The sequence below is a fragment of the Citreicella sp. C3M06 genome (assembly GCF_018860705.1).
Classification (GTDB): domain Bacteria; phylum Pseudomonadota; class Alphaproteobacteria; order Rhodobacterales; family Rhodobacteraceae; genus Salipiger.
On record NZ_JAHKQA010000005.1, the window covers coordinates 1 to 55,540 of the forward strand.

The window sequence follows — 55,540 nt, forward strand, 5'->3', positions numbered from 1 at the left end:
CGGATCTTGGCGGTAATCGATGGACCTGTCGCGCTTTGATGCCGCTCCTTTGATAGCATTTATTGCAGCAAAGGAGACGAACTATGGGACTGAAACGGACGGACGAATTCGGTGCTGATGCGGTGCGGATCGCGCTGACTAGCGGGCTGACCAGAAAGCAGGTGGCATCTGACTTGGGCGTTGGCCTGTCGACGCTGAACAAATGGGTCACGGGGCATCGCGACATGGATATTGTGTCTGACGAAGATCTGGACCTTGCCCGCGAGAACGAACGGCTTCGTCGTGAGAACCGTATCCTGAAGGCGGAGAGGGATATTCTAAAAAAGGCCACGGCCTTCTTCGCGAGCCAAAAGCCATGAGGTTCCGGTTCATCGAAGAGCATGGCCGCGAATTCCCGACCAACCGCCTTTGCCAGATTTTGGATATCAGCGAACGTGGCCTGCGGGCCTATCGCAGCCGACCAGCCAGCCAAAGACAGCGGGCCGACATGGTTGTCCTGGCCCACATCAAGGAACAATCACGTCTCAGCCTAGGCAGCTATGGCAGGCCGAGAATGACGGAGGAGTTGAAAGAACTTGGTCTGGACGTCGGGCATTGTCGTGTGGGACGTTTGATGCGCGAGAATGGTATCCGTGTCGAACGATCCAAGAAATACAAGGTGACCACCGACAGCAACCACGCCTTTAACATCGCGCCCAACCTGCTGAACCGAGACTTCCATGCCGATCAATCGAACCAGAAATGGGCCGGCGACATCAGCTATGTCTGGACACGCGAAGGATGGCTTTACCTAGCCGTCATTCTGGACCTGCATTCAAGGCGCGTGATTGGCTGGGCCCCCTCTCGTGACATTGCTTTGCAATGCACTGCCGGGGAATGGTGCAGCAACCGGATGAAGCGCGACCTAGCGATCCGGGCGTTGAAGATGGCGGTCGCACTGCGCCAACCGCCTCGGGGCTGCATGTTCCACAGCGACCGCGGGTCGCAATACTGCTCACATGACTACCAGAAGATACTGCGTCAGCACGGGTTCAAGGTATCGATGAACGGCAAAGGCAATTGTTACGACAACTCCGCTGTCGAGACCTTCTTCAAAACCATCAAAGCAGAGCTGATCTGGCGAAGGTCGTGGCAAACGCGCAGAGACGCCGAACTGGCCATCTTCCAATACATCAACGGCTTCTACAATCCACGGCGCCGACACTCAGCACTGGGCTGGAAAAGCCCGGTCGCCTTCGAACGGAAAGTGGCATAAACGAGCACTTGGGGCGGCTCTAAAACGGGACAGGTCCACATCCCTTCTCGAGTTGATGATGGAGATCGGCAAACGGGTGCAAGAGTTCGACCGGCGTATCGACTAGATCTTCCGCGCCAACGAGGCCTTCCAGCGCGCCGGTCGAATGCGGGGTGTCGGCCCCAAGACGGCGACTGCCGTCATCGCCGCAGTGGGTGATGGGCACGACTTCGATAACGGGCGCCACATGGCCGCCTAGCTGGGCTTGGTCCCGCGTCAGCGTTCCAGTGGGGATAGAACGATTCTCATGGGGCTCGGCAAGCGCGGTGACCAGCACCTCCGAACCCTGCTGGTCCATGGCGCTCGTGCGGTCGTGCGAACCGCGGCCGGAAAAACGGACCGGTTCAGTCGATGGGTGAACGAGCTCCGGGAGCGCCGAGGAACGAACCGGGCCATCGTCGCCGTTGCCAATAGAAACGCGCGTATCATCTGGGCACTGCTGGCCAAGAATGAGGAATACCGCCCCGCGACCTGATGCGGGACGGTTCGAGGTGCAGGCGAAAGAGGAAATGAAACGACCGGACGGACCCGGTGCAAGGAAACCCTGGCTTCTATAAAGACCCTTGAGGCCGACCATTTGTTGAGGGCCTTGCTTCGCGGATTACCCATTTGGGCGCGCCACCATCGACCGGCGACGCCGGATAGATGTCAGCACCCGTCACGCTCGATGACTGCCTCGAAACGCTTGCAAAGGGAGAGCCGTACATAGATGTAGACAGTTGCATCGCTGACCCCATGCTTGCGGCACAGATCGGCCTCGGAAATCCCGGTCTCGCGCTCCTTCAAAATGCCAATAATCTGGTCTTCGGTAAATCTGCTGCGCTTCATCTCTGTTCCTTTCAGTTGGGCCAGGGGCTATCCCAAACTGGATTAGCTGCAGGTAGCAACGTCAGCGGCCATCCGGAAATAGATGATCTGCTACAACCACCAGCGACCTCGCTCAGCCCTCGCCGGCAAGCCATCCACGCTGGTCTATTGGAATAGAGAAGATATCAACCAACCCGATCAGCAGGTTGCAACGAGTAGCTCAAATTACGCCAGATCCTGTCCAGCCAATGGGGGTAGCCCGGTGCATGGCCCGCGACTTCGATCAGCACGTCGCTGAGCTCCAGATCAGGATCGAGGTGCTCAACCGCTATACCGTTCTTGCTATTCCCGTCACATAACCTGTAGGATAACTCCCCCCGGGGAAGGAGAAGTCCGCCCTTAAATCCTTTTGTGCAGCAAAGCTCAGAAAAGACGAAATCACGTCGCATTACTCAGTAGCGTTAGAGCGATTTTCTGGGACCCATAGCTGTTCTCCGGCGAAAGCTGATCCTGCAAAAGATAGCTGTGGATGATCTTGTTCAAAACGCCTTTATCTTCTAGGTCGCTGAATGACGAAATACCAAAACGAGCCTCAGCTTTCTCCTGTATCATCTCTAGCTGCTTGTCGATATCAATTTGACTAAAACCATCTGGCAACCCAAGTGCTGTTTCGAATACACTGCGCATAAGTGTACTTCCAAGAACGCTGTACCATTTTGCATTTTCGCTAATGCTGTTCGACGCAAGGCTAGGGACAGATTTTTGAAATTGCAGAGCTGTGCCGATAGACGAATCGACCTCACTTACTGAATTCATGAATTGTTGCCACATGAACTCATTCGTGATGTTTTCGGCAAAGTTATCTCGCTGAAGCGATGTTTTATCTTCAGCGTCGTAGAAGGCAAATGTCTTGGCAATCGACACCATATTCTTGTCCCCGAGAACCGTCGACATTGATCCCGACAGTTCAGGATCTTCGGACAAGATACGTTTCAGTATAGTAGTGCTTCCTGCCCGATCCTCCAAGTCGAAGGCCTTTAGTACGATTGAGGTTAGATCGTGGTCATTTAGGAGATCTTCAACGGATTCGATACTCTTGATATTATCAAGAAAATATTCTCGCATATCTTCGATGTTTGAGGTTACCTGAGCCTCGAAGACCGCAGCATATAACGGATCGTCTTCATATTGAGGTTGCTGCAGGGTTGCTTCGAGTTCTGATCTCATTTTTCCTTCATATGTAGAAAAAATGGCTTCCCCAAATCCTTCCTCTTGTGTCCGATGCTTTGTGACTGGCTCAAAGTCAAACGTCTGAGCGAGGGTGATGTACCGACTATCACCAAGTCTATTGGCTAGCGAGCTGTCGTCGTCGGCGCCTTCCTGGATGATCCGTTGAATAAGATATTTGCTATCAATTTCCTCGGACATTCCAAAAGCGGAGAGCGCCACGCTGAGCAGCCGTCGGTCATTGACAAGCTCTTCGGCTGACGAGATGCTCCCGATCTTCTCCTGAAAATAGTTCGTTTCTCGCGTGATCTCAGCACTGTTATTGAAGGCAGCCTGCTGCGAGGACATCGTTGCTTGAAGCATCTGCCAGCCAACAAGGCCAGAGCCAGCAATTGTGGGTGTGTAACTCATTGCCTTGTCGCGGCGAGAAGCCGATCCTCTCGTGGGATGAGGGCACGAAGTGCCTTGAGACACTGATAGAATTGTTCTTCGAGAAGAGCGTCAGTGGCTGTTGTCAACAGCTTGCGGCTGTCCGGGTCCGTGAGAATGCGGCTCAGTTCCTCGATGTTACGCAGCAACTGAGACTTTGCCACGTCAGCTTCTGCATCCCCCGTGAGAACAAGTTGGGCAGTGTAGCACAGACGGCGAACCGGCGTGCGCGCGTCATCCGGGTGAATCGCATCACGCAGGCGGAGGATGTTCGCGTTTGGCGTCACAATCGACAAACGGCTGCGCCGATCGCCATTTTCGATTACAGCGCCATTGATTAGAACCCGTTCACGCGGGCCCAGCTTGAGAACGAGGCCGCTCATCGCTTCGTTCCTCCGGCGCTGAGGCCGCGCATGATCGCGGCATTCACTTCAAGAAGGGGGGCGAGGCGTGCCTTGCGCGCCAATACCTTTCCGGTGTGAACCTGTGTAAACTCGGCCAGATAGAAAATCTGCGCACGCAATTCCGGGGAGAGCTTGTTCCCGGGGTCCGCCACATCGATGGCGAGCGCCGTCCAGAGCTTCTGGTTGTCATAAAGGGCTTGCACCAGTCTCGGGTACGCGGCCTTGCCAGCTTCGGCAGCGGCTTTGATACGGTGCGTCACGCGTGCGAACAGTTCGTATTCGATGGACCGATCGGTGCGTGTGCTTAGGGCATTTTCTGCGTAGGCGCGTTGCGCCATTGTTTGGGCGTTCACGGCAGAACCTTCTGACTCTGTTTCTATGATTTAACGGATCAGGAGTTTCGGAGGCCGGACTGGCCAGCCTCCGACTGTCTGCGTTAGCGGAACAGAGACAGAAGCTGCTGCGGTGCCTGGTTGGCAATCGACAGCGCCTGAATGCCCAGCTGCTGTTGCACTTGGAGCGCCTGAAGGCGCGCGGAGGCTTCTTCCATGTCAGCATCGACAAGCGTGCCGATACCGGACTTGAGCGAGTCGGTCAGGCTCGAAATGAACGAGCTTTGCGTCTCGATGCGTCCCTGGACGGAACCGAAAGAAGACGCCGAGTCGATCGCGGTCTGCAACAGATCCTCGATATCGTTCAGAGCCGAGTCGACGCCCGCCTGAGTCGTTACGTCGATTTCGCCCAGCTTTTCGAGGCGCCCGCCAATGGTGGTGTCCGCCGTTGCAGCGGTCTGGAACTGTACGCTGATGGCACCTGTACCTTGCGAATCATCCGGGCCGGTGATGTCGATCTGGTTCAGGTTGGTCGCATTCACCGACGCCGAGATACCCGCTGCGAGTGCGGTATCGTTCTCGCTGATGTAGCTGTTGAAAGCATCAACAAGCCCTTGCGCGACGTCCGCTTCGGTATCGCCATCGCGTGCGACGTACACGATTTCCTGATTGCCCGCGGTTGTGGTGGTGTTCATACCGGTGGCGAAGATGCCGGAACCGGCCGTGATTGTGGCGGTGAAGCCGGTGCCGGCGGCAACCGAATCAGTGCCCGTGCCCGCGGTCTGGCCAACGACGGCAACGGTCGTCACGGGAGTTGCGTTGCTGGCCAAGGCAATGGCACCAGTGTTCGCCGCGCCGCTCATAGCGTCGGATCCAGCAGCGGTGTAGCCTGCTGCTGCGACGTTGATCGAACTTGCAGAGGTCCCAAGGTCTTGCTTCGCCACACTGATGTCGCTTGCGGCGACCCCGGAGGAGGAGCGGTCAAGGGACGCCAGCACGTTGATGCTGCCGCTGCCTGCGGTGGTTTCAGTGTTCGAAAGCAGGTTCAGACCGTTGAACTGGGCTGCGCCCACCACCGCACCGATCTGGTCGCGGAGTGCGTCGATGTCGGTCTGGATCTTGCCGCGGTCGACATTCTCTTCCTGGGCGGCGACGATCTTGCCCTTGATGTCAGTCAGAAGCTCAGTCACCGTTTCGGCGGCGGAGCGGGCAACTGACACTGTCGATTGGCCAAGTGCAAGGCTGTCGCTGATGCCTGCAAAGCCTTTGACGTCCGCTTCCATCGTCTTGGCGATGGCCCAGACGGCGGCGTTGTCTTTGGCGCTCGACACGGACTTGCCGGTCGAGATCTCGCCCTGCGTGGTGGCGAGGTCCGAGTTGATGCTTTTGAGGGTCTGCAGCGCCACCATGGCGCCATTGTTCGTCAGGATGCTAGACATGGATATTTCGTCCTTACAGTCATGCGATGCTTTGCACCGCTTTGTGATTTTGCCGGAACCGGCTTCCTGAACGTCTTTCTGACGATGGCAGCCCGGGCGTCTCGCCCGCTGCGTCATCCGCTCTGGATGCAGGCACAACATGCGCCTCGAATCCTAATACCGCCCTAAGACCCGCTGGTCGGTTGCGCTCGATTTGACTCAAATCCTGTCACGCGCGCTTCTCGAAGCTGCCTGTCCCATCACCGCCAATCGACGAGCGATGACCCTTGGCATCATAGACATCGATCGAGCGGCGGACCTGTCGCATGTCGCCCAGCCGGTTTGCGACATTTCTTATCCCCGCGAGAGCCTGATCAAAGAGATCCTGGTTGCGACGCAATTTAAGCTGCACCGGGCGGATCGCTTCGGCCTCGTCGGGCGAGGCGTCATCGAGCTCTGAGATGAGGGTGGCCTTATGTTCAAGAAGCACCCCGATCATATCAAGATCGCCCTGCAGAAGCGCTTTTCGCTCTTCTTCGAGAAGCGCATCGAGCGCTGTGAGAATCGCCTCGTGTGATTTGGCTGGTTCAGTCATGGATTCTGTCCTTCATTGCTTCGAAGATGGATTCAGCGATGCCAATTCCGCCATTTTCGGCCAGTGCGCGCGCGTGTTCCTGCCTGAGAAAGGAACTGAACTGCGCTTCGCCTTCGCCGCCACCAAAGGCGCTTCGCGGCTCACCGAAACGGGCTGCCTTCAGCATTTCGTCAAGGAATGTCGCCTCGAGCGCGACGGTCGCAGCGCGCAACGCTTCGGTGCGCGATTTCGCCTCAGGTCGGGGGGGGGCGGGCATGCCGCTGATGTCCATCTGGTTTCTCCAATTCGACTCAACTGACCCAATCTGACTCGGGTGCGGTAAAGAAGCGGTAAGGATGTTCTGTTTAAGCTCTCGGCAGTGGAAGAACTCCCGGAGCGACCAATGTTGAGTGAACTGTCAGGTCTGTTCGGGCTATTGCAGGCCCCGAAAGACAAGCAATCAGGTGCCGAAGGTGCCTTGGACGAGCTAATTTTCGATGACGTCTACAAAGAGGTCACCCCCGATTCGGAGCTCGAGACAAACGTCGAGAGTGAACCGGCCTCTCCGACAGAAGAACCGGCCGCGACGGCAACGGTCGATTCTGAGGACGCCAAAGATGCCGGGCAGGACGAAGATGGACAATCAACCGACACTTCGGACGAGCTGATCCCGGAAGGCGTTCAAGTCGTCGAAGGCCAGTCCAACGGGGACGCGATTGAAGCCACGCAAGAGCCGCTGGTTGATCACGTCGACGCTATTGAAGTTGAAACGAAGGTCGCAACGAACGGTCCCGTCACTATCAAACCGGACGGCTCGCCTGCTGAAAGGGGGGCACCCAAGCCAGCGATATTCGCCAAGGATACTGACGTTACCTCTACCTCGTCGCAGTCGAAGATGCTCGATGATATGTCAGATCCGGTTGCGACAGTCGTGCAAACAGAACAGTCATCGGCAGAGGTGGCTGAAACACCGACTGCACCCTCGGTCGCGAAGGCCGCTCTCTCCTTGACCGCTTCATCGCTTACTCCAGATGTGACGCGCCAGCCCGAAATCGTTGCGGACCGGCTTGTGATGCGCCAGGCGGAGCAGAAGGCCGACGCGGTGACTCCGCTGTCCTCTACGCAGGTACCTGCCGGTAAAGATGCAGTCCGAAGCAGCAACTTGGGCGGGCGTCATTCCGAAAAGGTGACTCCGGAACCCTCCGGTGCGATGCAGAAAGGCGTCCACGGGCCGGCGAATTCCCTTACGGGCGCCCAAATCCCCGAGCATATTGATGTCGAGGTCTCTGGCGTTGGATCGGCATCGGAAGCATCGGTCAAGGAAGGCGTGATTGCGCAGCATGTCTTTGTCGCATCGCAAGAGCCCTCCTGGGCAGCGAAGACCCGCGAGCCGATCCTGTCAGGGCAAGCATCGCCGATCCCTCGGCCACAGGTTGAAGGTTCGAGCCTTGTGGACACCTTGATCAGCGCCCGGGTGCAGGCGCCGTCGCAGGATGTGCCAAAGGCGATCGAACAGGGCCGTCCGATCTGGCGTAGCGCCTTGGCAATTCAACGCTCTGCTGGTCGCAATCTGGCGTCACCAGCGTATCAGAGCGGCGTATCTGCCCAAGGCGGGATGCCGAATAGAGCTGAGAGTTCGGCGAACGGCACCTCGGCCCATCAGGCGACTTCTACGTCAGGTATGGCGATCACGGCGCATCAAGATGCGGTACAGGGTCGATCTGACGTGAATGCCAAGCCCACAATCGCTGCCAAGGCCGACATTGATGTCAACTCCGGATCATTCGTTGATATCATGTCTTCAGCAGTGACTTCCAATGTACCAACGAACAGCGCTGGCCCCACACTGCGCAGCGCGCTTTTTCCGGACGGGGAAGCGGTCTCTATTGCCGTGCCGCAGGCCGCGCAACGCTCGCCTTCCCTGAGACCGGAGTTCCCCGAAATGGCTCCGAACCGGGACGCGACAGAGACCAGATCTGCAGTCATCGCCGACGGCGATGCGGACCCCGACCAGATCGTCGGTTCACCCCCGGCGGAGCGTCCTGCGCGCTCGAACCCTGATTTTAAACCTGAACCCTTATTGCGCGATACACAGAATACTTCGACCGCAGGATCTGATCGGATGATGCCAATTGACCCGATTCAGGTTTCAACCCTCAAGGGCACTGCACCAACGCAAGCGCAGCCCTCCATTACGTCTCACGCTCCGAGCCCGCGCGCATCAGTCATAGAAGGGCCCGCCGCGACGGGCGCAAACAATATCAGCGAGGTTTTCGAGCCTGGGGCGACTTCCGCAACAGCTTCGAATCAGGCGGTTTCCGCAGCTGCAACGGCGGCGTCTTCTGTCGCATCCATACCCGACAAAGCGGTCGCGACATTCCGCGAGATCCCGGCCAAGGGTCCGGTATTGACAGGCGACACGTCGATCCAGCTTACACGCGCCGCCGCATCACCTGACACTTCGCCGATTGACGTACCGTCCGATTCGGATGAAGCGCCCGCTGCCTCCAATGCACAGACACCGCCGGTGTTTCGAAGCAGTCGCGCGGGGGCTCACTTTGACACGGTAAGTGTCGCGACGGGGAGCCGAGCGTCGATTGATCTGCCCTCTACCTCTCCGGCCGGTGATTCCGCCGTCGGCCAAATGGACCGAAGCGAACTCTCTGATGACAAGGTGTTGCCCGGCGACGCCATCGGCGTGACCTCGGGCGATATACGAAGTGCATCGGCCTCGATGCATGCGGCCTCGCCGCCCTCGGCACGGGCGGAACACACGTCGGCCGTGATGCGCCAGATTGCTGACGCCGCAACGACCGGCACACCAAATAGCGATGGGTCTATCGAACTTCAGCTTCGTCCTGTCGAACTCGGGCACATGCGTTTCAAGATGATGCATGGCGAGCATGGGATGACCATGCATATCTCGGCCGAACGCCCCGAGACGCTCGACATGCTTCGCCGGAACATCGACCAGCTCTCTCGCTACCTTGATGAACTTGGTTACGAGTCGACCAGTTTTACCTTTGGAGACGGTCACACCGGAAGCAATCCTGGCGGAGGCCGCGCGATGCCGGTGACCGCGCAGAATGTGCCGCAACTTACCGACTCACCTGATACTGCCCCCCCGCTCTCGATCGCTTCGGGCGGTCTTGATCTTCGTTTTTAAGGAGTTTCCGATGGATACCGGAACTGTCACATCCGCCACCACTGCCGCGACCGCCACGACCAGCACATCGGCAAGCACCAGCACGCCGGTCGTCAGCTCGGATTTCGAAACCTTTCTGAAGATGCTCACCGCTCAGATGCAGAATCAGGATCCGCTCGATCCGCTCGATTCTGCCGACTATGCGACGCAGCTCGCGACGTTCTCATCGGTGGAACAGCAGGTTCTGACAAACGATCTGCTCTCGGACCTGACTGCCGCTCTGACCGGCGGCACGTTCAAGGAGCTTGGCTCGTGGATCAACCGCGAAGTGTTGTCCGAGGCGCCGGTCTATTTCAATGGCGATGCGATCATCTTGCGACCCGATTATGCGAGCGGCGCGACCAGTGCCAAACTGGTGGTTCGCGATGAAAGCGGTGCCACGGTCGAGACTCTGGCGCTTGACCAATCGGATCCTCTGGTAGGCTGGCAAGGCACCGGCAGCGATGGCAATCAGGTGCCGAGCGGGATCTATTCCTTTGCGATCCAGAGCTATACCGACGGTGTGCTGAAAAGTGAAAGCCCGGCACAGGTCTATAATCCGGTGATCGAGGTGCGGCAGGTCGGTGCATCGGTGAAGCTCACGCTGTCCGATGGCAGCGAGGTGAACGCCGACGACATCACCGCAATACGTTGATGCCTTTGCCAGTCACCCGCTATTCCGCAGTCGCCCCATAACATGGGTGGTGGTGGGCAAAGATCAGATCAAAGACGCCCAGATCAGCACCGGGATCGCGCCAACCGCGACCCCGGCTGCCCCCCAACCAAGACGATGCAGCCACGGGCTGATGGTTTGCGACACCTCATGTTCCGCTTGCCGGACAAGCGCCGCCTCGACCAGACCGGGCAGGCGGGGTCCGAAACGGGCAAGCACGCGGGCGGTCTCGGCCAGATCTTTCAGCGCGGCTCGGGGGCCGATGGATTTCTTGATGTAATCCTCGACAACCGGCTGGGCGACGTTCCAGATGTTCATGCGTGGGTTCAGCGATCGCGAGACACCTTCGACCACCACCATGGTGCGCTGCAGCAGGATCAGTTCGGTACGGGTTTCCATGCCGAACCGTTCGGTGACGTCGAACAGGTAGGACAGCAGCCGGGCCATGGAAATCCGCGTCGCATCCATGCCGAAGATCGGCTCGCCGACCGCGCGCAGCGCACGGGCGAACTCGTCGACATCACGGTCGGCTGGCACATAGCCTGCCTCGAAATGCACCTCGGCAACACGCTTGTAGTCGCGGCGAATGAATCCGTAGAGAATTTCCGCGTAAACCCGGCGGGTGTATTCGTCGATATGCCCCATGATGCCGAAATCATATGCGATGATATCGCCGTTCGGGGCCACCTTCAGGTTGCCTTGGTGCATGTCTGCGTGAAAGAATCCGTCGCGCAGTGCATGATTCAGGAACAACTGCAGGACCCGTTCCGACAACTCTTCGCGATCATGGCCTGCCGCATCGATCGCGTCATTGTCCCCCAGCGGCACGCCTTCGGCCCAGTTCATTGTCAGCACGCGCCGGCTCGACAGGCCCCACACCACCTCGGGCAGCTGAAACCCGGCGTCGCCTTGCGTGTTCGCCGCGTATTCGCTGGAATTTGCGCTTTCAAGCCGCAGATCCAGCTCGCCCATCACCACGCTTTCGAAATGCCGGATCACCTCGCGCGGCCGCAGCCGGCGGGAGGAGGGCGACAGCGTTTCGATCATGTTGGCGGCAAAGTAGAATGCGTCGATATCGGTGCGAAACGCGCGCTCGATCCCCGGGCGCAGCACCTTTACCGCGACGACCTGCCCGTTGTCCGCCCGCCGCGCCTTGTGCACCTGCGCAATCGATGCGGCGGCGACCGGCGGGCTGAATTCCGAGAACAGCTCCTCCACCGGATGGCCGATCTCGGCCGCGATCTGCTCGCGCGCCTCGTCGAGACCAAAGGGCGGCAGTTTGTCCTGTAGTACCCGCAACTGCTGCGCAAGCTCGTCGCCGACCACGTCGGGCCGCGTCGACAGAATCTGCCCGAATTTGATGTAGGCCGGCCCAAGCGCCGTCAGGGCGCGGGTGGCTGGAGGCATCGACACATCGCCCTCGATTCCCAGCCAGCGGAACGGCCAGACCAGCGTCCGGAACGCCACCCGGATCGACGACGGCGCATCGAAGGCATCGAGCACGACGCTCATCGCGCCGGTGCGTTCCAGCGTGGCCCCGGTCCGGATCAGGCGAAGGATGTTGTGCGGGCCGCGCATCTCAGATCTTCCAGCCCGAATGCAGACAGGCGATGCCCATGGAAAGATTGCGATACTTTGCGTTCTCGAAGCCCGCCGCGCGCACCATCGACAGGAAGGTGTCCTGATCCGGGAATTTGCGGATCGATTCCACCAGATATTGATAGCTGTCCGCATCGTTGGCGATCAACTTACCCATCTTCGGGATGATGTTGAACGAATACAGATCGTAGACCTTTTGCATCATGTCATTGGGAATCTGTGAAAATTCCAGAACCATCAGCCGTCCACCGGGCCGCAGCACGCGGTAGGCCTCGTTCAGGGCCTCTTGCGGGCGGGTGACGTTCCGGATGCCGAAAGAGATGGTGTAGACGTCAAAGCTGTTGTCCTTGAACGGCAGCGCCATGGCGTCGCCGACCACCCAGTCGAGCTGATCGGCCATGGCGTCGGCTTCGGCGCGCTGGCGCCCTGCGATCAGCATCGGTTCGGTCAGGTCAAGCACGGTGGCGTGCCCCGACCCGGCCCGCTTGAGAAAGCGGAACGACACATCGCCGGTGCCACCGGCCACATCCAGCAGCTTTGATCCGGGGCGCGGCGCCAGCCAATCCATCATTGCATCCTTCCAGATGCGGTGAATGCCGAACGACATCGCGTCGTTCATCACGTCATATTTCGACGCGACCGAGCCGAACACGCCACGGACGCGACCGGCCTTCTCGGACTCGGGAATATCGGTGAAGCCGAAATGCGTGGTTTTTGGGCTCTGGTCGCTCATGGGTCTTGTCGTCCTTATGCTCTGTCTCCTTATAGAGCGCAGGAAAGCCGCTGCAATGCGGCCCATGGTCAAGGAGACGTCATGCCGGAGCTGCCAGAGGTCGAAACCGTCCGCCGAGGGCTTGCGCCGGTGATGGAAGGGGCGCGGATCGCCAGCGCGCAGGTGAACCGGCCGGACCTGCGCTGGCCCTTCCCCGACCGCATGGCCGACAGGCTGACCGGCGCGCGGATCGAGCGGTTGCGGCGGCGGTCGAAATACATTCTTGCCGATCTCGATACCGGAGAGACTTTGCTGGTGCATCTGGGCATGACCGGGCGGATGCTGGTGTCGGGCGATGCGCTGGGGCGCTTCGTGCACGACCATCCGGTGGCGCAAAAGCATGACCACGTCGTGTTCGACCTGGAGGGCGGCGCGCGCGTCACTTTCAATGACCCGCGCCGCTTTGGGGCGATGGACCTGATGCAGACCGCCAGCGCCGACAGTCACCCCCTGCTGGGCGCGCTGGGGCCCGAGCCGCTGGGCAATGCCTTCAACGAGTCGCATCTGGCCAAGGCGCTTGCGGGGCGTTCGATGCCGGTGAAATCGGCGCTGCTCGACCAGAAAATCGTCGCGGGACTGGGCAATATCTACGTCTGCGAGGCGCTTTACCGGGCAGGCATCGACCCGAGACGTCGCGTCAACGCGATTGCCGCCGCGCGCATCGCCTCGCTGGTGCCGATCATCCGGCAGGTTCTGGAAGAGGCGATCACTGCGGGCGGGTCAAGCCTGCGGGATTTTCGCCAAGCCGATGGCGAACTTGGATATTTTCAGCACAGCTTTGATGTTTACGGGCGCGAGGGCCAACCTTGCCGAACCCCCGGATGCGGCCGCCAGGTGCAGCGCGTGGTGCAATCTGGCCGCTCGTCCTTCTACTGTGGGGCGTGTCAAAGATAACTTGATCAAGAGGCCCAAGCTGGTAAGGCTGCGTTTTGACGCTAACGGACGGGAGCCCGCAGTCATGGCCTACGAGACGATCATCGTCGAAGTCGAGGACCACGTTGCCACGATCACCCTCAATCGACCCGACGCTCTGAACGCTCTGAACAGCCACCTTCTCGCGGAACTTGCGCAGGCGCTGACCGAAGCGGATGCGAACGAGAAAGTGCGCTGCATCATCCTGACCGGCTCGGCCAAGGCCTTTGCCGCCGGGGCGGACATCAAGGAGATGTCGGAAAAGAGCTTTGTCGAGATGTTCCTCGGCGATTTCTTCGAGCCGACGGTGGATGCTGCGGCGAAGGTGCGCAAGCCGATCATTGCCGCGGTTTCGGGCTACGCGCTCGGCGGCGGTTGTGAGCTGGCAATGATGTGCGATTTCATCATCGCGAGCGAAACAGCCAAGTTCGGCCAGCCCGAGATCAACCTTGGGGTCATTGCCGGAATCGGCGGCACGCAGCGCCTGACGCGCTATGTCGGTAAATCCAAATCGATGGATATGCACCTGACGGGGCGCTTCATGGATGCCGAAGAGGCAGAGCGCTCGGGCCTCGTGTCCCGCGTGGTGCCGGTAAAGCAGCTGATGGAAGAGACCCGCAAGGCCGCCGACAAGATCGCCGAGAAATCGCTGATCGCCACGATCGCGGCCAAGCAGGCGGTGAACCGCGCCTATGAGACCACGCTGGCCGAAGGTCTGCTGTTCGAGCGTCGCCTGTTCCACTCGCTGTTCAACACCGAGGATCAGAAGGAAGGCATGGCGGCCTTTCAGGAAAAGCGCACCGCGCAGTTCCGCGACCGCTGATCCGATCGGCCCGCCTCTTGGCGGGCCGATGTCTTTCACGATTGCAGTGCCCCGCGCTTGGCCCGGATCGCGGCTTGTATAGCGCTCCAATCCTCCTGTTCGGCGGTCTTGCCGGCGGCCTCGCATTCGCGCGCACGCCGTGCGGCCTCCACTTCGGCCTGGGCGCCATGGGCGTTGTAAAGCGCAGTCGCGTATTCCGAGATCTTGATTGCGTCCATCTCTGATTCCTCCTCTCAGTGAGAACTGCTCCTGCCGAGGCAGGACCCCGACCATAAATCATATGAGCCGATTCTACGAGCCTTGCAGGTTTCCCCTTTGCATGGCGCGGAGAATGATGTATTGGCGGCGGCTACATGCGCGTGATGCCCGCTCAGGCAAGAATCGGTCCGGCGACAGATGTTCGGGTCTGAGTGCTATTGCGCGACCCCGAATCCATGACGCCCTGGCGGAACAAACCGCCGAGTTGTCGTAACTTACGAAAATAAGGACTGATCATCATGGCAAATACGCCCCAGGCAAAAAAGCGCGCCCGTCAGAACGAAAAGCGTTTCGCCGTCAACAAGGCACGCCGTTCGCGGATCCGCACTTTCCTGCGCAAGGTCGAAGAGGCCATCGCATCGGGTGACAAGGAAGCCGCAACTGCAGCACTGCGCGCCGCCCAGCCCGAGCTGATGCGCGGTGTGACCAAGGGCGTGTTCCACAAGAACACCGCGTCGCGCAAAGTTTCGCGCCTGTCCTCGCGCGTTAAAGCGTTGGGCTGACGCCTTTTCAGGCACCTCCTGAAGGGGGGAAGGCTGGGCTGAAAAGCCACAGCTGCCGAGATTTGATGACCGAAAAGGCGCCACAACATGTGGTGCCTTTTTCGTTTCCGGGCACAATATATTCCTCTTAGAGATTCTTTTGCTGTGGAGTCCGGAGTCAAGATTGAAGATCGGTTGCCGCCGATGAGGCAGGCTTGCTAATTTCACCCAGCGAGTCACATTGCTTGGGGGGACAGGCAAACGGGGCGGCCATTCAAACTGCTTGAGGTCGTTCTGTTAATGTCGGTGGTCTGCTGTAAACCTGCCGAACTGGGCGCAAGCCCTGCCAGTCCGTAATATCATACGCTCGGAGAGCGACCGGATCCGCCCCCACTTGGGATGAGGGGGCTGGCGCGGCTACTTATCCGTTTCAGGATGCGTGTTCATCTTCGCTTGGGCCATCTGGCCCGGGATCGGAGGTGTTTCCCTATTCAAGTGTCTCGTGCGGGTGCCGCGGCTGGAACGCTGCGGATGAAAGAAACGAGATGGGCAAATGGCAGAAAAAGTTTCGGAGCTGGGCAAGATGACGAAAGAGCATTGGGGGGCAATGCAGGACCAGCTGAGCAGCTCGGTCGGAGAGAATAACTACAAGACCTGGATCGCACCGATCGATTTCGAGCGCATCGAGGCGGGTGGCGTTGCGGTGTTTACCGTCCCGACGAATTTCTTCGGGACCTACGTATCGCAGCATTACGGCGATCTGCTTCTGGCGAAGCTGAGCCTGATCGATTCCGAGGTGAGCCGCCTGAAGTTTCAGGTTGCCAATGTCGACGCCCGCCCGCGCCCTGCGGCGCAGGCCGCGCCGGCGCAGGCCCCGGCGCAGGCACAGGTAGCGACGCCTCAGGCCGAATTGCTGCCGAGCGCGCCGCTTGATACCCGCTTTACCTTTGACCGCTTCGTGGTCGGCAAGCCGAACGAGCTGGCCCATGCCGCTGCCAAGCGCGTTGCGGAAGGTGGGCAGGTGACCTTCAACCCGCTGTTCCTGTATGGTGGTGTCGGCCTCGGCAAGACCCACCTGATGCACGCCATCGCCCATGATCTGAAGAACAACCGCCCGGATCTGAACGTGCTGTACCTGTCGGCCGAACAGTTCATGTACCGTTTCGTTCAGGCCCTGCGCGAACGCCGCATGATGGATTTCAAGGAGCTGTTCCGTTCGGTCGACGTTCTGATGGTCGACGATGTGCAGTTCATTGCGGGCAAGGATTCCACTCAGGAGGAATTCTTTCATACCTTCAACGCGCTGGTGGATCAGAACAAGCAGATCATCATCTCGGCCGACCGCGCGCCGGACGAGATCAAGGATCTGGAAAACCGCATCCGCTCGCGGCTTCAGTCCGGCCTTGTGGTCGACCTGCACCCGACCGACTACGAGCTGCGCCTTGGCATTCTGCAATCCAAGGTTATGACCTATCGCGAACAATACCCGTCGCTGCAGATCGACGATGGCATTCTCGAATTTCTCGCGCACCGGATCTCGACCAACGTTCGTGTACTCGAAGGTGCGCTGACCCGTCTGTTCGCCTTTGCCTCGCTGGTCGGCCAGCCGATCACCATGGAGCTGACGCAGGATTGCCTTGCCGACGTGCTGCGCGCCTCGGATCGCAAGATCTCGATCGAGGAAATCCAGCGCAAGGTGGCCGAGCATTACCACATCCGCCTGTCGGATCTGATCGGCCCCAAGCGGGTGCGCAACTTTGCCCGTCCGCGTCAGGTGGCGATGTACCTGTGCAAGCAACTGACCGCCCGCTCGCTGCCTGAAATCGGCCGCCGGTTCGGCGGGCGCGATCACACCACGGTCATGCATGGCGTCAAGCGCATCGAAGAGCTGCGCATCAAGGACAGCCAGATTGCCGACGATATCGAGCTGCTGCGCCGGGCGCTTGAAGCCTGACGCGTGAGTTTTCCTGACAACACAAACGGCTTGGGGCTGCCTTTGGGCAGCCCCGCGCACTTGACGTCCCTGTGAAACAGTCGGATCAATTGCGGAACATTTGCATTGGAGCGACCGTGCGATGGCGCTAACCTGCGCTTCCGGTCAGCTGAAGAGGGTGAGGGCATGAAGGTCAGTATCGAGCGGGCAACGCTGCTAAAGGCGGTGAGCCAGGCGCAATCGGTGGTGGAGCGGCGCAATACGATTCCGATTCTTGCCAATGTGCTGATCGAAGCCGAGGGGAATACCGTGACGTTCCGCGCCACGGATCTGGACATCGAGGTGCTCGACAAGGCGCCCGGCATGGTCGAGCGGGCAGGGGCAACCACGGTGTCGGCGGTGACCCTGCACGAGATCGTGCGCAAACTGCCCGACGGCGCGATGGTCCAGCTGGCCGACGATGGCGCGGCGGGGCGGCTGACGGTGACGGCGGGGAAGTCGAACTTCAACCTTGCGACCCTGCCAAAAGAAGATTTCCCGGTCATGGCCTCGTCGGAATACGCGACGAATTTCAGCGCCAAGGCCGAGGTGCTGCGCCGCCTGTTCGACAAGTCGAAATTCGCCATCTCGACCGAGGAAACCCGCTATTACCTCAACGGCGTCTACATGCATGTGGCCGACGGTGAAGACGGGCAGGTGCTGCGCTGCGTGGCGACCGATGGGCACCGCCTTGCCCGCATCGATGCACCGCTGCCCGGCAATGCCGAGGCGATGCCCGGGGTGATCGTGCCGCGTAAGACGGTGAACGAGATGCGCAAGCTGCTCGACGAAGACGATATGGATATCGCGGTGTCGGTTTCGGAAACCAAGGTGCGTTTCGCGACGCCGAACATCACGCTGACCTCCAAGGTCATCGACGGCACCTTCCCCGACTATTCGCGGGTTATTCCGTCGGGCAACACCCGCCGGCTCGAGGTCGATGCGACCGATTTCGCCAAGGCGGTCGACCGGGTGGCAACGGTGTCGTCGGAACGCTCGCGTGCGGTGAAGCTACAACTGGACGAGGATCGCCTGATCCTGTCGGTCAACGCGCCTGACAGCGGCGCCGCCGAGGAAGAACTGGCCGTCGCCTATGCGGACGAGCCGCTCGAGATCGGTTTCAACGCGAAATACCTGCTCGAGATTGCCAGTCAGGTCGATCGTGAGAACGCAGTGTTCATGTTCAATTCGTCCGGCGATCCGACCCTGATGCGCGAAGGCTCCGATACCAGCGCCGTCTATGTCGTCATGCCGATGCGAGTTTGAGCCGGACCCGCTTGTTCTGCCAGTTCAGCACGACCTGCAAGGCCGCGTTTGCCGACCCATGCGCCCCTGACGGCGCGGCGTCTTGCCCCGCCGTCATGCGCTGTCTGCGCCAGATACGGGCATGAGCCTGCATCTTACCACGCTCGCCCTGTCGCATTTCCGCTCGTATCAGCGGGCAGAGCTGCGCGTCGATGCGCGCCCGGTGGCGATCTGGGGGCCGAACGGTGCAGGAAAGACCAATCTGATCGAGGCGATTTCGCTGCTGTCTCCGGGGCGCGGCATGCGGCGAGCCTCGGCGCAGGACATGACGCGCCGACCCGAGGCGCTGGGGTGGAAGGTGTCCGCCTTGCTGCAGGGGCAGGCTGGTCCGCGCGAAGTGATGATCCGCTCCGAAGCGGGCGCCGCGCGGGTGACAGAGATCGACGGCAAGCCCGCGCCGCAAGTGGCGCTGGGGCGGGTGGCGCGGATGTTGTGGCTGATCCCCTCGATGGACCGGCTGTGGATCGAGGCCCCCGAGGGGCGGCGACGGTTTCTCGACAGGATGACGCTGTCGTTCTTTCCCGACCATGCCGAGGCCAGCCTGACCTATGAAAAGGCCATGCGCGAACGCAACCGCTTGCTCAAGGAACAGGTGCGCGACGCCCATTGGTACGCGGCGCTGGAACGACAGATGGCGCAAAGCGGCGCCGCAATTCAGGACGCGCGTCAGGCGTCTCTCGACCGTCTGGCGCAGGCGCAACAGGGGGCCGAAACGCAGTTTCCTGCCGCCGATCTGGAGCTGATATCGACCGAGGCCGACATTCCCGGCTCGCAGCAGGATCTGCGCGAGGCGCTGGCCGAGGGGCGCTTTCGCGACATGGCGGCGGGTCGCACGCTGGTTGGGCCGCATCGCGCCGACCTCTACGGTGTGTTCGCCGCCAAGGGCGTGCCCGCGTCGGACTGTTCGACCGGCGAGCAGAAGGCCCTACTGATCTCGCTGATCCTTGCCAATGCCCGCGCGCTGGCGGCGGAGGGTGAGCCGCCAATCCTGCTGCTGGACGAGGTGGCGGCGCATCTTGATGCGCAGCGGCGTGCGGCGCTGTACGATGAGATCTGCGCCCTTGGCGCGCAGGCTTGGATGACCGGAACGGGGCCGGAACTTTTCACCGAACTCGGGCCACGGGCGCAACAGCTGAAGGTTCGCGACGAGCAGGGACAATCCTTCGTTGAAAAGACGGCGGACTGACCCAAATCTGGTGTCATACGCGTGACAAACACGCGTCTTCCCCCTATAAAATGCGCAAACAAGACAAGAGGATGGCTACATGGCCGAGCCCGCAGGCGCTCCGCAGGAATATGGCGCGGATTCCATCAAGGTTCTCAAGGGCCTGGAGGCCGTACGCAAACGCCCCGGCATGTATATCGGGGATACGGACGACGGCTCTGGCCTGCATCACATGGTCTACGAAGTCGTCGATAATGGCATCGACGAGGCGCTGGCCGGGCACGCGGATTTCGTTCGCGTCAAAATCCATGCCGACAGTTCGGTTTCGGTACGCGACAATGGTCGCGGCATCCCGGTCGATATGCATCAGGAAGAAGGCGTCTCGGCGGCCGAGGTCATCATGACCCAGCTGCACGCGGGCGGCAAATTCGACCAGAATTCCTACAAGGTGTCGGGCGGTCTGCACGGCGTCGGCGTTTCGGTGGTGAACGCGCTGTCGGTCTGGCTCGAACTGCGCATCTGGCGCAACGGCAAGGAATATTACGCCAAGTTCAGCCATGGCGACACGGTTGAGCATCTGCGCGAGGTCGGCGACGCCCCCGGCGAGAGCGGTACCGAAGTGCGCTTTCTTGCCTCGACCGAGACGTTCAGCAACCTCGAATTCAGCTTCGAGACGCTGGAAAAGCGGCTGCGCGAGCTGGCGTTCCTGAATTCCGGCGTGCGCATCATCATCGAAGACGAGCGCCCCGCCACCCCGATCCAGACCGAGCTGCACTATGATGGCGGCGTCAAGGAATTCGTAAAATACCTCGACCGTTCGAAGCAATCCGCGATGGAAGAGCCGATCTACATGACTGGCGAACGCGACGGCATCGGCGTCGAGATCGCGATGTGGTGGAACGACAGCTATCATGAAAATGTGCTGCCCTTCACCAACAACATCCCGCAGCGCGATGGCGGCACCCATATGGCGGGGTTTCGCGGCGCGCTGACCCGCTCGCTGACCAAATACGCCGCCGAGAAGGGCATCTCGAAAAAGGAAAAGGTCGCCTTTACCGGCGATGATGCGCGCGAAGGTCTGACCTGCGTGCTGTCGGTCAAGGTTCCCGATCCGAAATTCTCCAGCCAGACCAAGGACAAGCTGGTGTCCTCCGAGGTACGCCCGGCGGTCGAGAACCTGATGAACGAAAAGATGGCCGAGTGGCTCGAAGAGCATCCCGGCGAGGCCAAGGTCATCGTCAGCAAGATCGTCGAAGCCGCCCATGCCCGCGAAGCCGCCCGCAAGGCACGCGAACTGACGCGGCGCAAGAACCCGATGGACGTGAACTTCCTTGCCGGAAAGCTCAAGGATTGTTCCGAGAAGGATCCGTCGAAAACCGAACTGTTCATCGTCGAGGGTGACTCTGCCGGTGGCTCCGCCCAGACCGGGCGCGATCGCGGGACGCAGGCGATCTTGCCGCTCAAGGGCAAGATCCTCAACGTCGAACGCGCGCGGTTCGACCGGATGCTTGGCAGCCAGGAAATCGGCAACCTCGTGATGGCGCTTGGTACCGGGATCGGCCGCGATGAATTCAACATCGACAAGCTGCGCTATCACAAGATCATCCTGATGACCGACGCCGACGTCGACGGCGCGCATATCAGGACCCTGCTGCTGACTTTCTTCTACCGGCAGATGCCGCAGCTGATCGAGGGCGGCTATCTTTATATTGCCCAGCCGCCGCTGTTCAAAGTGGCGCGCGGCAAGTCAGAGGTCTATGTCAAGGATCAGGCGGCGCTCGACGATTACCTTGTGAATCAGGGCATTGACGGGGCGCAGCTGCGTCTTGGCACCGGCGAGGCGATCGCGTCGCAGGATCTCAAGCGTGTGATCGACGAGGCGCGGCAGCTCAAGCGCGTGCTTGATGCCTTCCCGACCCATTATCCGCGTCATATTCTGGAACAGGCGGCGATTGCCGGGGCCTTCACGCCGGGCGCGGTCGATGCCAATCTGCAAGGCGTGGCCGACAAGGTAGCGGCGCGGCTCGACATGGTGGCGCTGGAATATGAAAAGGGCTGGAATGGCCGCATCACTCAGGATCGCGGCATCCGTCTTGCGCGGATTCTGCGCGGCGTCGAAGAGGTGCGCACGCTCGACGGTTCGATGCTGCGTTCGGGCGAGGCGCGCAAAACCGGCAGCTTCACCCAAGCGCTTCAGGCGGTGTACAACACCCCTGCCAGTTTCGAGCGCAAGGACCGGCGCGAGGCGGTCTACGGCCCGCTCGGCCTGCTCAAGACCATTCTGGACGAGGGCGAAAAGGGCCTGTCGCTACAGCGCTACAAGGGTCTGGGCGAGATGAATCCGGGGCAGCTCTGGGAAACCACGCTCGATCCGGACGCGCGCACGCTGCTTCAGGTTCGCATTGACGACATGGCCGAGGCGGACAACATCTTTACCAAGCTGATGGGGGATGTCGTCGAGCCGCGCCGTGAGTTCATCCAACAAAACGCGCTGAGCGTTGAAAACCTCGACTTCTGATTGTTTTCAAAGAAGCCAAAATTCTTGACGGCGCGCAGGATCCTGTGCGCCGCGAGGCTGCAAGAATAGATATTTTTGTATATTTGCTAGATGGCTAGATTAAGCTGTGCGGTGGTCCGTTACGATCCCTGTAGCCATCATATCTACGCCCAAACTTTCACACTCAACTCTTGGCGCGGTGGTATCTGCCCTTGCAACAACTGGCGCGGAGGCGCAGCCTGTTGTTTCTAACCAGGCCATCCGTGGCGCGCATTCTACGCATTGGTAAAATGCCGCGCTGGCGGGAACTGTCCTGCCATTCGGAGCGTTGGACACATGACAACCGAATTTTCCGGAGGACTTCGAAATGGCGAATGCACAAACCACCCCGGTGACCGAGACCGCTCCCGGCAAGCAAAGCGACATTGATGCGCTCAAGGATCAGATCTCGACCTTGCGCGGAGATCTCAAGGCGCTGACCGAACTGATGGGTGATGTTGGCAAGTCGCGCGGCACCGATGCCAAACTGAAAGCCGAAGCGAAAGTGCACGAGCTGCGCGGTCGCGGCGAAGACGCGCTGCATGAGGCAGGTCGCAAGCTTAGCGAGCTTGAGGCCGAGACCGCTGGTCACATCCGCACCTCGCCGTTTCAGGCTGTCGGTATCGCGGCGGCGGTCGGCTTCCTGATCGGCTACATCGGCCGGAAGTAACAGGCGCAATGATCTACGCGATACAGGCGCGCCTGAATTATACCGTCCGGCGCGTCATAGGCAGCGTTCTGGGCGGGTTTCTTATGGCCATCGGCGCAGGTTTCCTGACTGTTGCCGGGTGGATTTATCTCGTCGATGCCTATGGCGCATTGACCGCCGCTTTGGGTCTTGGCGGCGGCTTCATCCTTCTCGGTCTGATCGTCATGCTGTATTTCCGCCGCAGACGCGCCTATGTGCCACCTCCAACCGCCGGCCTTGGTGCGCTTATCGAGGCGTTTATTGCCGGTCGGGCTGCTGGCGCGTCGATGCGCCCGCGCAGCGACGACGAGGATTGAGGCGGAGATTTTTCCGTAACCGGAATGCATCGCCGCTAGGCGCATTCCAACCAACGCGATTGCGAGGCCGCGTCATCTGTGGCACAACCGTCTTCAGCGAATACTGAACGGAAGAGTTTAGCGGATGACCGACTTCGCAACGCGCCGCCGAGTGATGGTGGATACGCAGGTCCGACCCTCGGACGTTACAAAGTTCCCGATCATTGATGCGATGTTGCGCATCCCGCGCGAGGCGTTCGTGCCCGCGTCAGAGGCCGAGGCAGCTTATGCCGGCCGCAATCTTCACCTGTCGAAGGATCGTGTCGTGCTGGAAGCGCGCACTCTGGCCAAGATGCTGGATGCGCTGAACCTCGACGATGATGATCTGGTGCTCGATATCGGCACGGGCTTTGGTTATTCCTCTGCGGTCATCGCGCGCATCGCCGAAGCGGTGGTTGCGGTCGAGGATGACGAGAGCTTTGCCGCCGAGGCGCAGGCCCTGCTGGGCGAACATGCCGACAATGTCCTGCTGCACACCGGCCCTCTGGCCGAAGGCGCGGCGGCGCATGGCCCCTATGATGCGATCATCGTTCAAGGCGGTGTCGCCGTTCTTCCCGATACATTGCTGGCGCAGCTCAAGGATGGCGGGCGGATCGCCTGCATCTTTATGGATGGCGCGCTTGGCACGGTTCGGATCGGCTGGAAAATAGACGGTGCGATCAGCTGGCGCTTTGCGTTCAACGCTGCGGCGCCGGTGCTGAAAGGTTTTGAAAAGAAGGCGGAATTCGCGCTTTGACTCATGCGGGCCGCCGATACTGACTGATTAGTCGCGGCAACAGCGGCAAAAGGCAAGCAATACAGGGGCAAGGGATCGGACCATGGCACGCAAGATCATCGGAATCATGGCGGGGGTCTGCCTTGCGGCGCTGGTGCCTGTGCAGGCCGGCGCCGAGACGCTCGCAAGCGCCCTGTCCAGCGCCTATATCACCAGCGGATTGCTCGACCAGAATCGCGCCGTTCTGCGCGCGGCTGACGAAGACGTGGCGCAGGCGTTGGCGGCGCTGCGTCCGGTGTTGAGCTGGCAGGGCGAATTCCAGCGCAGCTATGGCGACACCAACAGCGAAAGCTCCACCACTGGCAAGTATGTCTGGAGTGATCTCGCATCGACCAGCGCCAGCCTGAGCCTTGTGGCGACTCAGGTGCTTTATCAAGGCGGTGCGTTGAATCTGCGGCGGGCTGCCGCCAGGGAATCGGTGCTGGCGACACGGGCGGGGCTGATCAGCGTTGAGCAGCAGGTCCTGCTGAACGGCGTTTCCGCTTTCATGGAAGTCCGACGCGCCGAGGAAACGGTCGAACTCAGTCGCAACAACGTCCGGGTGCTGGGCGAAGAGGTGCGCGCTGCCAATGACCGCTTCGAGGTTGGTGAGGTGACACGTACCGATGTCGCCGCCGCCGAGGCACAGCTGGCCGCGGCGCGCAGCAACCTGACCGCTGCCGAGGGGCAGCTGGCCGTGAACCGCGAGGTCTATAAGTCCGTGGTCGGTCATTATCCGGACCGGCTGGAGCAGCCCAAGGGGCTGCCGCGCCTTCCCGGTTCGGTCGACACCGCCAAGACGATGGCGCTGCGCAACCATCCCGATATCGTTCAACTGCGCCACACTGTGGCGACCAGCGATCTGTCCGTGCAAATCGCCGAGGCATCCAAATCGCCCAAGTTCACGCTGCAGGGCAGCTACGGGCGGACCGAGACTTGGGAAAGTCCCGCAGCGACCTACGGCGGCTCAGTGACGCTTGGCATGTCCGGGCCGATCTACCAAGGGGGGGCAATCGCGTCGCAGGTCCGTCAGGCCATGGCGAATCGCGATGCGTCGCGTGCGCAGCTCTACACTGCCGGGCGCAATGTCGAGCAAAGCGTCGGCAGCGCCTATGCGCAATTGCGCATCGCGCAGGCGTCGCAGATTTCTGCCCGTGAACAGGTGCGCGCCGCTCAGGTCGCCTTTGATGGCATCCGCGAAGAGGCGACGCTGGGCGCCCGCACCACGCTCGACGTGCTCGACGCCGAGCAGACCTTGCTAGATGCGCGGGCGTCGCTGATCTCGTCTCAGGTGGATGAAACCATCGCCGCCTATGCGGTGCTCTCGTCGATCGGGCAGCTGACATCGGATGCGTTGGGGCTGGCTGTGCCGAAATATGACCCCGAAGCCTATTACAAGGCGGTCAAATCGGCTCCGATCAGCTCGAAGCAGGGCAGTGACCTTGATCGCGTCCTGCGTGCACTGGGAAAAAACTAGCTTTCTCTGCATCTGTTGTCTGATCCCCCGGCTCGGGGTACGCTGTTCGTGTGGCAAATGTGGTACTTGAATGTCAGACCCCGTGACGAATCTGGAAATCGAGGATGTCCTGTCCTCCATCCGCCGCCTCGTGTCCGAGGATGCTCGCCCTCGAAGCGAGCCGCCGACCGAGGCGCCTGAGCGGCCTGATCGTCTTGTTCTGACCCCGGCGCAGCGTGTGAATGACGTCGCAAAGGGTGGGCAAGACCCCGAAATGCCTGTCGCTGATGCCGCCACGCCTCAAGCCAGCGAAGACACCCGGGATGCCAAGTTTTTCAAACCGGAGCCAGAGCTGACCACAGCTGCCGTCGACGAGCGATCGGGCTTCATTACGCGTCTGGTGTCCGACGAGGTCGAGCGGATGCTTGCAGCGCAAGAGGATTCGGCGCCCGAGTCTGACGTGGATGTTGCGCCGGACCCCGCCGAAGACAGCCTGTCCGCCAAGATCGCAAGGCTTGAAGCGTTGATTGCGCGGGGCGCGGCCCCCGAAGCTCAAGCGGAACAGGGCGAAAACCCGGCCTCGGCAACCTTTGTGCACCGCGCCAGAGACTCGCTCGATTGGGAAGATCACGTCGCGCACGAAGACGCCGATACCTTTGTGATCGAAAGTCCGGGTGCAGATAAAGCCGACCCTGCAACCGACGTCGCAGAGTCGACGCAGGAGCGTGTTGAAACTGTCACGCCGCCGGCGCTGGTTCTTGGCGGGCCGCCGTGGCGGGGCTCTCAGGTTGAGGGCGGCGCCAAGGATCTGCCTGTCGACGCGCGCAAAGAGCCCGGCACCGCCGTCGCCACCATCGACGAAGAGATGCTGCGCGATATGGTTGGCAGCATCGTCCGTCAGGAGCTGCAAGGCGCGCTTGGCGAGCGCATCACCCGCAATGTCCGCAAGCTGGTCCGCCGCGAGATCCATCGCATGCTGGTCAGCCACGAACTGGACTGAGCCTGGCGCGAAAACTGTGACTGCAAAAGGAAAGGGGTGCCCCATCGGGACACCCCTTTCTTCACTTCAGACGCTGCATCCCGATCAGGCGGCTTCGGCCTGCTCGGCAGCAGCGGCAGCATGGCGACGCTCGCTCTCTTCACGCGACAGCGCAACAGAGGTCCGCACGCCCTTGCCGACAAATTCCATCAGGCCGGCGACAACCCGCTCGTTTGGGTCGATACCGGCACAGCTCAGAACCTCACGGCCGTCGCGTGAGCGCGCCCAGCGGGCGATCTGCTCGGGACCGTTGCCGTACTTCTTGTCATCGGCGATCGCGTCGTCGAGCGCAGCCAGTACCACGGCGGCAAAAAGCTTGCGCGCGCGGTTGCCCTGTTCGGCGTTGTAGGCTGTGCTATCCACGAAATCTTTCATGATTCGACCTTTGATTATTGCTCTTGTCTTTTGCGGCGTGTGTGGCGTTATGGACCATTCCGATTGATTCGGATACACCGCGATTGCATGCCTGCCATGCGACTTTTGCATATCTCTAATCGCTGCCGCTCAAGATCTCGTTGTCTTGCACGATGGCAACAGGCCAGATATAGGAGCTGCCAGAGACTCATCAACCTTTTGCCAAAGTTTTGCCCATGCCCAAGATCAACGGAAACGAGATCCGCCCCGGTAACGTGCTGGAGCATAACGGAGGCCTGTGGGCTGCCGTTAAGGTCGACCATGTGAAGCCCGGCAAGGGTGGGGCCTTCGCACAGGTTGAAATGAAGAACCTGCGCAACGGCTCCAAGCTGAACGAGCGGTTCCGCTCGGCGGACAAGGTCGAGCGTGTGCGTCTGGAACAGAAGGACATGCAGTTCCTCTACGAAGATGCCGGCCAGCTGATCTTCATGGATACGGAAACCTACGATCAGGTGCAGATCGACGCCGAGCTGCTGGGCGAGCGTCGCCCCTTTCTTCAGGACGGCATGACCATTCTGGTGGAATTCCACGAGTCCGAGGCGCTCAATGCCAGCCTGCCGCAAAAGGTGACCTGCAAGATCGTCGAGACCGAGCCGGTGGTCAAAGGTCAGACTGCCGCCAACAGCTTCAAGCCCGCCGTGCTCGACAATGGCGTGCGGGTTCTCGTGCCGCCCTTCGTCGGGCAGGATGAAGACATCATCGTGAACACCGAAACCATGGAGTATTCGGAACGCGCATAACCCGCGCGCCGACTGCTTTGTCCCCGTGCGATCCGGGGGCGCATATCAGATCCAAAAGGGCCTCCGGCGCATAGCCACCGGAGGCCCTTTTCAATGATCGATCCCCTTTCCAAACACGACCTGCCGCAGGTTGCGCCGCTGCTGCGAGGGCTCAACGCGCTGCACGTGTCGCGGGTGCCGCATCGCTTTCACGGCGCATCGGATGATGCGGCGCTTGGCGGGTTTCTGGCGCAACAGCTTGATGATGGCGCGTTCGGGCTGGTGTACCGCGCCGAGGGTGTCGTGCGCGGCTACCTGCTCTGGCGTGTGCGCGACATCCCTGCCAGCGCGGTCGAGCAGGGCAGGCGGGTGGCGCTGCTCGATCACATCGCAGTTGCGCCGTCGTGGCGGCGGCGCGGGATAGCGCGGCGGCTGGCACGACGGTTCGAATCCGAGGCGCGCGCCGCTGGCTGTGACGGCTGGGTGGTTTCTGTGCACAGCTTCAACGCGGCGTCGTGGGCATTGATGCGCGGGCTTGGCGCGCGGGATGCGGTGCAGATCCTTGAAAAACTGCTGGTCTCAGACCCCGGCCGCACCGATCAGGCGTGAGACCAACCCTTGATAGGCGGCGCCGAACAGCCGGTAATGCACCAGCGCCGGAAACAGCTGATAGATCGGGCGGCGCGCGGCGCGGCCCGGCGTTTCCGGCCCGTAGCCTGCGTGGAAATCCGGCGCGGGCGCGCCGAACAGGTCGAGCATGGCAAGGTCGACCTCGGCGTGGCCATAATAGCAGGCCGGGTCGATCAGATAGGCACCGTGGGCGCTGAACAGCGCGTTGCCTGTCCACAGATCGCCATGCAGCAGCGCGGGTGGTGGCGACGCAGGCAGCCGTTCGGGCAAGGCACGGGCGACGGATTCCAGCCGCCTTGCCATCGCCGGGGGCAGGGCGCTCAGAAACGGCAGCAGGCGGCGTTCGGCCCAGAAACGCGGCCAATCCGCGGCTGGTGCGTTGTCGATGACAACCTTGCCAAAGGCGTAATCCTCGGGCCAGCCATACCCTGACCCGCGCGCCGCGTGCAGCTTTGCCAGCCCGCTGCCCAGTGCCCGCCAGCCAGAGGCGGACGCGGTCGTCTCCTCTAGCCATTCGAGGCATAGAAGGTCGCCTTGCAGGTGCAGCACCTTTGGCACGGGTGCACCGGTGGCGGCCATGGCGCGCAGCATGGCCGCCTCTGTCGCCACCCTTGGCCCACGCTTGACCGCAACGGCGGTGCCATCCGACAGATCCATCCGTACCACTTCAGACAGATCGCCCCCGTGCAACGCGCGCGTCGCAACCACATCCTTCCCAAAGATCCGCGACGGTCCCTGCACGGTCATGGCTCGTACCGCAGCCGCGCGTCTGCGGCGGTAAGCGTGCCGACGGCGCGATCGAACCGCAGATAGGCGATGCCGCGCCCGCCCGACTGGGTATACAGCACGCCTGCAGGCTTTTCGCCCGACAGGATCTCGGTGCCGACCGGGGCCGTGCCATCGACGACAACCGGCGCGAGGCCTTTGCGCAGCTCGGCCTTGTGCTTCATCCGGGCGGTCACTTCTTGCCCGACATAGCAACCCTTGCGGAAATCCACCCCGTGCAGGCGTTCGAAGCCGGCCTCGAGGATAAAGGTGTCCGGCGTCAGCTCGATGCCGCTTTCCGGCACCAGCGCCTCGACTCGCAGCGCATCCCAGTCGGCGGTTTCCGAGGGCCGCCCATCATAGGCGCGCCAGCCAAGACGCGGGTCACGCGGATCGGCGAAGGCCCCGTCGGGGGCCGCACCGGGGCCGCGCGCAACCGCAAGGTCGGTCGGTTCGACCGTCACCTTGGCCCGCAGCTTGTACATGCTCAGCGCGCGCAGCAGGTCGCCGGCCAGCGGTTCGGCCACATCGACAAGGATGTCATCGCCATCCGGCACAAGGAAAAAGTCGGCCCGGTATTTGCCTTGCGGCGTCAGCAGCGCGGTGTAGACGATGCCGTCCTTCAACCGCGTCACATCGTTGGTGACCAGCCCCTGAAGGAAATGTTCAGCCTCCGGGCCGCTGATCCGCAGAATTTTGCGTTCGCTCATGGTCGCCCCCTTCTGATTTGGGGGGCACTCTACCGCCGCGTCGCAGCGCTGGCGAGAGCAGGGCGATCAGCTTTCCGCGAATTGCAGTGCATGAAGCCGCGCATAGGCGCCTTGTTGCGCAAGTAGGTCATCATGCGTGCCTTGTTCGACGACCTTGCCCTGATCCATCACCACGATCTTGTCGGCGTGCCGCACCGTCGATAGCCGATGCGCGATGACCAGAGTCGTGCGCCCCTGCGCCAGCTTGTCCAGCGCTGCCTGCACCACGGCCTCGGATTGCACATCAAGCGCGCTTGTCGCCTCGTCCAGCAGCAGGATCGGCGTGTCGCGCAGCAGTGCGCGCGCGATAGAAACCCGCTGGCGCTGGCCGCCTGACAACGACGAGCCGCGCGGCCCGACGCGGGCGTCGAGCCCGCCTTCGATCCGGGGTAGGAAATCGGCGACATGCGCCGCCTCCAGCACCTTGTTCATCTGCTCGTCAGACACGCCCTTGCGCCCAAGCAGGATATTGTCGCGCAGGGATTCATCGAACAGCAGCGATTCTTGGCTGACAACGGAAAACAGGCCACGCAGATCCGCCAGCGTCATATCCGACACCGCTACGCCGCCGATCTCGATCAGCCCGCTTTCGGGGTCGACCAGCCGCGTCAACAAGTTGAACACCGTCGACTTTCCCGCGCCCGAAGCACCGACCAGCGCCGTGGTCTGCCCGGCCTCGGCGACAAAGCTCGCGCCGCGCAGCACCGGCGAGTCTCCATAGGACAGCCGCACGTCGCGCAGTTCGATTCGCGGTGTGCCAGTCGGTGGCGGCAGCGGATGCTCCGGGTCGCGTAGCTCGGGGATCATATCGAGCAACTCTTTCAGACGCTCGATCGAGGCCGCCGCGATCTGCCAGCTGCCGCTGACCGATCCCAGCCGGCGCAGCGGTTCGAAGGCCAGCGCGATGGCGGTGAAGAACGCCATGAAATCACCGACAGTCTTGGTGCCGGACAGGATCTCCCCACCACCGTAGAACAGCACACCGACAAAGCCGATGCCGGCCATCAAATCGATCATCCCCGGAATCGCCGCCTGCCCCATCGAGGCGCGGGTCTCGGTGCGGATGCGCTGATCGGTCAGATCGCGGTATCGCTTGGCCTGATAGCTCTCAAGCCGGTTGAGCTTGACCGGGACGATGCCGTGAAACACCTCGTTCAGGCGCATCGACAGCGACGCACCGACATCGCGTGCCTGCCGCGCGAATTTGCGCACATAGCGCTGAAGGCCAATCGACGGCAGCACCAGCAGCGGCGCGCCGACCAGCGCCACCAGCGTCCAGCGCCAGTCGATGGTCATCGCCACCCCGAATAGCGAGAACAGCGCGATCACGTCGCGCCCCGCCCCGGTGATGATGATCCGCCAGACTTTGCTGATGCCACCGACGTCGCCTTCGATGCGCTGCATGACATAGCCGGGGCCAAAGTTCTGGTGAAAGGCGCTGTCGAGCGTCATCAGGTGGCGCATCAGATCGTTGCGGATATCACCGACCGAGCGTTCCGAAACCTGCGTCATCACCACCTTCTGCACGACGCTGGCCAGCGCCCGCAGCAGGAAAGAGCCAAAGATCACCGCGCCGACCCAGACCAGCGCCGAGCCGTCCCCGCCGATGAACACCGTATCGAACATCGGCTTCATCATGTAGCTGAGCAGTCCGAACATCGAACCTTCGATGAACATGAACAGCATGGCGACGACCAGCAGCACCCGGTAGCGCCACAGATAGGTCCACCAAAGCCAGAGAAAGAGGTTTTTGCGTTCGCGCGGTGCAGGCGGGGTGCCGTCGCTCATTCCAGCTCTTTCGCGATGTCGGCGGGCGGGCGGCGGGCGTCGAACCCGGCCTGCGCGGCCTTCTCGTCATATTCTGTGGCGACCCAGTCTTCGAAGCTGATCGGCGAGCGGGCGTTGCGGGCTGCGTACATGTCCAGAACATAACCCTGAATGCCGGTGCGTGTGAATTCCAGATGGATGTATTTCAGGCCAAGCTGCTTGCGGGCGATCTCGACCGGGGTGTTCTCGAACACCATCAGGTAGACCGCCGAGGCAAACCCGGCCCGGTCCGCCCCTGATTTGCAGTGGAACATGAACGGCCTTTGCGCCTGCCGCATGGTCGCCAGCAGATGCTGGATGCGCACCCGGCTTGGCGCAGTGCGCGCCCAGAGCTTGGCGTGCAGCAGCGTCAGACCAAGCGCCTCGCAGCTTTCCTTTTCAAACAGGTAATGCGAATATTTCTCTTCGCCCCGCAGGGTGATGACGGTCTTGATACCCATCGCGGCGTATTTCTCGAACCGCCGGTGGGTCGGATGGTTCGACCGCCACACGCCGGGCGCGATCTGCCAGAAATTGGTCCAGACCGAGCGCAGCCATGCATGGTCGAACAGGTTGTAATGCAGCTGCGACAAGGCACGCGAACCGGGGCTCGAAATGTCCTTGCCGAAGGATCTGCGAACCCTGCGTTCGGTGGTTTCGATCTTTTCCCAGAGGGTCTTGAGCATCGTTACGGTCCCGGTCCCTTTGCGGGCGGTTTAAGGGGGCGGGCCCTGCGTGGCAAGCATGAGGGCATGCGCAACGGGCGATTGACGCGACCGTCTCGACGGATAGGTTGGCGCTGGCCCCGCAATTTCAAGGGGCAGTTCTGCGGAGTCTCCCCCTATGTCCCTAGCCTACGGCCGCCCTTACCTGGCCATTCCCGGCCCGTCCGTCATGCCCGATGCCGTGTTGCGCGCGATGCACCGCGCCTCTCCGAACATCTACGAGGGCGAGCTGATCGACATGGTGCGCGGCATCATCCCCGATCTGCGCCACGTCGCGCAGACCGACGGCAACGCCTGCATCTATATCTCGAACGGTCACGGCGCATGGGAGGCGGCGCTGTCGAACGTGGTTGCCGAGGGTGAAACGGTGCTGGTGGCCGCGACCGGGCGCTTTGGTTTTGGCTGGGCCGACATGGCCACCGGGCTGGGGATCGAGACGCAGATCATCGACTTTGGCCGGCAGACGCCGGTCGACCCGGCCCGCGTCTTCGAGGCGCTGAAGGCCGATTCCGGCCATGCCATCCGTGCGGTACTGATGAGCCATGTCGACACCGCAAGCGCCATTCGCAACGATGTCGCCGCGGTGCGCCGCGCCATCGACGAGGCCGGGCATCCGGCGCTGTTGATGGTGGATTGCATCGCCTCGCTGGCCTGCGATGTGTTCCGCATGGATGAGTGGGGCGCGGATATCATGGTGGCAGGCTCGCAAAAGGGGCTGATGGTGCCGCCGGGCATGTCCTTTGTGTTCTTCAACGACAAGGCCGCTGCGCAGCGCGAGTCGATGAAGCGGGTCAGTCGCTATTGGGACTGGAAGCCGCGCGCCGACCCTGAATTCTTCTACCAGTATTTCGGTGGCACAGCCCCGGCGCATCATCTTTACGGGCTGCGCGTGGCGCTGGACATGATCAAGGACGAAGGGCTCGACGCGGTCTGGGCTCGCCACGCGACACTGGCGCGGGCGGTCTGGGCGGCGGTCGAGGCGTGGGGCAAGGACGGGCCGCTGGCGCTGAATATCGCTGATCCCGCGCATCGCAGTCACGCGGTTTCGGCGCTGCGAATCGGTGCTCCCTACGGCGCGCAGCTGCGCGAATGGACGGACAAGAAGGCCGGCGTGACGCTGGGCATTGGCCTTGGCATGTCGGAACCCGGCGATCCCCAAGGCACCGGCTTCTTTCGCATCGGCCATATGGGACACGTCAACGCCCATATGGTGCTGGGCGCACTTGGCGTGATCGAAGCGGGGATGCAGGCGCTTGGCGTGCCGCATGGTCGGGGCGGAATCGCCGCCGCCGCCGAGGTCATCGGCAAGGCCTGACGGCCAAAGGATCTGCGGGAAGGGCGTCAGCCCTTCTCGCCATTGATGCGGTTGTCGAGCAGCGTGATCAGGTGGTTGACGACCACCCCGGCAATGGCCACGGCCTCAAGCCCCCAGTTCACCCAGACCACCCCAAAGATCCACAGCATGTTAATGAAGATGAAAAACAGGGCAGAGGTCGTGTATTCGGGGGTCGTCTGTCGTGTGCGCTCGTCCATGACATGAATCCTCGCTCAGAGCTGATCATGAGTCCTTCCGGTCTGCGCCGACATCCGGCGACGCAACCGATCATGCAGGATCAACCCTTGCGAAATCCTTATGGTTCCGCGCCGATCAGCCCACAGGCACGGTTTCGCGGGCCTGCGCCAGTGCTATTGGCAGTTCCGCCGCCAGAATATCCAGATCTTCAGGGGTTCCGGCACTGATCCGGATACAACGATCCTGCGGCGCCACGAAGGGCATCCGCACGAATACGCCCCGCGCCGCAAGCGCCTGCAGCACGGCTTTCGCCAATCGCCCGTCGCCGCCGCAATCCACCGCGACGAAATTGGTTGCCGAAGGCAGCACGCTCAACCCGTTTTGCTGCGCGACCTCACCGATCCGAAGACGCGCCTTGGCAACCTTGTCGCGCACTTGCCCCAGCCAGTCGTCGTCTCGCAGCGCCGCCAGCGCGCCAGCCTGTGCGGCTCGGTTCATCGCGAAATGATTGCGAATCTTGTCGAAAGCACGGATCAGCGGCTCGGCGCCAAAGGCATATCCGACCCGCGCCCCCGCCATGCCATAGGCCTTGGAAAAGGTCCGGAACCGGATCACCCGGGGATCGTCGATCGCGATGCGCGGCGCCGTCCCCTCGGGCGCGAATTCGATATAGGCCTCGTCCAGTGCCAGCACACAGCCCGCTGGCAACTGCGCAAGCGCAGCCTCGATTTCGGCGCCGCTGTGCCAGCTGCCCATCGGATTGTCGGGGTTGGCAAGATAGACGATCTTGGCGTCGACCTCTGCCGCGCGGGCGAACAGCGCCGCCATATCTTCGGAATCGCCCGCATAGGGCACCTTGTGCAGCGCCCCGCCATAGGCGTTCACGTGAAAGTTGAACGTGGGATATGCCCCGTCCGAGGTCACCACCGCATCGCCCGGCGCCACCAGCAGCCGGACCAGATAGCCCAGTAGCCCGTCGATGCCCTCGCCAAAGACAATGTTTTCGGGGCCGCATCCCAGCCGCGCCGACAGCTCGGCCTTCAGGTCGCAATGGCTTGGGTCGGCATATTTCCAGATTTCAGAGTCCGCCGCGCGCAGCGCCGCAATGGCCTTCGGTGACGGGCCGAACACATTTTCATTCGCGCCAAGCCGGGCACGAAACTCATGCCCCTGCGCGCGCTCAAGCTGTTCGGGGCCGACAAACGGCACCGTGGCTGGAAGGTCGGCGATGAGGCGGGGAAATCTGGGTCCGGTCATGGCGCGGGACTATGCCTGCCCGGCGCGCGCGGTCAAGAAAAATGCCATGCCGGGCGAAATCCCGGCCCCAGTCTTCATCTTGCCAGATAAACTCCGGGGGGCCCGAAGGGCGGGGGCAGCGCCCCCTCCACGCCGGAATGCCCCGCGCAACTCCATGGTCTTGCGCATAGCGAAACAAGCCAATCTCCGGCATTGCACGGCGCTGTGCCTTGACCGCAGAAGGCGGGCAGGCCAGTTGTTGCCCCAACAGCCGCATCTAGGAAAGGCCGCGCCTGAATGGCTAGCACACCGCCCCCCTTTGCCCCGTTCGAATGGATGATCGCATGGCGCTACCTGCGTGCCCGCCGTGCCGAAGGCGGGGTCAGCGTGATGACCTGGATCAGTCTCGTCGGCATTACCCTTGCGGTGTTCGCCCTGATCGCGACGCTGGCGGTGCGCTCGGGCTTCCGGGCGGAATTCGTCGACACCATCCTTGGCGCCAACGCGCATGTCACCGTCTACGCTCAACAGCGGCAAGACGACGACGGTCGCATCCTGCGCACCTTTCCCGACTATACCGAGCGTGCCGAGCGGGTGGCCGAGGTGCCCGGCGTCACGCGGGTTGCCCCGCTGGTCAAGGGGCAGGTCATGGCCACCGCCAACAGCCGCAACGCCGGTGTCGAGGTGTTCGGCATCGCCGCCGATGATCTCCGGGCCATCCCGCGCATCGCCGATCCCGAAACGGGGCGCGGCACGCTGGACGATTTCGGCGTTACGCCCGAAGCGCCGCCACTTTCGATGCCCGAGATCGTCGAGGGCGATGACGTGATCGAAGACGACATCGACGGCGGCGAAGAGGCAGAGACCATTCCCTTCACCGTGCCCGCCGCCACAGGCATCGCCATCGGCTCGGGCGTCGCCCGCGAACTGGGCGTCGGCGTCGGCGATGAGATCAAGCTGATCTCGCCCGACGGTGTGCGCACCGCCTTTGGCGTCAGCCCGCGCGTCAAGACCTATCCGGTCAGCTATATCTTCACCGCCGGTCGCTATGACATCGACCGCACCCGCGTCTATATGCCCTTCGACGAGGCGCAGCTGTATTTTAACCGCGAAGGCGTCGCCGACGAGCTTGAGGTGATGACATCCGACCCCGAAAGGGTCGAGGATCTCGCGCTCGATATCCAGCAGGCCGCCGGGACGGGGGCGATCATATGGACATGGCAGGATGCCTCCGGCGCCTTCCTGCGGGCGCTCGAGGTTGAGGATAACGTGATGTTCGTCATCCTGTCGGTGCTGGTGCTGATCGCCACCATGAACATCGTTTCAGGGCTGATCATGCTGGTAAAGAACAAGGGCCGCGACATCGGCATTTTGCGCACCATGGGCCTGACCGAAGGCTCGGTGCTGCGGGTGTTCTTCATCTGCGGGGCCTTCACCGGGGTGATCGGCACGGTGATGGGCGTGGCGCTGGGGTGCCTGTTCGCCATCTACATCGACCCGATCTTTTCCTTCGTGAACTATGTCTCGGGGGGCGGGGTCTGGGACCCGGCGGTGCGCGGGATCTATTCGCTCCCCGCCAAGCTTCAGCTGCAGGACGTGGCAAGCGCTATGGCGCTGTCGCTTGGCCTGTCCTTCGTCGTCACGATCTTTCCCGCCCGCCGCGCGGCGCGGATGAACCCGGTAGAGGCACTGCGCTATGAATGATCCCGTGCTGAGCCTGTCGGGCATCACCAAGACCTACAACACCGGCCAGCCCAACGAGATCGCCGTGCTGCGCGGCGCCTCGCTGGATCTGGCCCGGGGAGAGGTGGTCGGGCTTGTCGCGCCCTCGGGGGCGGGCAAATCGACGCTGCTGCATATCGCCGGGCTGCTCGACACCGCCGACGCGGGCGAGGTGTCCATCGCGGGCGAGGCGCTTGGCGGTAAATCAGATCGTCGCCGCACCATCCTGCGGCGGCAGGAGATCGGGTTCGTCTACCAGTTCCACCACCTGCTGCCGGAATTCACCGCGCTCGAGAATATCTCGCTGCCGATGCTTGCCAACGGTACCGCGAAGGATGCCGCCGAAACGCGCGCCTTGCAGCTGCTTGCCAGCGTCGGGGTCGAAAGCCGCGCTCATCACCGCCCCGCCGCCCTGTCAGGGGGCGAGCAGCAGCGCGTCGCCTTCTGCCGCGCCATGGCCAACGGGCCAAAGCTGCTGCTGGCCGACGAGCCGACGGGCAACCTCGATCCCGGCACATCCGACACGGTGTTCGGCGCGTTGATGACGCTGGTGCGCGAAACTGGCCTGTCGGCGCTGATCGCCACCCATAATCTGGAACTGGCCGCGCGCATGGATCGCCGGGTGCGGCTTGACGGCGGCGCGCTGGTTCCGCTCTAGCGCATCGCCATCCAGACCCCTGCGGCCATCAGACCGATCCCGGCTGCCCGCGACAACGTCAGCGGCGCCGGGATCGCGCCCATCAGGCCGAAGTGATCAATGATCGCGGCGCTGATCAGCTGGCCGATCAGCACGAAAAACACCGAGCGACCAATGCCGAAATGCGGCGCCACAAAGGTGATGCTGAGCACATAGAACGCCACGAACAGCCCGGCGAGAAACAGATGCTTGGGCGCGCCCCACGCCCGCACGATCGGCCTTGGGTCCAATGTGAGCAGCACCAGAATCGTCGCCGACAGCGCCACGCAGAACAGGATCACCGCCGCCGCCGGGGGCGAGCCGATGTAAGCGCCCAGCCGGGCATTCAGCGCGGCAAGGATCGGAATGCCGATCCCGGCGGCAAGCATGGTCAGGGCATAGGCAGGCATGTACAGTCCTTGTGATGAAGGCTTGATCCGGCTCGCCTCGCAGGCGAAACAGAAGGCCGGGAAACGACGGAGCGAAGTCATGAAATACGTGATGGTGGGCGCATGGCTCATTGCTGGGGCCGGGCTTGTGGCCTGCGTTCCCAAAGAAATGCCGCAGGCGCGTGACGGGCGGGCGCTTTACATGGAGTACTGTTCGGTCTGCCACGGCGAGACGGCCAAGGGCGACGGCGAGATGGCCCGCGCCATGAGCAAGCCGCCCAAGGATCTGACGCTGATCTCGCTGCGCCACGGCGATACCTTTCCGCGCGCCAAGGTGCTGTCGTATATCGACGGTTACGCCCGCTCGGACCTTGACGGCCCGCAAATGCCGGAATTCGGCGAGCTGCTCGAAGGCGATTTGATCCCGCTCGACACCGGCGACGGCAAGATGACCCCGACGCCGCGCAAGCTGGTGGCGTTGCTCGAGTATCTCGAATCGGTTCAGGTCACGCGCTGAGCTCATGGCGCGCCGACCGAGCGGCGCACCATCTGCCAGTAGATGCCGCTGATCTCGTCGATGCTTAGCCGTCCCTGCGCGCGGTACCACGTGTTGACCCCGGTCAGCATGGCGATCAGCGCGCGGGTGGCGATGGCCGGATCGGCGACGGTAAAGGTGCCCGCCGCCTCGCCGTCGCGCAGAATGCCTTCAAGCACCGCCTCGTAGCGTTTGCGCAACCCCTCGATGACGGCGAAATTCTCCGGCTCGAGGTTGCGCAGCTCCATGTAGGAAATAAAGATCGCCTCGGGCCGCTGCAGGTTGAACCGGATGTGGAAACGCACGAAACATTCGAGCCGCGCCATCGGGTCATCGCCCTGCGGTTCGCCCTTCCACGCGTCCAGCAATTCGTCCATATGGCCCTGTAGCAGCGAAAACAGCAGCGCCTGCTTGTCGGGGGTGTAATTGTACAGCGCCCCGGCCTGCACGCCGACCTCGGCCGCGATCTGGCGCATCGACACGGCGGCATAGCCGTGCTTGGCAAAAAGCCTGAGCGCCGCCTCGCGGATGCGGGGGCCGGTGAGTGCGGAATGGGAACCTTGGGTGCGCGCCATGCCACATGAATGAACTGAACATTCGTTCAGATCAAGCGGCGCGCTTGCTCCGAAGCCCAGCCTGCGGCAAGAGGGGGACGGACCCGATGGAAAAACGCCCATGCGCCTGCTGCCCTTGCTGATCCCTGTCGCCCTTGCGGGCTGCACCGCCTTCCCCGACCTTGATCGGGCGCGCACGGCTGAAACACGTTGGGCCCCCTATCCCGATCTTTTGCCACTGGAGCAGCTGACCGACGGGCCGAGCCCAATGGTCGATGCGCAGATGCGCGTCGGGCTCGAAAGCCGCGCCGAGGCGCTACGTGCCCGCGCCGCCGGGCTTTCGGGCCCGGTTGTGCCCGCGCCGGTGCGCTCGCGCATGGCGCAAGGGGTGGCCTGGCCTTACCCTGAATAGCCCTTGCGGCGTTGCACCTTCCCGCTTGGGCGGCTAATCCCTGCGCCACTCAACACGTATTCGCGCGGCTTTGCCGCGCCCAAGGCATGAAGGAACGCCCGATGTCCGGCACCACCTCTGAACCGCTTCGCATCGGGATTGCCGGCCTTGGCACCGTTGGCTCGGGCGTCGTCAAGATCATTCGCCAGAAGGCGGCACTTCTGGCCGACCGCTCTGGCCGCCGGATCGAAATCGCCGGCATCTCGGCGCGCAACCGCGACAAGGATCGTGGTGTGTCGTTGACCTCGTACGACTGGGAAGACGATCCGGTCACGCTGGCGACCCGCCCTGATGTCGATGTCTTCGTCGAACTGGTCGGCGGCTCTGACGGCCCGGCCAAGGCCGCTGTCGAGGCGGCGCTGAAGGCGGGCAAGGATGTGGTGACCGCGAACAAGGCGCTGCTGGCCCATCACGGGCAGGCGCTGGCCGAGCTGGCCGAGGCCAATGGCTGCGTGCTGCGCTTCGAAGCGGCGGTGGCGGGTGGTATTCCCGTCATCAAGGCGCTGACCGAAAGCCTTGCGGGCAATGACATCACCCGCGTCATGGGGGTGATGAACGGCACCTGCAACTATATCCTGACGCGGATGGAATCGGGCGGGCTGACCTATGCTGCCGCCTTTGCCGAGGCCGACGCGCTGGGGTATCTCGAAGCCGATCCGCAGCTTGACGTCGGCGGCATCGACGCCGGGCACAAGCTGGCGCTGCTGGCGTCGATCGCGTTCGGCACGCAGGTGGCGTTCAGTTCTGTCGAACTCGAAGGCATCGGCCGCGTCAGTATCGACGACATCCGGCAGGCCTCGGATATGGGCTACAAGATCAAGCTGCTGGGCGTGTGTCGCCTGACCGGGCGCGGGCTCGAACAGTCGATGTCGCCCTGCCTCGTGCCCGCGACCTCGCCGCTGGGACAGCTGGATGGCGGCACCAACATGGTGGTGATCGATGGCGATCAGGTGGGCCAGATCGTCATGCGCGGCGCGGGCGCGGGCGAAGGCCCCACCGCCAGCGCGGTGATGGGCGATATCATGGACATCGCGCGCGGCACGCGGGTGACGACCTTTGGCGTGCCCGCCTCGACGCTGATCGCGGCGACGCCCGCGCAGGCGGCGACCCCGGCCCCGTATTATCTGCGCATGGATCTGGCCGACAAGCCGGGCGCTCTGGCCAAGGTGGCGGCGGCGCTCGGCGACGCCGGCGTGTCGATCCATCGGATGCGCCAGTATGACCATGTCGACAACGCCGCTCCGGTGCTGATCGTCACCCACAAGACCACCCGCGCCGCGCTCGATCAGGCGCTCGAGGCGATTCCGGCGACCGGTGTGGTGCGCGACGCCCCGGTGGCGCTGCGCATCGAGGCGGTCTGAACCGGCACCCTGCCGCCGTTTTTACCCCGATGCTTCTCAAGGCGCATGTCGCCGTTCCGGGGCCGGTCGTTAGCGCGACCGGCCTTGTGCTTTCGCGCGGCCACGCGCTACACCCCTTGCGACAGTGTTTCAGAGGAAGACCCCATGTCGATCCCCAAGGATTTCAATGACCGTATGCTTTCACTCGGCCTTGCGCGGGTGGCCGAACAGGCCGCCATCGCCTCGGCGAAACTGATCGGCCACGGCGACGAGAAGGCCGCCGATCAGGCGGCCGTGAACGCCATGCGCGAGCAGCTCAACAAGCTGGACATCAAGGGCGTGGTGGTGATCGGCGAGGGCGAGCGCGACGAAGCCCCGATGCTGTACATCGGCGAAGAGGTCGGCACCGGCACCGGCCCGGGCGTGGATATCGCGCTGGACCCGCTCGAAGGCACGACGCTGACCGCCAAGGACATGCCCAACGCGCTGACCGTGATCGCCATGGGGCCGCGCGGCTCGATGCTGCACGCGCCGGATGTGTATATGGACAAGCTCGCCGTCGGGCCGGGCCTGCCGACCGACGTCGTCACGCTGGACATGAGCCCGTCCGAGCGCGTCGCGGCGCTGGCCAAGGCCAAGGGCGTCAAGAACACCGACATCACCGTGTGCATCCTTGAGCGCGAGCGCCACGACGAGATGATCGCCGAAGTGCGCAGCACCGGCGCCGCGATCCGTCTGATCACCGATGGCGATGTTGCCGGTGTGATGCATTGCGCCGAGGCCGAGATCACCGGCATCGACATGTACATGGGATCGGGCGGCGCGCCCGAGGGTGTGCTTGCGGCCGCCGCCCTGAAATGCATGGGCGGGCAGATGTACGGCAAGCTGCTGTTCCGCAACGATGACGAGCGTGGCCGTGCCGCCAAGGCCGGGATCACCGATCTCGACAAGATCTATACCCGGGACGAGCTGGTCACCGCGGATGTGATCTTTGCCGCGACCGGCGTGACCGACGGCTCGATCCTGTCGGGGATCAAGCGCACGCCGGGCTGGATCACCACCGAAACCATCCTGATGCGGTCCAAGACCGGCTCGGTGCGCCGGGTGATCTACCGCAACCCGTTCGAATAAGCGGGCCGGGATCGCGACAAGATCAAAGGCGGGGGCGGCGTTCCGTTCCCCGCCTTTTTGCGTTATCGCGCAGGCTCTGACTGGTAGGAGACGGATATGGCGTATCTCGGGGTTGATTGCTCGCTGACCGGGCGGCGCTGGGTTGGGCCGGGCGTCGAACACGAACGCCTCGCCGAGGCGATGGTGCAGCAGACCGGCCAGCCGCGCGCGCTGTGCGGGGTGCTGGCGCGGCTGGGCGTGCCACTCGAAGAGGTGGCTGGCTACCTTGACCCCAAGCTACGCGACCTGCTGCCTGATCCGCGCACGCTGCGCGACATGGAGGCCGCCTCGAGCCGGCTGGTGGCGGCGGTGACGCGGCGCGAGCGTGTGGCGATCTTTGCCGATTACGATGTCGATGGCGGCACCTCGGCGGCGCTGCTGATCGACTGGTTCGGCCAGATGGGGCTGGAGCCGACGCTCTATGTCCCGGACCGCATCGACGAAGGTTACGGGCCGAACGAACCCGCCATGGCGCAGCTGGCAGCGGCGCATGATCTGATCGTTTGCGTCGATTGCGGTACGCTGTCACATGGGCCGATCGCAGCGGCGGCTGCGGCGGATGTCATCGTGCTGGATCACCACCTTGCGGGCGAAACCCTGCCCGAGTGCGTCGCCGTGGTGAACCCCAACCGGCAGGACGAAGACGGGGCGCTGGCGCATCTGTGCGCTGCTGCCGTGGTGTTTCTGGCACTGGTCGACGCAGGCCGTCAGATGCGTGCGGCGGGCAAGCGGGGGCCGGACCTGATGGCGATGCTCGACCTTGTGGCGCTGGCGACGGTGGCGGATGTTGCGCCGCTCAGGGGTGTGAACCGGGCGCTGGTGCGGCAGGGGCTGAATGTCATGGCCGGGCGTTCGCGCCCCGGCCTTGTGGCGCTGTCCGATGTGGCACGGGTCGATACTGCGCCGACCTCCTATCATCTTGGCTTTGTGCTGGGGCCGCGCATCAACGCGGGTGGGCGCATCGGGCGCGCCGATCTTGGCGCGCGGCTGCTGGCCTGCCGCGATCCGCACGAGGCGAAATCTCTGGCAGACAAGCTTGACCAGCTCAACGGCGAGCGGCGCGAGGTCGAAGAGGCGGTGCGCGCTGCCGCGCTGGCGCAGGCCGAAGAGCGCGGCTTTGACGCGCCGCTGGTCTGGGCGGCGGGCGAAGGCTGGCACCCCGGCGTGGTCGGCATCGTGGCATCGCGGCTCAAAGAGCGCACCAACCGGCCCGCCATCGTCATCGGCATGGATGGTGACGAGGGCAAGGGGTCGGGGCGCTCTGTGTCTGGCGTCGATCTTGGCGCCTCAATCCAGAAGCTGGCCGCCGAGGGGCTGCTGATCAAAGGGGGCGGCCACAAGATGGCGGCGGGCCTGACCGTGGCGCGGGACAAGCTGGAGGCGGCGATGGAGCGGCTGACAGAGCTGCTGGCAAAGCAGGGCGCGGGGCTTGGCGGCGCGGCGGATCTGTCGCTTGACGGTACGTTGATGCCCGGCGCGGCCAGCGTCGATCTGTGTGAGGGCATCGAAAAGGCCGGCCCCTTTGGTGCAGGCGCGCCCGCGCCGCGCTTTGCCTTTCCCGAAATGCGGGTCGGTTTTGCAAAGCAGGTCGGCGCGGGGCATCTCAAGGTCAGCTTCGATGACGGGCTTGGCGTGCGGATCGACGCCATCGCCTTTGGCGCCTTCGACGGCCCGCTGGGCGCGGCTCTGAGCGATCACAAGGGCAAGCGATTCCACGTTGCGGGCCGGATCGAGATCAATGAATGGAACGGTCGGCGCAGCGTGCAGTTGCGGCTTGAGGACGCCGCCGAGGCGTGAGTTCACAAAGCCCTGTTTTCCATGAAACAATCGCGCTCGCTTGCTGAGCTTTGGAAAAGGCAACAAGGCGCAAGCTTTGTTGATTTAGGGCTTGCAAGCAAGAGAGGCTTTGCTTAGAAGCCCTTTCACCAAGAAGGTACGGCCCGTTCGTCTATCGGTTAGGACGCCAGGTTTTCAACCTGGAAAGAGGGGTTCGATTCCCCTACGGGCTGCCATTCCTTCTTTGTACCGGGCCTTCGGGCCTATGTGATGGCCCGTTCGTCTATCGGTTAGGACGCCAGGTTTTCAACCTGGAAAGAGGGGTTCGATTCCCCTACGGGCTGCCACACGTTTCTCCTTTCTGATCAGATGCCATGCGCAGGCTGCGCCGCAGCGTGGACCAGCATGGCCATTTCACCGCATCAGATCCTGTAACCGCGCCTTGTTCGATTCGGGCGAAGCCCCGGTTCTTGCCGCGCCTCGGCATGAGGGGATGCTCGCGTGTGGGGGTACCCATCGCCGAGCTCAACGCCTTCTGTCGTGCCCGGCTGGGCGTGGGTCTGACCCGGCTGGCGGGCTGGATCGCCGGTCAGTTTCAGCCGCCCGCCTGCGGTGTGCTTTGCCGCCGGCTAGGGAATCGCCACTGCTTCCGGGAAATCGGCCTCGGCGTCGGTGATCCGCTCCCGCATCTGCCGTTCTGGCTGGCCGATGCGGACCTCAGGTTCTTCGCCGACGGCCAGCACGTCAAGCGCAAGCATCGGCATGTCGGCTGGCACGGCGCCCTTGACCCTGACTTTCGGGGTAGAAAAGTCCTGCCACCGCTGCGACTGAGGTGGACCCAATTTCCCAGACAGGTTTGCGGCGCTGCTAAGCTTGCCTGATGATCATGCTGCCGGTTTGAGGCCGGGGCCCTGATGGGCCTCGATCGGTGGTCTGCCTTCAAGTCCGAATGCGGGCGCTCGGTGTTGTAGAAGACCCTCCCCTTGCCGATGCCTGCCCGGGCCGCAGATCCGGTTTCGAAGGCGTGGAGGTAGAAGCACGCATATTCCAGCGACCGCCATAGCCGTTCGATCCTGACGTTGCTCCGCTGCTCGGCAGGGCCTTGCGAAGCAGGGTCCCGAGAGGGGAATGTAGGTGATGTCCGCGCACCGGTTGCCCGGAAGGGCCATGCGGAGCATAATCCCCAGAGGAGGACCTGGTTAGGGCGCTCGATCACCATATCCCTGATGAGATACGGATACTTGCGGTACTCCGGGTGGGGCGCGGTCGTGCGCGGCCGCTGGTGGACAGCGCGCAGGCCCATCCTCGCCATCAGCCGCCGGATGCGCTTGCGCCAGACGCAGTAGCCTTGGTTGCGCAGGTGCTTCGCCATTTGACGGCTACCGTAGAGCGGGATCTCCGTGAACGGCGCATCGATCAGCTTCATCAGCGCCAGGTTCAGCGGGCTCTTGGACTTGCCCGGGCCGCACCATGCCAACAGGCTGACCCCGACCTGCACGCATTGCCGGGTGATCGACAGCACCGGGTGTCTGGGCTCGATCATCTCTCGCCTCCGGGACGGGCTCACCATCCGGAGGCTTTGACTAAAATATCCCGCTCCAACACCAGTTGGCCGATCTTGGCGGGCAGCTTTTCGATTTCGCCTTCCCTTTCGGCTGCCTTCGCCTCGGCCTTGCCGGAGAAGTGTCCAGACATGCCCTCGAGCGCCGCCTTCGCCTTGAACTCGGCGCCCTAATTCTTTCGTGTACCAGTCACGCCGTTCTTCCTCGTCATTCTTGGTGGCAAGCTTCGCAGGAGGGTCGGTTTTCTGGGAAATCCTCAGCGGCGGTTCGGCCCGTTCTTCGGGCGCACCTGGGTTGCGGGGGCCTGTGGGCGTTCGGTGCTTCTCGGGGCAGTCGGGTGGCAGGATGAGGACAGATCCTTGCGCCGGTTGAGATGGCGTTTGCCGGACAAGGGAGCAAGCAGGGGCAGGAATTGTGCGTGAACTGCCTTATGCATGTGCTATGTGATGAAACTATAGGCGACATGCGGTGATCACAGGTCGGCTTTGCGCCACTATGTGTTGCTCCGGCCGAAAAGCCTGTCTAAATGGTTTTAACGACGCGGACATCGCGTCAGACAGTTTCCTGGGGTTCTCTCCTCCTCCCTGAACCCCGGAAATCAGCGGCGACCCTCTCTCCTCCTCCCTGAGGGTCGCCGCGACCCTTCCTCCTATTTGGATGAATGCCCGCCGGGTCTGATGTTCGTCAGAGTTTTGACATAGGCAAATCTGGCTGTCCGCCAGCCTGTCTGAAAGACATGGCCCGCGCCGGGCAGCCGATCTGTCGAATGGCTGGGTGAGCGATTTCAGGTTATTGCGGAAATGGACAACTGCCAGCATCACAAGCGATGCCCCGGTCGCCTCGCCTCCTCAAACGAGGCGACCGGATCGCGACAGAATGACCTCCTCCCCAGGTGTCATCCGTCTCAGGTCGACGCGTTGCGGGTAGCTATCGTACCCCGTGTGGCGGACCATTCGTGATCTTGTAAGCCAGAGATCACACCGGCTGCGTCAAAATGTCCAGAACATTTTTCGCTGCACTGCGGCGTTGATGTCACAGGTCAAGCAGGCTGGCTGCCAGATACGCTGGCATCAACAGGCTTCGACGGTATTTCCCAAGCGGAAACTTTCCGGGAATCAATGACATGGCAGACGGAAGCCGCGCCCGTGGGCGATGGCCCAGCACCATGTCGGCCAGCAAGAGCCCGGTATGGCTGCCCATCGCGACCCCGTTCCCGTGAAAGCCAATCCCGGCATACAGGCCGGGATGATCGGGAATCTCTCCGACAAAAGGGGTGAGATTCGCCATCAGGCAGACCAGCCCCGACCATTCATGGCTGATCGCGACATCGCGCCATTGCGGGAACATCGCGGCGAAATCGCTTCGGATACGTTGAGATATGCGCCCGGATGCGCGCGGCGTTGCGGTCAGCCCGCCCCGCATGCCGAACAGGAATCGCCCATCCGGCATCAGACGGAAGTAATGCAGCAACACACGGCTGTCATAGGCCATTTGCGCCGAGGTCCAGCCCTGCGCCGCTTGCAGCCTGTCGGAAATCGGTTCGGTGACGATGACGCTAGATTGCACCGGAAGGTAGCGGGCGCGCAGCCAGTCCGGCAGATCTTCGGAAGAATAGCCGTTGGTAGCAAGAATCACCCGGTCGGCGGTTAGCGTGCCCTGCGGTGTGGTCAGCTGCCATTTGCCGTTTCGGCGCAGCGCCGTAACCGGGCTATGCCCATGCAACGTCGCGCCGGCGGCCTGCGCGGCGCGGGCCAGCCCGGCGTGATATTTGCGCGGGTTCAGCGCAAAGCCCAGCGGCGTGTGCAGGGCACCAAAGAACGGCCCGCCCATGCCTTCGGCGGCCATGTCCTCCATCTCGATCAGGCGGGGGCGCACGCCGTAATCCTGCTCGATCTGGGGAGCTTCGGCGCGCAGCTTGGCAAAGGCGCGCGGGCTATGGGCGATCAGGGTTTCGCCTTGGGAATGGCGGTCTACGTCGATGTGGTTTTCCGCAATGAGCCGGGCGGCGGTGTCGATGGCGGCCTTTTCCGTGTGGCGCCAGTCGCGCAGCCCTTCGGCCCCGACCTGCCCGCGCAACTGCCGCGCCGACGCCTTGGCGCCGCCGAGGCAGCAAAAGCCGCCGTTGCGCCCCGACGCGCCATAGCCGGGGTGCTCGGCCTCGAGCAGGGTGACCTCCGCGCCGTCCTGCGCAAGGTGCAGCGCCGCCGACAGCCCGGTAAAGCCGCCGCCGATGATGGCGATGCCGGTCGTGGCGTCGCCTTGCAGCGCAGACCAGTCCATCGGCGGTACGGTGTCGGCCCACCAGCACGCGCCTTGCGGCCCATAGGCGGGGGCCTCGTAGATGCGTTTCATGCCGTGCGGGCGGCTTGCTGTTCGTCGCGGGCCTGCGCCACGGCGGCGCGCTTGGTGACGATCGACGCGGTGATGACGCCTATGGCGACGATGCCGATCAGCAGGGTCGACAGCGCATTGATCTGCGGGCTGACGCCAAGGCGCACCGCCGAGAAGATCTTGATCGGCAAGGTGGTGGCCGAGGGCCCCGTGGTAAAGCTGGCGATGACCAGATCGTCGAGCGACAGGGTGAAGGCCAGCAACCAGCCCGAGATCACCGCCGGCGCGATGATCGGCAGGGTGACAAGGCGGAACGCCGAAAACGCCGAGCAGCCAAGGTCGAGTGCCGCTTCTTCAAGCGCCCGGTCGAAAGTGGCGAGGCGCGACGACACCACCACGCTGACGTAGCACATGCTGAAGGTGGTGTGCGCCAGCACGATGGTGAACACGCCCCGGTCAAGCCCGATGCCGATGAACAGCAGCAGCAGCGACAGGCCGGTGATGACTTCGGGCATCACCAGCGGCGCATAGATCATGCCCGAAAACAACGTGCGCCCGTGAAAGCGCCCGGCGCGCACCAGCACATAGGCCGCCATGGTGCCCAGTATCGTTGCCAGCGTCGAGGAGAACACCCCGACCTTGAGCGTCACCCATGCCGCATCAAGGAATTCCTGATCGCGGAACAGTTCGGCATACCATTTGGTCGAGAACCCCGCCCAGACGGTCACGAGGCGGCTTTCGTTGAAACTGTAGATGACCAGCAGGATCATCGGCAGGTACAGAAACGCAAAGCCAAGGCTGAGCGATGTGGCGTTGAACCAGCTGAAGCGTCTCATCCTTCGGCCTCCCGTGCCTTTTGTTCGTTGCGCTGGAACAGCACGATGGGGATGATCAGGATCAGCAGCAGGATCACCGCCACCGCCGAGGCCACCGGCCAGTCGCGGTTGTTGAAGAATTCCTCCCACAGCACCTTGCCGATCATCAGCGTATCCGAGCCGCCAAGCAGCGACGGGATGACGAATTCGCCAAGCGCCGGGATGAAGACAAGGAAACAGCCCGCGATGATGCCGCTGCGCGACAGCGGCCATGTCACCAGCCAGAATGCCGAAAGCTGCGAGCAGCCAAGGTCTTCGGCGGCCTCGAGCAGCGAGTCATCCAGCTTTTCCAGCGCCGAATAGATCGGCAGCACCATGAAGGGCAGGTAGGTGTAGACGATGCCGATATAGACCGCCGTCGGCGTGTTCATGATCTGAAGCGGCGTGTCGATGACGCCAAGCCACAGCAGCACGGTGTTCAGCGTGCCTTCGTTCGACAGGATGCCCATCCACGAATAGACCCGGATCAGGAACGACGTCCAGAACGGCAGGATCACCAGCATCAGCAGCGTCGGGCGCCATGCCTGATCGGCGCGCGCCATGGCATAGGCGATCGGATAGCCGACGCCCAAGGTGATCAGCGTCGACAGCCCGGCGATCTGCAGCGAGCTAAGGTAGCTTTTCCAGTACAGATCATCGGTGGCAAGAAAGGCGAAATTCTCGAAATCGAGCTCCGAGAGGAAGGTCAGGAACCCCTGCCACCCCGCCGCCGGATCGAACTGCGGCATATACGGCGGGCGGGCCAGCGCGATATCCGACAGCGAGATCTTGAGCACGATCAGGAACGGCACAAGAAACAGCGCGGTGAGCCACAGGTAGGGAAGCGCGATCAGGACAGCCTTGCGCATCGCTCAGCCCTTCAGCACGACGCCGGCGGTCTCGGTGAACCCGATCCAGACCTCGTCGTTCCAGGTGATATGGCGGTTGGCAAGGCGGCGGGCGTTGACCATCTGGGCCTTGACCATGGTGCCGTTGGCCAGTTCGACATGGAAGGTCGAGATGTTGCCAAGATAGGCGATGTCGATGACCTTGCCCTTGTAGATATTGGGGCGGTCCGGTTTTTCGGCGTCGATGGTGACCTTTTCGGGCCGGATCGAAAAGGTGACGCCGGTGCCGGCCATGGCGGTGTCGCCATTGGCGGCAATGATCGGCGGCTGGCCTTCGGCCCAGTCGATCAGGATGCCGCCGGGCCTGATCGGCTCGGCCACGGGGGCGGGCGCCGGCGCAGGTGCGACAGGTGCGCGGGCGGCGGCGATTTCGGCGGGGCTGGGCGGGGGCAGGCGGCGCGGGGCGGTCTCACGGTAGCCCATAAAGCGGCGGAAGATTTTTTCGTACAGCCACTCGCCCTTGCGATCCGGCGCGGGCAGGCGGCGCTGCGTGGCGGTGTTGGCCTCGGCGGAATCATGCAGGGCAGCGTCGGCGATGGGCGCAGTTTCCTCGACCTCAGGCGCGACGGCGGGGGCGGGGGGCGGCGCCACGGGGCGCTCTGTCGCCGTGCCGGGAAACAGGTTCACGTCACCGATGAAATCCGCGACATAGACCGAATTGGGCGCTTCGTAGATCTGATCGGGGGTGTCGACCTGCACAAGGCGGCCCTCGTCCATCACGGCGATGCGCGAGGCGACGGTCATTGCCTCTTCCTGATCATGGGTCACGATCACGAAGGTGGTGCCGGTCTTTTCCTGAATATCCATCAATTCGAACTGCGTCTCTTCGCGCAGCTTGCGGTCAAGCGCGCCGAGCGGTTCGTCGAGCAGCAGCAGCTTGGGCGCCTTGGCGAGCGAGCGCGCCAGCGCCACCCGTTGGCGCTGTCCGCCGGAAATCTGGTGAGGTTTGCGCTTGGCAAAGCGTTCCAACCGGGTGAGGCGCAGCATCTCGTCGACCCGTGCGTCGATGAACGCCTTGTCGCGGCCCTCGCGTTTCAGGCCAAAGGCGATGTTCTCCCAGATCGACAGGTGGGGAAACAGCGCATAGCTCTGGAACATCATGTTCACGGGGCGCTTGTTGGGCGGCACGGCGCTGATGTCGTGCCCGCCCAGCAGGATGCTGCCCTCGGTCACCGAATCGAACCCGCCAAGCATCCGCATCATCGTGGTCTTGCCGCAGCCAGACGGCCCGAGAAGCGCAAAGAATTCCTTTTCGTAGATCTTCAGCGACAAATCATGGATCGCGGTGAAGTCTCCGAAGCGTTTGGTCACGTTGCAGAATTCGATCAGCGGCTTCTGCGCTGGATCCGCCCAAGGGGCGAAGACGGTCTCGGCCATGCGTGGGGTCTTCCTGTCAGTCAGGGAAAAGCCCGCGCCGGTCGGGCGCGGGCCATATGGGTCTCAGGTGCCGGACTTGATCTTGGTCCACAGCCGGGTGACGGTGCGCTGCACCTTGGGCTCGTAGGGCGTGGTGGTGTAGGTGTTGTCCATCGCCTCGGGCGTCGGGTAGATCGCCGGATCGCCGATCACATCCTCGGCCAGGAACTCCTGGCTCGCGAGGTTGCCGTTGGCGTAATAGACGTAGTTCGACGCCGCCGCCATATTTTGCGCATCCATGATGAAGTTCAGGAACACATGCGCCGCATCCGGGTTCGGCGCATCGACCGGAATCGCCATTTCATCGAACCACATCTGCGCACCCTCGTCGGGGGCGAAATAGGCGATCTCGACGCCGTTGTCGGCCTCGGCGGCACGGTCGCGGGCCTGAAGGATGTCGCCCGACCAGCCCACCGCGACGCAGATTTCGCCGTTCGCCAGCGCGTTGATGTATTCCGAGCTGTTGAATTTCTGGATGTAGGGGCGGATCGGCATGAACACGTCTTCGGCCTTGGCGATCACGTCGGGATCGTGGCTGTCGGGGTCTTCGCCGATATAGTTCAGCGCGGCCGGGATCATTTCCGACGGCGCATCAAGGAACATCACGCCGCAGGCGGCGAGCTTTTCCATGTTCTCGGGCTTGAACACCAGATCCCACGAGGTGACAGGCGCGTCATCGCCAAGGATCTCCTTGACCTTGGGGATATTCACGCCCAGCCCGGTGGTGCCCCACATGTAGTTGATGGCGTATTCGTTGCCGGGGTCGTATTTCGACGTCCGCTCGGAAATCACGTCCCACATGTTGTCGATGTTCGGCAGCTTGCTCTTGTCGAGCTTCTGGAACGATCCCGCCGTGATCTGGCGCTGAAGGAAGGTGCCGGTCGGGACCACCACGTCATAGCCGGACCCGCCTGCAAGCATCTTTGTCTCGAGCACCTCGTTGCTGTCGAACACGTCGTAGATCAGCTCGATGCCGGTTTCTTCGGTGAACTTGGCCAGCAGCGATTCGTCGATATAATCGGACCAGTTGTACACGCGTACCTCGTCGGCCTGCGCCATACCGGCGATCAGGGCGAGGCTTGCGGTGAAACTCAGAAGGGGGTTCGTCATGATGTGCTCCCGTTGGACGTAGCGTCCGTGTCAGACTTTGGGGTCTTGGCGCCCCGCGCCCTTTGGATTTGATCAAATGTTGCGCCCTGTGGCAACATGAGAGATGTTTCCACGGTGCGGAATGACGCGCAAGATGGCGCGATGGGCAATTGGTTAATCAGGAGGCAGGAGATGAATTTGCAGGCAGATACATCCGGGCTTCCAGCGCATGAACTGGTCTATCGGCGATTGCGCGACATGATCCTGTTCGGAGAGCTGGAGCCGGGGCAGCCGGTGACCATTCAGGGGCTGGTCGAACATATGCAGGTTGGCATGACCCCGGTGCGCGAGGCTTTGCGGCGGCTGACGGCGGCGGGCGCGCTGGAGTTTCAGGGCAACCGGCGGATCATCGTTCCGGTGCTTGATGCCAGCGCCATCGAAGAGCTGACCCTTGCAAGGATCGCGCTGGAACCGCAACTTGCCCGCCGCGCTGCGCAGCGTTGCGATGCCGACGGGGTGGCGCGGCTGGGCGCGACCGATGCCCGGCTTGATGCTGCGATCGCGCGCGGCGACGTGCGCGGCTATCTTGTCGAGAATCATCAGTTCCACGCCGAGATGAACGCCATCGCCAGCGCCCCGATCCTGACCGATCTTGTCGAAGGGCTGTGGCTGCGCTTTGGCCCGTCGCTGCGCGTGGTCTGCGGCCAGTTCGGCACGCGCAATCTGCCGGATCAGCACAAGGCCATCCTTGCGGCGCTTGCTGCGCGCGATCCCGAGGCGGCGGCGCGGGCGATGCGCGCGGATGTTCAGCAGGGTATGACCCAGATCACCGAAGGGCTGGCCTGATTCGACGCGCGCCGGATTGACAGTGCTAAATTTGATCATATTCTTGGTGCCAACTCCCCGACATCCACAGGAGACGCGGCCATGAGCCTGATTTCGACCAATACCCCCACCGCCGAGCTTCAGGCGCTGGACGCGGCCCACCACATGCACCCGTTCACCACTGGCGCCGACCTTGCGAAAAAGGGCGCGCGGGTGATCACCCGTGCCTCGGGCGCATGGCTGACCGACAGCGAGGGCGAGCGCGTTCTGGATGCCATGGCCGGGCTGTGGTGCGTGAACATCGGCTACGGGCGCAAGGAACTGGCCGACGCCGCCGCGCGCCAGATGCAGGAACTGCCCTATTACAACACCTTCTTCCAGACGACCCACGTGCCCGCCATCCAGCTGAGCGCGCGACTGGCCGAATTGGCGCCCGGTGATCTGAACCATGTGTTCTATGCCTCCTCCGGGTCCGAGGCCAATGATACCAATATCCGCCTCGTGCGCACCTACTGGGCCGAAAAGGGCCAGCCGGAACGCCAGACCATCATCTCGCGCTGGAACGGCTATCATGGGTCTTCGCTGGGCTCGATGTCGCTGGGCGGCATGAAGGGGATGCACGCGCAGGGCGGTGTCGTGCCCGGCATCCATCACATCGACCAGCCCAACTGGTGGGCCGAGGGCGGCGACATGTCCCCTGAAGAGTTTGGTCTGGAGCGCGCCCGCCAGCTTGAGAAAGCCATCGAGGACATCGGCCCCGACAAGGTTGCCGCCTTCATCGCCGAGCCGATTCAGGGCGCTGGCGGCGTGATCATCCCGCCCGAGACCTACTGGCCGGAAATCCAGCGCATCGTGAAGAAATACGGCATCCTGCTGATCGCCGATGAGGTCATCTGCGGCTTTGGCCGCACCGGCGCATGGTTCGGCTCGCAGACCATGGGCATCACGCCGGACATCATGACCATCGCCAAGGGCCTGTCGTCGGGCTACCAGCCCATTGGCGGCTCGCTGCTGTCGGACGAGGTGGCCGAGGTGATCTCGAACACCGAATTCAACCATGGCTACACCTATTCCGGTCACCCGGTGGCCTGCGCCGTGGCGCTGGAAAACCTGCGCATCCTCGACGAGGAAGGCATCGTCGAGCGGGTCGCCACCGAGACCGGCCCCTATCTCAAGCAGAAATGGGAGGCGCTGGCCGATCACCCGCTGGTGGGCGAGGCGAAGATCGAGGGCTTCATGGGCTCGATCGCGCTGACACCCGATGCCGCTGCTCGCGCCGCCTTTGCCTCTGAGGCCGGAACCGTCGGCTACATCTGCCGCGAACGCTGCTTTGCCAACAATCTGGTGATGCGCCACGTGGGCGATCGCATGATCATCTCGCCGCCGCTGATCCTGTCGAAAGACGAGATCGACACGCTGATCGAACGTGCATGGACATCGCTCGATGAATGCCACGCGCGGCTGAAGGCCGAAGGCCTGATGGTCGCCGCACCGGGCAACTGAAACAGCAGGGGGCGCCCGGTCGGGGCGCCCCGTGTCTGATGCGTCAAGGCCGGTCTGACAGGCGGCGCAAGCCGCGATCAGCTGACCGGTTGAGGCGCGCCGGTCGCCATATTGGTGCCGATATAGGGCTTCTTTGCGCCTTTCCATGCGCCGAAACCGCCCTCCATATGCGACACGCGGGCAATCCCCGCATCGATGCAGGCCCGCGCGACCTTTTCCGAGCGTGCGCCAGAGCCGCAGTGAAACACGATGCGCTTTTCCGACTGGCCCGGCAGTTTCTCCGCGTTGAAGAATGCCAGCGGCATCAGCAGCGCGCCCTCGATATGCTCGAACATGTATTCCTGCGGGGTGCGCACGTCGATCAGCACGATTTCATTCTTCGAGAATGCCTCGGCCACCTCATCCACGGTCCAGGTCTCAAGGATGCTCTGGCCAATCTCTTCGGTCTTCATCTCGCGTCTCCTCGCTGCAATGCTGTTGTCCGAGATGTGAGTTGTCTTCGCGCCCGGTCAAGACCTGACCTCCGGCTCATCGTTGCATTGGGTCGATGGTTATCCCGGCGGCGATTGCCCGGAAAATTGGCGTCTTCAGGCTACCCGGGCGCAGTTTGAGGATGCAGCCGCCGACAACTTCGGCTTTGGTATCCACAAGAGCCCGGAACGGGCCAGCAAAGCGGAGTCGGGACATTGATCAATTTCATCGCCATGGAAGCATGGGTCGAATTTGCGGTCAGGTGGGTGCATGTCATCACCGGGATCGCGTGGATCGGTTCGTCGTTCTATTTCATCGCGCTCGATCTGGGGCTGCACCGTGACCGCAACCTTGCCTCGGGGGCCGATGGCGAGGAATGGCAGGTCCATGGCGGCGGCTTCTATCACATCCAGAAATACCTGATCGCGCCGTCGCAAATGCCGGGCGATCTGGTCTGGTTCAAATGGGAAAGCTACGCCACATGGTTGTCGGGCTTCGCGATGCTGGTGCTGGTCTATTACCTCGGGGCCGAGTTCTATCTCGTTGATCCAGAGGTGCTGGATATCCCGATCTGGGGCGCGATCCTGATCTCCTTGCTGTCGCTCAGCATTGGCTGGCTCAGCTATGACTGGCTCTGCAAATCGAAGTTCGGCGACGACAACACCCGCCTGATGCTGTTCCTGTTCGGGGTGCTTGTGGTCATGGCATGGGGCTATACGCAGGTGTTCAGCGGACGGGCGGCGCTGCTGCATCTTGGCGCCTTCACCGCCAGCATCATGACCGCCAACGTGTTTTTCATCATCATGCCGAACCAGCGCATCGTGGTGGCCGATCTCAAGGCAGGGCGCATCCCGGATGCCAAATACGGCAAGATCGCCAAGCAGCGCAGCACCCATAACAACTACCTGACGCTGCCGGTGCTGTTCCTGATGCTGTCGAACCATTATCCGCT

The 55,540-nt window shown here is 62.5% G+C and carries 54 protein-coding genes, 2 tRNA genes and 4 pseudogenes (1 of these 60 cut by a window edge); 32 read left to right on the forward strand and 28 right to left on the reverse strand.

The features are described from left to right. The first annotated feature begins 83 nt into the window (after window positions 1-83). Window positions 84-1,255 (forward strand): IS3 family transposase gene (locus tag KO516_RS01755; RefSeq protein ID WP_216002094.1). Its coding sequence is split into 2 segments (ribosomal slippage): window positions 84-327 and window positions 327-1,255, totalling 1,173 coding nucleotides; the frame shifts between segments, so codons are not numbered across the junction. A gap of 148 nt (window positions 1,256-1,403) precedes the next feature. Beyond that, window positions 1,404-1,769, forward strand: a pseudogene (locus KO516_RS01765) (transposase); the annotation flags it as partial. 236 nt (window positions 1,770-2,005) lie between these two features. Here the strand turns inward: KO516_RS01765 and KO516_RS01770 are convergent. Further along, window positions 2,006-2,122, reverse strand: a pseudogene (locus KO516_RS01770) (transposase); the annotation flags it as partial. A 239-nt stretch (window positions 2,123-2,361) separates the two neighbouring features. On the opposite strand from KO516_RS01770, the pseudogene KO516_RS24000 reads away from it, so the two are divergent. Next, window positions 2,362-2,460 (forward strand): annotated as a pseudogene (locus tag KO516_RS24000) (IS5/IS1182 family transposase); the annotation flags it as partial. A 79-nt stretch (window positions 2,461-2,539) separates the two neighbouring features. Here the strand turns inward: KO516_RS24000 and KO516_RS01775 are convergent. From KO516_RS01775 to KO516_RS01800, 6 genes are all read right to left on the reverse strand, one after another. After that, the gene (locus tag KO516_RS01775; protein ID WP_216002097.1) at window positions 2,540-3,739 is read right to left on the reverse strand and encodes a DUF1217 domain-containing protein; all 1,200 of its coding nucleotides are present in this window, start codon (window positions 3,737-3,739) and stop codon (window positions 2,540-2,542) included. Then, window positions 3,736-4,140: a flagellar biosynthesis repressor FlbT gene (gene flbT, locus KO516_RS01780; protein ID WP_216002098.1), complete on the reverse strand. Its 405-nt coding sequence runs from the start codon at window positions 4,138-4,140 to the stop codon at window positions 3,736-3,738. Before flbT ends, KO516_RS01775 begins: the two co-directional genes overlap by 4 nt. Further along, window positions 4,137-4,514 carry a flagellar biosynthesis regulator FlaF gene (gene flaF, locus KO516_RS01785; protein WP_216002099.1) on the reverse strand — a complete coding sequence of 126 codons (378 nt, stop codon included), beginning with the start codon at window positions 4,512-4,514 and terminating at the stop codon, window positions 4,137-4,139. Before flaF ends, flbT begins: the two co-directional genes overlap by 4 nt. A gap of 83 nt (window positions 4,515-4,597) precedes the next feature. Next, window positions 4,598-5,932, reverse strand: a complete 1,335-nt coding sequence (locus KO516_RS01790; protein ID WP_216002100.1) for a flagellin — start codon at window positions 5,930-5,932, stop codon at window positions 4,598-4,600. Between the two features lie 208 nt (window positions 5,933-6,140). Next, entirely contained in the window at window positions 6,141-6,506 is a 366-nt protein-coding gene (locus KO516_RS01795; protein ID WP_216002101.1) for a flagellar protein FlgN, read from the reverse strand. Further along, on the reverse strand, window positions 6,499-6,777 hold the full coding sequence (locus KO516_RS01800; protein ID WP_216002102.1) for a rod-binding protein: 279 nt from the start codon (window positions 6,775-6,777) through the stop codon (window positions 6,499-6,501). The genes KO516_RS01795 and KO516_RS01800 overlap by 8 nt, the downstream gene beginning before the upstream one ends. Window positions 6,778-6,888: 111 nt before the next feature. On the opposite strand from KO516_RS01800, the gene KO516_RS01805 reads away from it, so the two are divergent. Both KO516_RS01805 and KO516_RS01810 read left to right on the forward strand, forming a co-directional pair. After that, a complete protein-coding gene (locus KO516_RS01805; protein WP_216002103.1) occupies window positions 6,889-9,651 on the forward strand; it encodes a flagellar hook-length control protein FliK in 2,763 nt (920 codons plus the stop codon). A 10-nt stretch (window positions 9,652-9,661) separates the two neighbouring features. Continuing rightward, window positions 9,662-10,324, forward strand: coding sequence for a flagellar hook capping FlgD N-terminal domain-containing protein (locus KO516_RS01810; protein WP_216002104.1), 663 nt, complete (start codon window positions 9,662-9,664; stop codon window positions 10,322-10,324). Window positions 10,325-10,387: 63 nt separating this feature from the next. Here KO516_RS01810 and ubiB read toward each other — a convergent pair whose 3' ends face one another. Then, a complete protein-coding gene (gene ubiB / locus KO516_RS01815; RefSeq protein ID WP_216002105.1) occupies window positions 10,388-11,920 on the reverse strand; it encodes a 2-polyprenylphenol 6-hydroxylase in 1,533 nt (510 codons plus the stop codon). Window position 11,921: 1 nt separating this feature from the next. Next, window positions 11,922-12,674 (reverse strand): bifunctional demethylmenaquinone methyltransferase/2-methoxy-6-polyprenyl-1,4-benzoquinol methylase UbiE, encoded by a 753-nt coding sequence (ubiE, locus tag KO516_RS01820; RefSeq protein WP_216002106.1) that lies wholly within the window; start codon window positions 12,672-12,674, stop codon window positions 11,922-11,924. Window positions 12,675-12,755: 81 nt separating this feature from the next. Here ubiE and mutM point away from each other — a divergent pair, with 81 nt between their 5' ends. Further along, window positions 12,756-13,607, forward strand: coding sequence for a bifunctional DNA-formamidopyrimidine glycosylase/DNA-(apurinic or apyrimidinic site) lyase (gene mutM / locus KO516_RS01825; protein WP_216002107.1), 852 nt, complete (start codon window positions 12,756-12,758; stop codon window positions 13,605-13,607). 64 nt (window positions 13,608-13,671) lie between these two features. Further along, complete coding sequence (locus KO516_RS01830) at window positions 13,672-14,448, forward strand: enoyl-CoA hydratase (protein ID WP_216002108.1); 777 nt, start codon at window positions 13,672-13,674, stop codon at window positions 14,446-14,448. A gap of 35 nt (window positions 14,449-14,483) precedes the next feature. Here the strand turns inward: KO516_RS01830 and KO516_RS01835 are convergent, their stop codons facing one another. Next, window positions 14,484-14,666, reverse strand: coding sequence for a hypothetical protein (locus KO516_RS01835; RefSeq protein WP_216002109.1), 183 nt, complete (start codon window positions 14,664-14,666; stop codon window positions 14,484-14,486). A gap of 279 nt (window positions 14,667-14,945) precedes the next feature. Between KO516_RS01835 and rpsT the strand changes: the two genes are divergently transcribed. The 10 genes from rpsT (at window position 14,946) to KO516_RS01885 (ending at window position 26,420) form a co-directional block, all read left to right on the forward strand. Continuing rightward, entirely contained in the window at window positions 14,946-15,209 is a 264-nt protein-coding gene (gene rpsT, locus KO516_RS01840) for a 30S ribosomal protein S20 (protein ID WP_216002110.1), read from the forward strand. Window positions 15,210-15,771: 562 nt separating this feature from the next. Further along, window positions 15,772-17,142 carry a chromosomal replication initiator protein DnaA gene (gene dnaA, locus KO516_RS01845; protein ID WP_216002162.1) on the forward strand — a complete coding sequence of 457 codons (1,371 nt, stop codon included), beginning with the start codon at window positions 15,772-15,774 and terminating at the stop codon, window positions 17,140-17,142. Window positions 17,143-17,307: 165 nt separating this feature from the next. After that, on the forward strand, window positions 17,308-18,426 hold the full coding sequence (dnaN, locus tag KO516_RS01850) for a DNA polymerase III subunit beta (RefSeq protein WP_216002111.1): 1,119 nt from the start codon (window positions 17,308-17,310) through the stop codon (window positions 18,424-18,426). Between the two features lie 121 nt (window positions 18,427-18,547). Then, on the forward strand, window positions 18,548-19,651 hold the full coding sequence (gene recF, locus KO516_RS01855; protein ID WP_216002112.1) for a DNA replication/repair protein RecF: 1,104 nt from the start codon (window positions 18,548-18,550) through the stop codon (window positions 19,649-19,651). Between the two features lie 79 nt (window positions 19,652-19,730). Then, window positions 19,731-22,148: a DNA topoisomerase (ATP-hydrolyzing) subunit B gene (gyrB, locus tag KO516_RS01860; protein ID WP_216002113.1), complete on the forward strand. Its 2,418-nt coding sequence runs from the start codon at window positions 19,731-19,733 to the stop codon at window positions 22,146-22,148. Window positions 22,149-22,494: 346 nt separating this feature from the next. Beyond that, window positions 22,495-22,836: a YqjD family protein gene (locus KO516_RS01865; RefSeq protein ID WP_216002114.1), complete on the forward strand. Its 342-nt coding sequence runs from the start codon at window positions 22,495-22,497 to the stop codon at window positions 22,834-22,836. A gap of 8 nt (window positions 22,837-22,844) precedes the next feature. Next, the gene (locus KO516_RS01870) at window positions 22,845-23,171 is read left to right on the forward strand and encodes a hypothetical protein (protein WP_216002115.1); all 327 of its coding nucleotides are present in this window, start codon (window positions 22,845-22,847) and stop codon (window positions 23,169-23,171) included. 124 nt (window positions 23,172-23,295) lie between these two features. Further along, on the forward strand, window positions 23,296-23,946 hold the full coding sequence (locus KO516_RS01875; protein ID WP_216002116.1) for a protein-L-isoaspartate O-methyltransferase: 651 nt from the start codon (window positions 23,296-23,298) through the stop codon (window positions 23,944-23,946). An 82-nt stretch (window positions 23,947-24,028) separates the two neighbouring features. After that, window positions 24,029-25,441: a TolC family outer membrane protein gene (locus KO516_RS01880; protein WP_216002117.1), complete on the forward strand. Its 1,413-nt coding sequence runs from the start codon at window positions 24,029-24,031 to the stop codon at window positions 25,439-25,441. A gap of 70 nt (window positions 25,442-25,511) precedes the next feature. After that, window positions 25,512-26,420 (forward strand): hypothetical protein, encoded by a 909-nt coding sequence (locus tag KO516_RS01885; RefSeq protein WP_216002118.1) that lies wholly within the window; start codon window positions 25,512-25,514, stop codon window positions 26,418-26,420. An 84-nt stretch (window positions 26,421-26,504) separates the two neighbouring features. Here the strand turns inward: KO516_RS01885 and KO516_RS01890 are convergent, their stop codons facing one another. Beyond that, a complete protein-coding gene (locus tag KO516_RS01890; protein ID WP_216002119.1) occupies window positions 26,505-26,834 on the reverse strand; it encodes a DUF6280 family protein in 330 nt (109 codons plus the stop codon). Window positions 26,835-27,049: 215 nt separating this feature from the next. Here KO516_RS01890 and efp point away from each other — a divergent pair, with 215 nt between their 5' ends. Then, the gene (gene efp, locus KO516_RS01895) at window positions 27,050-27,613 is read left to right on the forward strand and encodes an elongation factor P (protein ID WP_216002120.1); all 564 of its coding nucleotides are present in this window, start codon (window positions 27,050-27,052) and stop codon (window positions 27,611-27,613) included. Window positions 27,614-27,706: 93 nt separating this feature from the next. Beyond that, window positions 27,707-28,201: a GNAT family N-acetyltransferase gene (locus tag KO516_RS01900; RefSeq protein WP_216002121.1), complete on the forward strand. Its 495-nt coding sequence runs from the start codon at window positions 27,707-27,709 to the stop codon at window positions 28,199-28,201. On the opposite strand, the gene KO516_RS01905 is transcribed toward KO516_RS01900, so the two are convergent. The 4 genes from KO516_RS01905 to KO516_RS01920 all read right to left on the reverse strand — a co-directional run bounded on the left by KO516_RS01905 (window position 28,172) and on the right by KO516_RS01920 (window position 32,228). After that, window positions 28,172-28,969 (reverse strand): fructosamine kinase family protein, encoded by a 798-nt coding sequence (locus KO516_RS01905; protein ID WP_216002122.1) that lies wholly within the window; start codon window positions 28,967-28,969, stop codon window positions 28,172-28,174. The two genes, KO516_RS01900 and KO516_RS01905, sit on opposite strands and share 30 nt — an antisense overlap. After that, window positions 28,966-29,697, reverse strand: coding sequence for a folate-binding protein YgfZ (locus tag KO516_RS01910; protein ID WP_216002123.1), 732 nt, complete (start codon window positions 29,695-29,697; stop codon window positions 28,966-28,968). The genes KO516_RS01905 and KO516_RS01910 overlap by 4 nt, the downstream gene beginning before the upstream one ends. A 66-nt stretch (window positions 29,698-29,763) precedes the next feature. Then, window positions 29,764-31,524, reverse strand: a complete 1,761-nt coding sequence (locus tag KO516_RS01915; protein WP_216002124.1) for an ABC transporter ATP-binding protein — start codon at window positions 31,522-31,524, stop codon at window positions 29,764-29,766. Beyond that, a complete protein-coding gene (locus KO516_RS01920) occupies window positions 31,521-32,228 on the reverse strand; it encodes a tyrosine-protein phosphatase (protein WP_216002125.1) in 708 nt (235 codons plus the stop codon). Before KO516_RS01920 ends, KO516_RS01915 begins: the two co-directional genes overlap by 4 nt. 157 nt (window positions 32,229-32,385) lie before the next feature. Here KO516_RS01920 and KO516_RS01925 point away from each other — a divergent pair, with 157 nt between their 5' ends. Continuing rightward, window positions 32,386-33,582: an alanine--glyoxylate aminotransferase family protein gene (locus KO516_RS01925; RefSeq protein ID WP_216002126.1), complete on the forward strand. Its 1,197-nt coding sequence runs from the start codon at window positions 32,386-32,388 to the stop codon at window positions 33,580-33,582. Window positions 33,583-33,608: 26 nt separating this feature from the next. Here KO516_RS01925 and KO516_RS01930 read toward each other — a convergent pair whose 3' ends face one another. Both KO516_RS01930 and KO516_RS01935 read right to left on the reverse strand, forming a co-directional pair. Further along, complete coding sequence (locus tag KO516_RS01930; RefSeq protein ID WP_216002127.1) at window positions 33,609-33,800, reverse strand: histidinol phosphate aminotransferase; 192 nt, start codon at window positions 33,798-33,800, stop codon at window positions 33,609-33,611. 115 nt (window positions 33,801-33,915) lie between these two features. Beyond that, the gene (locus KO516_RS01935; protein ID WP_216002128.1) at window positions 33,916-35,037 is read right to left on the reverse strand and encodes a pyridoxal phosphate-dependent aminotransferase; all 1,122 of its coding nucleotides are present in this window, start codon (window positions 35,035-35,037) and stop codon (window positions 33,916-33,918) included. Between the two features lie 276 nt (window positions 35,038-35,313). On the opposite strand from KO516_RS01935, the gene KO516_RS01940 reads away from it, so the two are divergent. Continuing rightward, the gene (locus tag KO516_RS01940) at window positions 35,314-36,720 is read left to right on the forward strand and encodes an ABC transporter permease (RefSeq protein WP_216002129.1); all 1,407 of its coding nucleotides are present in this window, start codon (window positions 35,314-35,316) and stop codon (window positions 36,718-36,720) included. Continuing rightward, the gene (locus tag KO516_RS01945; protein WP_216002130.1) at window positions 36,713-37,396 is read left to right on the forward strand and encodes an ABC transporter ATP-binding protein; all 684 of its coding nucleotides are present in this window, start codon (window positions 36,713-36,715) and stop codon (window positions 37,394-37,396) included. The genes KO516_RS01940 and KO516_RS01945 overlap by 8 nt, the downstream gene beginning before the upstream one ends. Here KO516_RS01945 and KO516_RS01950 read toward each other — a convergent pair. After that, on the reverse strand, window positions 37,393-37,824 hold the full coding sequence (locus KO516_RS01950) for a DMT family transporter (protein WP_216002131.1): 432 nt from the start codon (window positions 37,822-37,824) through the stop codon (window positions 37,393-37,395). The two genes, KO516_RS01945 and KO516_RS01950, sit on opposite strands and share 4 nt — an antisense overlap. Before the next feature lie 79 nt (window positions 37,825-37,903). Between KO516_RS01950 and KO516_RS01955 the strand changes: the two genes are divergently transcribed. After that, entirely contained in the window at window positions 37,904-38,320 is a 417-nt protein-coding gene (locus KO516_RS01955; protein WP_216002132.1) for a cytochrome c, read from the forward strand. A gap of 2 nt (window positions 38,321-38,322) precedes the next feature. On the opposite strand, the gene KO516_RS01960 is transcribed toward KO516_RS01955, so the two are convergent. Beyond that, window positions 38,323-38,913: a TetR/AcrR family transcriptional regulator gene (locus tag KO516_RS01960; protein WP_216002133.1), complete on the reverse strand. Its 591-nt coding sequence runs from the start codon at window positions 38,911-38,913 to the stop codon at window positions 38,323-38,325. Between the two features lie 100 nt (window positions 38,914-39,013). Between KO516_RS01960 and KO516_RS01965 the strand changes: the two genes are divergently transcribed. The 6 genes from KO516_RS01965 to KO516_RS01990 all read left to right on the forward strand — a co-directional run bounded on the left by KO516_RS01965 (window position 39,014) and on the right by KO516_RS01990 (window position 43,976). Continuing rightward, a complete protein-coding gene (locus tag KO516_RS01965) occupies window positions 39,014-39,304 on the forward strand; it encodes a hypothetical protein (protein WP_216002134.1) in 291 nt (96 codons plus the stop codon). A 101-nt stretch (window positions 39,305-39,405) separates the two neighbouring features. Continuing rightward, the gene (locus KO516_RS01970; protein WP_216002135.1) at window positions 39,406-40,704 is read left to right on the forward strand and encodes a homoserine dehydrogenase; all 1,299 of its coding nucleotides are present in this window, start codon (window positions 39,406-39,408) and stop codon (window positions 40,702-40,704) included. Window positions 40,705-40,848: 144 nt separating this feature from the next. Continuing rightward, entirely contained in the window at window positions 40,849-41,814 is a 966-nt protein-coding gene (gene glpX / locus KO516_RS01975; protein WP_216002136.1) for a class II fructose-bisphosphatase, read from the forward strand. 96 nt (window positions 41,815-41,910) lie between these two features. Beyond that, complete coding sequence (recJ, locus tag KO516_RS01980; RefSeq protein ID WP_216002137.1) at window positions 41,911-43,650, forward strand: single-stranded-DNA-specific exonuclease RecJ; 1,740 nt, start codon at window positions 41,911-41,913, stop codon at window positions 43,648-43,650. Window positions 43,651-43,790: 140 nt separating this feature from the next. Then, a tRNA-Glu gene (locus tag KO516_RS01985) sits at window positions 43,791-43,865 on the forward strand. A gap of 36 nt (window positions 43,866-43,901) precedes the next feature. Beyond that, a tRNA-Glu gene (locus KO516_RS01990) sits at window positions 43,902-43,976 on the forward strand. Between the two features lie 282 nt (window positions 43,977-44,258). Here KO516_RS01990 and KO516_RS01995 read toward each other — a convergent pair. The 8 genes and pseudogenes from KO516_RS01995 to KO516_RS02025 form a co-directional block, all read right to left on the reverse strand. Next, window positions 44,259-44,405 carry a hypothetical protein gene (locus KO516_RS01995; RefSeq protein WP_216002138.1) on the reverse strand — a complete coding sequence of 49 codons (147 nt, stop codon included), beginning with the start codon at window positions 44,403-44,405 and terminating at the stop codon, window positions 44,259-44,261. Between the two features lie 173 nt (window positions 44,406-44,578). Continuing rightward, window positions 44,579-45,199, reverse strand: a pseudogene (locus KO516_RS02000) (IS3 family transposase); the annotation flags it as partial. Beyond that, entirely contained in the window at window positions 45,193-45,324 is a 132-nt protein-coding gene (locus tag KO516_RS24670) for a hypothetical protein (RefSeq protein ID WP_371742016.1), read from the reverse strand. The gene KO516_RS24670 and the pseudogene KO516_RS02000, both read right to left, overlap by 7 nt. An 899-nt stretch (window positions 45,325-46,223) precedes the next feature. After that, entirely contained in the window at window positions 46,224-47,543 is a 1,320-nt protein-coding gene (locus KO516_RS02005; RefSeq protein ID WP_216002139.1) for an FAD-binding oxidoreductase, read from the reverse strand. After that, complete coding sequence (locus KO516_RS02010; protein ID WP_216002140.1) at window positions 47,540-48,358, reverse strand: ABC transporter permease; 819 nt, start codon at window positions 48,356-48,358, stop codon at window positions 47,540-47,542. Before KO516_RS02010 ends, KO516_RS02005 begins: the two co-directional genes overlap by 4 nt. Then, entirely contained in the window at window positions 48,355-49,245 is an 891-nt protein-coding gene (locus KO516_RS02015) for an ABC transporter permease subunit (RefSeq protein ID WP_216002141.1), read from the reverse strand. Before KO516_RS02015 ends, KO516_RS02010 begins: the two co-directional genes overlap by 4 nt. Window positions 49,246-49,248: 3 nt before the next feature. After that, on the reverse strand, window positions 49,249-50,661 hold the full coding sequence (locus KO516_RS02020) for an ABC transporter ATP-binding protein (RefSeq protein WP_216002142.1): 1,413 nt from the start codon (window positions 50,659-50,661) through the stop codon (window positions 49,249-49,251). Window positions 50,662-50,724: 63 nt separating this feature from the next. Further along, window positions 50,725-51,810 (reverse strand): polyamine ABC transporter substrate-binding protein, encoded by a 1,086-nt coding sequence (locus KO516_RS02025; RefSeq protein ID WP_216002143.1) that lies wholly within the window; start codon window positions 51,808-51,810, stop codon window positions 50,725-50,727. Between the two features lie 171 nt (window positions 51,811-51,981). Between KO516_RS02025 and KO516_RS02030 the strand changes: the two genes are divergently transcribed. Both KO516_RS02030 and KO516_RS02035 read left to right on the forward strand, forming a co-directional pair. Next, entirely contained in the window at window positions 51,982-52,635 is a 654-nt protein-coding gene (locus KO516_RS02030; protein WP_216002144.1) for a GntR family transcriptional regulator, read from the forward strand. A gap of 81 nt (window positions 52,636-52,716) precedes the next feature. Next, entirely contained in the window at window positions 52,717-54,117 is a 1,401-nt protein-coding gene (locus tag KO516_RS02035; RefSeq protein ID WP_216002145.1) for an aspartate aminotransferase family protein, read from the forward strand. 77 nt (window positions 54,118-54,194) lie between these two features. On the opposite strand, the gene KO516_RS02040 is transcribed toward KO516_RS02035, so the two are convergent. Beyond that, window positions 54,195-54,569, reverse strand: coding sequence for a rhodanese-like domain-containing protein (locus tag KO516_RS02040; protein ID WP_216002146.1), 375 nt, complete (start codon window positions 54,567-54,569; stop codon window positions 54,195-54,197). Window positions 54,570-54,803: 234 nt separating this feature from the next. Here KO516_RS02040 and KO516_RS02045 point away from each other — a divergent pair, with 234 nt between their 5' ends. Then, window positions 54,804-55,540, forward strand: the 5' portion of a protein-coding gene (locus KO516_RS02045; protein ID WP_305832878.1) for a urate hydroxylase PuuD. 487 nt of this gene lie beyond the right edge of the window; 737 of the gene's 1,224 nt are visible here — the first part of the coding sequence; the start codon lies at window positions 54,804-54,806; its stop codon lies beyond the right edge, outside the window.

Excerpts from the sequence above, each read along its gene's own strand:
- KO516_RS01900 (WP_216002121.1), top strand. The coding sequence starts at position 27,707 with ATGATCGATCCCCTTTCCAAACACGACCTGCCGCAGGTTGCGCCGCTG.
- KO516_RS01905 (WP_216002122.1), bottom strand. The coding sequence starts at position 28,969 with ATGACCGTGCAGGGACCGTCGCGGATCTTTGGGAAGGATGTGGTTGCG.
- KO516_RS01890 (WP_216002119.1), bottom strand. The coding sequence starts at position 26,834 with ATGAAAGATTTCGTGGATAGCACAGCCTACAACGCCGAACAGGGCAAC.
- gyrB (WP_216002113.1), top strand. The coding sequence starts at position 19,731 with ATGGCCGAGCCCGCAGGCGCTCCGCAGGAATATGGCGCGGATTCCATC.
- KO516_RS01810 (WP_216002104.1), top strand. The coding sequence starts at position 9,662 with ATGGATACCGGAACTGTCACATCCGCCACCACTGCCGCGACCGCCACG.
- KO516_RS01830 (WP_216002108.1), top strand. The coding sequence starts at position 13,672 with ATGGCCTACGAGACGATCATCGTCGAAGTCGAGGACCACGTTGCCACG.
- KO516_RS01920 (WP_216002125.1), bottom strand. The coding sequence starts at position 32,228 with ATGCTCAAGACCCTCTGGGAAAAGATCGAAACCACCGAACGCAGGGTT.
- KO516_RS01880 (WP_216002117.1), top strand. The coding sequence starts at position 24,029 with ATGGCACGCAAGATCATCGGAATCATGGCGGGGGTCTGCCTTGCGGCG.
- KO516_RS01865 (WP_216002114.1), top strand. The coding sequence starts at position 22,495 with ATGGCGAATGCACAAACCACCCCGGTGACCGAGACCGCTCCCGGCAAG.
- ubiB (WP_216002105.1), bottom strand. The coding sequence starts at position 11,920 with ATGCGCGGCCCGCACAACATCCTTCGCCTGATCCGGACCGGGGCCACG.
- glpX (WP_216002136.1), top strand. The coding sequence starts at position 40,849 with ATGTCGATCCCCAAGGATTTCAATGACCGTATGCTTTCACTCGGCCTT.
- KO516_RS01875 (WP_216002116.1), top strand. The coding sequence starts at position 23,296 with ATGACCGACTTCGCAACGCGCCGCCGAGTGATGGTGGATACGCAGGTC.
- KO516_RS01915 (WP_216002124.1), bottom strand. The coding sequence starts at position 31,524 with ATGAGCGACGGCACCCCGCCTGCACCGCGCGAACGCAAAAACCTCTTT.
- KO516_RS01965 (WP_216002134.1), top strand. The coding sequence starts at position 39,014 with ATGCGCCTGCTGCCCTTGCTGATCCCTGTCGCCCTTGCGGGCTGCACC.
- KO516_RS01885 (WP_216002118.1), top strand. The coding sequence starts at position 25,512 with ATGTCAGACCCCGTGACGAATCTGGAAATCGAGGATGTCCTGTCCTCC.
- KO516_RS02005 (WP_216002139.1), bottom strand. The coding sequence starts at position 47,543 with ATGAAACGCATCTACGAGGCCCCCGCCTATGGGCCGCAAGGCGCGTGC.
- KO516_RS01870 (WP_216002115.1), top strand. The coding sequence starts at position 22,845 with ATGATCTACGCGATACAGGCGCGCCTGAATTATACCGTCCGGCGCGTC.
- KO516_RS02035 (WP_216002145.1), top strand. The coding sequence starts at position 52,717 with ATGAGCCTGATTTCGACCAATACCCCCACCGCCGAGCTTCAGGCGCTG.
- recJ (WP_216002137.1), top strand. The coding sequence starts at position 41,911 with ATGGCGTATCTCGGGGTTGATTGCTCGCTGACCGGGCGGCGCTGGGTT.
- mutM (WP_216002107.1), top strand. The coding sequence starts at position 12,756 with ATGCCGGAGCTGCCAGAGGTCGAAACCGTCCGCCGAGGGCTTGCGCCG.
- KO516_RS01935 (WP_216002128.1), bottom strand. The coding sequence starts at position 35,037 with ATGACCGGACCCAGATTTCCCCGCCTCATCGCCGACCTTCCAGCCACG.
- KO516_RS01970 (WP_216002135.1), top strand. The coding sequence starts at position 39,406 with ATGTCCGGCACCACCTCTGAACCGCTTCGCATCGGGATTGCCGGCCTT.
- KO516_RS01790 (WP_216002100.1), bottom strand. The coding sequence starts at position 5,932 with ATGTCTAGCATCCTGACGAACAATGGCGCCATGGTGGCGCTGCAGACC.
- efp (WP_216002120.1), top strand. The coding sequence starts at position 27,050 with ATGCCCAAGATCAACGGAAACGAGATCCGCCCCGGTAACGTGCTGGAG.
- KO516_RS01955 (WP_216002132.1), top strand. The coding sequence starts at position 37,904 with ATGAAATACGTGATGGTGGGCGCATGGCTCATTGCTGGGGCCGGGCTT.
- KO516_RS02040 (WP_216002146.1), bottom strand. The coding sequence starts at position 54,569 with ATGAAGACCGAAGAGATTGGCCAGAGCATCCTTGAGACCTGGACCGTG.
- KO516_RS01910 (WP_216002123.1), bottom strand. The coding sequence starts at position 29,697 with ATGAGCGAACGCAAAATTCTGCGGATCAGCGGCCCGGAGGCTGAACAT.
- KO516_RS01805 (WP_216002103.1), top strand. The coding sequence starts at position 6,889 with ATGTTGAGTGAACTGTCAGGTCTGTTCGGGCTATTGCAGGCCCCGAAA.
- KO516_RS01835 (WP_216002109.1), bottom strand. The coding sequence starts at position 14,666 with ATGGACGCAATCAAGATCTCGGAATACGCGACTGCGCTTTACAACGCC.
- flbT (WP_216002098.1), bottom strand. The coding sequence starts at position 4,140 with ATGAGCGGCCTCGTTCTCAAGCTGGGCCCGCGTGAACGGGTTCTAATC.
- recF (WP_216002112.1), top strand. The coding sequence starts at position 18,548 with ATGAGCCTGCATCTTACCACGCTCGCCCTGTCGCATTTCCGCTCGTAT.
- KO516_RS02020 (WP_216002142.1), bottom strand. The coding sequence starts at position 50,661 with ATGGCCGAGACCGTCTTCGCCCCTTGGGCGGATCCAGCGCAGAAGCCG.
- KO516_RS01925 (WP_216002126.1), top strand. The coding sequence starts at position 32,386 with ATGTCCCTAGCCTACGGCCGCCCTTACCTGGCCATTCCCGGCCCGTCC.
- KO516_RS02025 (WP_216002143.1), bottom strand. The coding sequence starts at position 51,810 with ATGACGAACCCCCTTCTGAGTTTCACCGCAAGCCTCGCCCTGATCGCC.
- KO516_RS01950 (WP_216002131.1), bottom strand. The coding sequence starts at position 37,824 with ATGCCTGCCTATGCCCTGACCATGCTTGCCGCCGGGATCGGCATTCCG.
- rpsT (WP_216002110.1), top strand. The coding sequence starts at position 14,946 with ATGGCAAATACGCCCCAGGCAAAAAAGCGCGCCCGTCAGAACGAAAAG.
- KO516_RS01930 (WP_216002127.1), bottom strand. The coding sequence starts at position 33,800 with ATGGACGAGCGCACACGACAGACGACCCCCGAATACACGACCTCTGCC.
- KO516_RS24670 (WP_371742016.1), bottom strand. The coding sequence starts at position 45,324 with ATGTCTGGACACTTCTCCGGCAAGGCCGAGGCGAAGGCAGCCGAAAGG.
- KO516_RS01960 (WP_216002133.1), bottom strand. The coding sequence starts at position 38,913 with ATGGCGCGCACCCAAGGTTCCCATTCCGCACTCACCGGCCCCCGCATC.
- KO516_RS02015 (WP_216002141.1), bottom strand. The coding sequence starts at position 49,245 with ATGCGCAAGGCTGTCCTGATCGCGCTTCCCTACCTGTGGCTCACCGCG.
- ubiE (WP_216002106.1), bottom strand. The coding sequence starts at position 12,674 with ATGAGCGACCAGAGCCCAAAAACCACGCATTTCGGCTTCACCGATATT.
- dnaA (WP_216002162.1), top strand. The coding sequence starts at position 15,772 with ATGACGAAAGAGCATTGGGGGGCAATGCAGGACCAGCTGAGCAGCTCG.
- KO516_RS01775 (WP_216002097.1), bottom strand. The coding sequence starts at position 3,739 with ATGAGTTACACACCCACAATTGCTGGCTCTGGCCTTGTTGGCTGGCAG.
- dnaN (WP_216002111.1), top strand. The coding sequence starts at position 17,308 with ATGAAGGTCAGTATCGAGCGGGCAACGCTGCTAAAGGCGGTGAGCCAG.
- KO516_RS01800 (WP_216002102.1), bottom strand. The coding sequence starts at position 6,777 with ATGGACATCAGCGGCATGCCCGCCCCCCCCCGACCTGAGGCGAAATCG.
- KO516_RS02010 (WP_216002140.1), bottom strand. The coding sequence starts at position 48,358 with ATGAGACGCTTCAGCTGGTTCAACGCCACATCGCTCAGCCTTGGCTTT.
- KO516_RS02030 (WP_216002144.1), top strand. The coding sequence starts at position 51,982 with ATGAATTTGCAGGCAGATACATCCGGGCTTCCAGCGCATGAACTGGTC.
- KO516_RS01940 (WP_216002129.1), top strand. The coding sequence starts at position 35,314 with ATGGCTAGCACACCGCCCCCCTTTGCCCCGTTCGAATGGATGATCGCA.
- KO516_RS01945 (WP_216002130.1), top strand. The coding sequence starts at position 36,713 with ATGAATGATCCCGTGCTGAGCCTGTCGGGCATCACCAAGACCTACAAC.
- KO516_RS01795 (WP_216002101.1), bottom strand. The coding sequence starts at position 6,506 with ATGACTGAACCAGCCAAATCACACGAGGCGATTCTCACAGCGCTCGAT.